This is a genomic window from Nocardia cyriacigeorgica GUH-2 (assembly GCF_000284035.1).
Classification (GTDB): Bacteria; Actinomycetota; Actinomycetes; order Mycobacteriales; family Mycobacteriaceae; genus Nocardia; species Nocardia cyriacigeorgica_B.
Map to the genome: position 1 here is coordinate 569430 of NC_016887.1, position 57671 is coordinate 627100.

Annotated in this window: 53 protein-coding genes, 1 tRNA gene and 1 pseudogene (2 of these 55 cut by a window edge); 35 read left to right on the forward strand and 20 right to left on the reverse strand. The window is 67.8% G+C overall.

All coding sequences use genetic code 11. From position 1 onward, the window contains the following. The 4 genes in view from NOCYR_RS02700 to NOCYR_RS02715 are tightly spaced (at most 12 nt apart) and all read right to left on the reverse strand, a layout consistent with a single transcriptional unit that may run on beyond the window. Positions 1-651, reverse strand: partial view of a TIGR03619 family F420-dependent LLM class oxidoreductase gene (locus NOCYR_RS02700; protein ID WP_014348824.1) — the 5' portion only. It extends 225 nt beyond the left edge of the window; the window shows 651 of its 876 coding nt (coding positions 1-651); it begins with the start codon at positions 649-651; the stop codon falls past the left edge of the window. Further along, positions 648-1817 (reverse strand): thiolase domain-containing protein, encoded by a 1170-nt coding sequence (locus NOCYR_RS02705; RefSeq protein ID WP_014348825.1) that lies wholly within the window; start codon positions 1815-1817, stop codon positions 648-650. The genes NOCYR_RS02700 and NOCYR_RS02705 overlap by 4 nt, the downstream gene beginning before the upstream one ends. Continuing rightward, the gene (locus NOCYR_RS02710; protein ID WP_014348826.1) at positions 1814-2881 is read right to left on the reverse strand and encodes a thiolase domain-containing protein; all 1068 of its coding nucleotides are present in this window, start codon (positions 2879-2881) and stop codon (positions 1814-1816) included. Before NOCYR_RS02710 ends, NOCYR_RS02705 begins: the two co-directional genes overlap by 4 nt. A 12-nt stretch (positions 2882-2893) precedes the next feature. Then, complete coding sequence (locus NOCYR_RS02715) at positions 2894-3910, reverse strand: Zn-ribbon domain-containing OB-fold protein (RefSeq protein ID WP_419538282.1); 1017 nt, start codon at positions 3908-3910, stop codon at positions 2894-2896. 61 nt (positions 3911-3971) lie between these two features. On the opposite strand from NOCYR_RS02715, the gene NOCYR_RS02720 reads away from it, so the two are divergent. Together NOCYR_RS02720 and NOCYR_RS02725 are read left to right on the forward strand one after the other, a co-directional pair. Then, entirely contained in the window at positions 3972-5009 is a 1038-nt protein-coding gene (locus NOCYR_RS02720) for an LLM class F420-dependent oxidoreductase (protein ID WP_014348828.1), read from the forward strand. Between the two features lie 22 nt (positions 5010-5031). Further along, positions 5032-6036, forward strand: coding sequence for an AMP-binding protein (locus NOCYR_RS02725; protein WP_014348829.1), 1005 nt, complete (start codon positions 5032-5034; stop codon positions 6034-6036). 7 nt (positions 6037-6043) lie between these two features. Here NOCYR_RS02725 and NOCYR_RS02730 read toward each other — a convergent pair whose 3' ends face one another. Then, entirely contained in the window at positions 6044-7033 is a 990-nt protein-coding gene (locus NOCYR_RS02730) for a sigma-70 family RNA polymerase sigma factor (protein ID WP_014348830.1), read from the reverse strand. A gap of 215 nt (positions 7034-7248) precedes the next feature. On the opposite strand from NOCYR_RS02730, the gene NOCYR_RS02735 reads away from it, so the two are divergent. Next, positions 7249-7668 (forward strand): VOC family protein, encoded by a 420-nt coding sequence (locus NOCYR_RS02735; RefSeq protein WP_014348831.1) that lies wholly within the window; start codon positions 7249-7251, stop codon positions 7666-7668. Between the two features lie 64 nt (positions 7669-7732). Here the strand turns inward: NOCYR_RS02735 and NOCYR_RS02740 are convergent, their stop codons facing one another. After that, positions 7733-8515, reverse strand: coding sequence for a crotonase/enoyl-CoA hydratase family protein (locus NOCYR_RS02740; RefSeq protein ID WP_014348832.1), 783 nt, complete (start codon positions 8513-8515; stop codon positions 7733-7735). Positions 8516-8594: 79 nt separating this feature from the next. Between NOCYR_RS02740 and NOCYR_RS02745 the strand changes: the two genes are divergently transcribed. Further along, positions 8595-10244, forward strand: a complete 1650-nt coding sequence (locus tag NOCYR_RS02745) for an acyl-CoA synthetase (RefSeq protein ID WP_014348833.1) — start codon at positions 8595-8597, stop codon at positions 10242-10244. A 248-nt stretch (positions 10245-10492) separates the two neighbouring features. Here the strand turns inward: NOCYR_RS02745 and NOCYR_RS02750 are convergent, their stop codons facing one another. Next, complete coding sequence (locus NOCYR_RS02750) at positions 10493-11599, reverse strand: acyl-CoA dehydrogenase family protein (protein ID WP_014348834.1); 1107 nt, start codon at positions 11597-11599, stop codon at positions 10493-10495. Positions 11600-11627: 28 nt separating this feature from the next. Further along, positions 11628-12821 (reverse strand): acyl-CoA dehydrogenase family protein, encoded by a 1194-nt coding sequence (locus tag NOCYR_RS02755; protein ID WP_014348835.1) that lies wholly within the window; start codon positions 12819-12821, stop codon positions 11628-11630. Between the two features lie 179 nt (positions 12822-13000). On the opposite strand from NOCYR_RS02755, the gene NOCYR_RS28100 reads away from it, so the two are divergent. The 12 genes from NOCYR_RS28100 (at position 13001) to NOCYR_RS02815 (ending at position 24837) form a co-directional block, all read left to right on the forward strand. Then, positions 13001-13189, forward strand: a complete 189-nt coding sequence (locus NOCYR_RS28100) for a ferredoxin (protein ID WP_081505543.1) — start codon at positions 13001-13003, stop codon at positions 13187-13189. A gap of 43 nt (positions 13190-13232) precedes the next feature. Continuing rightward, a complete protein-coding gene (locus tag NOCYR_RS02765; protein WP_036532725.1) occupies positions 13233-14138 on the forward strand; it encodes a 3-oxoacyl-ACP reductase in 906 nt (301 codons plus the stop codon). Between the two features lie 300 nt (positions 14139-14438). Continuing rightward, positions 14439-15203 carry an MlaE family ABC transporter permease gene (locus tag NOCYR_RS02770; protein WP_014348837.1) on the forward strand — a complete coding sequence of 255 codons (765 nt, stop codon included), beginning with the start codon at positions 14439-14441 and terminating at the stop codon, positions 15201-15203. 4 nt (positions 15204-15207) lie between these two features. After that, the gene (locus NOCYR_RS02775) at positions 15208-16059 is read left to right on the forward strand and encodes an MlaE family ABC transporter permease (protein ID WP_014348838.1); all 852 of its coding nucleotides are present in this window, start codon (positions 15208-15210) and stop codon (positions 16057-16059) included. A gap of 4 nt (positions 16060-16063) precedes the next feature. Further along, positions 16064-17284 (forward strand): MCE family protein, encoded by a 1221-nt coding sequence (locus tag NOCYR_RS02780; protein WP_014348839.1) that lies wholly within the window; start codon positions 16064-16066, stop codon positions 17282-17284. Continuing rightward, complete coding sequence (locus tag NOCYR_RS02785) at positions 17281-18306, forward strand: MCE family protein (protein WP_014348840.1); 1026 nt, start codon at positions 17281-17283, stop codon at positions 18304-18306. The genes NOCYR_RS02780 and NOCYR_RS02785 overlap by 4 nt, the downstream gene beginning before the upstream one ends. Beyond that, positions 18303-19364, forward strand: a complete 1062-nt coding sequence (locus tag NOCYR_RS02790) for an MCE family protein (protein WP_014348841.1) — start codon at positions 18303-18305, stop codon at positions 19362-19364. The genes NOCYR_RS02785 and NOCYR_RS02790 overlap by 4 nt, the downstream gene beginning before the upstream one ends. Then, positions 19361-20659, forward strand: a complete 1299-nt coding sequence (locus NOCYR_RS02795; RefSeq protein ID WP_048832683.1) for an MCE family protein — start codon at positions 19361-19363, stop codon at positions 20657-20659. The genes NOCYR_RS02790 and NOCYR_RS02795 overlap by 4 nt, the downstream gene beginning before the upstream one ends. 53 nt (positions 20660-20712) lie before the next feature. After that, positions 20713-21960 carry an MCE family protein gene (locus NOCYR_RS02800; RefSeq protein WP_014348843.1) on the forward strand — a complete coding sequence of 416 codons (1248 nt, stop codon included), beginning with the start codon at positions 20713-20715 and terminating at the stop codon, positions 21958-21960. Next, complete coding sequence (locus NOCYR_RS02805) at positions 21957-23396, forward strand: MCE family protein (protein WP_014348844.1); 1440 nt, start codon at positions 21957-21959, stop codon at positions 23394-23396. Before NOCYR_RS02800 ends, NOCYR_RS02805 begins: the two co-directional genes overlap by 4 nt. Next, positions 23393-24346, forward strand: a complete 954-nt coding sequence (locus NOCYR_RS02810) for a hypothetical protein (RefSeq protein WP_014348845.1) — start codon at positions 23393-23395, stop codon at positions 24344-24346. Before NOCYR_RS02805 ends, NOCYR_RS02810 begins: the two co-directional genes overlap by 4 nt. Then, positions 24343-24837, forward strand: coding sequence for a hypothetical protein (locus NOCYR_RS02815; protein WP_014348846.1), 495 nt, complete (start codon positions 24343-24345; stop codon positions 24835-24837). Before NOCYR_RS02810 ends, NOCYR_RS02815 begins: the two co-directional genes overlap by 4 nt. Positions 24838-25228: 391 nt before the next feature. Here the strand turns inward: NOCYR_RS02815 and NOCYR_RS02825 are convergent, their stop codons facing one another. Beyond that, positions 25229-26419 (reverse strand): helix-turn-helix domain-containing protein, encoded by a 1191-nt coding sequence (locus NOCYR_RS02825; RefSeq protein ID WP_048832688.1) that lies wholly within the window; start codon positions 26417-26419, stop codon positions 25229-25231. A 173-nt stretch (positions 26420-26592) separates the two neighbouring features. Between NOCYR_RS02825 and NOCYR_RS02830 the strand changes: the two genes are divergently transcribed. Then, complete coding sequence (locus NOCYR_RS02830; RefSeq protein ID WP_014348848.1) at positions 26593-26871, forward strand: hypothetical protein; 279 nt, start codon at positions 26593-26595, stop codon at positions 26869-26871. Between the two features lie 117 nt (positions 26872-26988). Here NOCYR_RS02830 and NOCYR_RS28110 read toward each other — a convergent pair. Continuing rightward, a pseudogene (locus NOCYR_RS28110) lies at positions 26989-27393 on the reverse strand (RNA-guided endonuclease InsQ/TnpB family protein); the annotation flags it as partial. Between the two features lie 153 nt (positions 27394-27546). Here NOCYR_RS28110 and NOCYR_RS02835 point away from each other — a divergent pair. After that, positions 27547-28749, forward strand: coding sequence for an IS256 family transposase (locus NOCYR_RS02835; RefSeq protein ID WP_197538421.1), 1203 nt, complete (start codon positions 27547-27549; stop codon positions 28747-28749). A gap of 18 nt (positions 28750-28767) precedes the next feature. Here the strand turns inward: NOCYR_RS02835 and NOCYR_RS29005 are convergent, their stop codons facing one another. From NOCYR_RS29005 to NOCYR_RS02850, 4 genes are all read right to left on the reverse strand, one after another. Further along, positions 28768-29538 carry a transposase gene (locus NOCYR_RS29005; RefSeq protein WP_148280512.1) on the reverse strand — a complete coding sequence of 257 codons (771 nt, stop codon included), beginning with the start codon at positions 29536-29538 and terminating at the stop codon, positions 28768-28770. A gap of 262 nt (positions 29539-29800) precedes the next feature. After that, a tRNA-Thr gene (locus tag NOCYR_RS02840) sits at positions 29801-29872 on the reverse strand. Between the two features lie 113 nt (positions 29873-29985). After that, positions 29986-30228, reverse strand: coding sequence for an MbtH family protein (locus NOCYR_RS02845; protein ID WP_011207082.1), 243 nt, complete (start codon positions 30226-30228; stop codon positions 29986-29988). 152 nt (positions 30229-30380) lie between these two features. Then, complete coding sequence (locus NOCYR_RS02850) at positions 30381-31214, reverse strand: alpha/beta fold hydrolase (protein ID WP_014348852.1); 834 nt, start codon at positions 31212-31214, stop codon at positions 30381-30383. A gap of 160 nt (positions 31215-31374) precedes the next feature. Between NOCYR_RS02850 and NOCYR_RS29905 the strand changes: the two genes are divergently transcribed. The 4 genes from NOCYR_RS29905 to NOCYR_RS02865 all read left to right on the forward strand — a co-directional run bounded on the left by NOCYR_RS29905 (position 31375) and on the right by NOCYR_RS02865 (position 35656). After that, positions 31375-31545, forward strand: coding sequence for a hypothetical protein (locus NOCYR_RS29905; protein WP_014348853.1), 171 nt, complete (start codon positions 31375-31377; stop codon positions 31543-31545). A gap of 279 nt (positions 31546-31824) precedes the next feature. Then, positions 31825-33342, forward strand: coding sequence for a trehalose-6-phosphate synthase (locus NOCYR_RS02855; RefSeq protein ID WP_048833875.1), 1518 nt, complete (start codon positions 31825-31827; stop codon positions 33340-33342). Positions 33343-33410: 68 nt separating this feature from the next. After that, a complete protein-coding gene (locus tag NOCYR_RS02860) occupies positions 33411-34136 on the forward strand; it encodes a response regulator transcription factor (protein WP_014348855.1) in 726 nt (241 codons plus the stop codon). Between the two features lie 56 nt (positions 34137-34192). Next, positions 34193-35656 carry a sensor histidine kinase gene (locus tag NOCYR_RS02865; RefSeq protein ID WP_231856082.1) on the forward strand — a complete coding sequence of 488 codons (1464 nt, stop codon included), beginning with the start codon at positions 34193-34195 and terminating at the stop codon, positions 35654-35656. Positions 35657-35718: 62 nt separating this feature from the next. Here the strand turns inward: NOCYR_RS02865 and NOCYR_RS02870 are convergent, their stop codons facing one another. From NOCYR_RS02870 to NOCYR_RS02880, 3 genes are all read right to left on the reverse strand, one after another. Continuing rightward, on the reverse strand, positions 35719-36801 hold the full coding sequence (locus tag NOCYR_RS02870; protein ID WP_014348857.1) for a class I SAM-dependent methyltransferase: 1083 nt from the start codon (positions 36799-36801) through the stop codon (positions 35719-35721). Between the two features lie 192 nt (positions 36802-36993). After that, entirely contained in the window at positions 36994-37419 is a 426-nt protein-coding gene (locus NOCYR_RS02875; protein WP_014348858.1) for an HIT family protein, read from the reverse strand. Between the two features lie 55 nt (positions 37420-37474). Then, entirely contained in the window at positions 37475-37852 is a 378-nt protein-coding gene (locus tag NOCYR_RS02880; protein ID WP_014348859.1) for a PH domain-containing protein, read from the reverse strand. A gap of 213 nt (positions 37853-38065) precedes the next feature. Here NOCYR_RS02880 and purD point away from each other — a divergent pair, with 213 nt between their 5' ends. Next, positions 38066-39337: a phosphoribosylamine--glycine ligase gene (gene purD / locus NOCYR_RS02885; RefSeq protein WP_014348860.1), complete on the forward strand. Its 1272-nt coding sequence runs from the start codon at positions 38066-38068 to the stop codon at positions 39335-39337. A 298-nt stretch (positions 39338-39635) separates the two neighbouring features. On the opposite strand, the gene NOCYR_RS02890 is transcribed toward purD, so the two are convergent. Then, entirely contained in the window at positions 39636-40625 is a 990-nt protein-coding gene (locus tag NOCYR_RS02890) for a M23 family metallopeptidase (protein WP_081505545.1), read from the reverse strand. Positions 40626-41237: 612 nt separating this feature from the next. Between NOCYR_RS02890 and NOCYR_RS02895 the strand changes: the two genes are divergently transcribed. From NOCYR_RS02895 to NOCYR_RS02930, 8 genes are all read left to right on the forward strand, one after another. Then, positions 41238-42395, forward strand: coding sequence for a pyridoxal phosphate-dependent aminotransferase (locus tag NOCYR_RS02895; protein ID WP_086008212.1), 1158 nt, complete (start codon positions 41238-41240; stop codon positions 42393-42395). A 148-nt stretch (positions 42396-42543) separates the two neighbouring features. Next, a complete protein-coding gene (locus NOCYR_RS02900) occupies positions 42544-43182 on the forward strand; it encodes a TetR/AcrR family transcriptional regulator (protein WP_014348863.1) in 639 nt (212 codons plus the stop codon). A gap of 6 nt (positions 43183-43188) precedes the next feature. Beyond that, complete coding sequence (gene purB, locus NOCYR_RS02905; protein ID WP_014348864.1) at positions 43189-44610, forward strand: adenylosuccinate lyase; 1422 nt, start codon at positions 43189-43191, stop codon at positions 44608-44610. A gap of 78 nt (positions 44611-44688) precedes the next feature. After that, on the forward strand, positions 44689-45111 hold the full coding sequence (locus tag NOCYR_RS02910) for an HIT family protein (protein ID WP_014348865.1): 423 nt from the start codon (positions 44689-44691) through the stop codon (positions 45109-45111). 134 nt (positions 45112-45245) lie between these two features. Continuing rightward, on the forward strand, positions 45246-46205 hold the full coding sequence (locus NOCYR_RS02915) for an alpha/beta hydrolase (protein ID WP_048832693.1): 960 nt from the start codon (positions 45246-45248) through the stop codon (positions 46203-46205). 201 nt (positions 46206-46406) lie between these two features. Then, positions 46407-48590, forward strand: a complete 2184-nt coding sequence (locus NOCYR_RS02920) for a S9 family peptidase (RefSeq protein ID WP_014348867.1) — start codon at positions 46407-46409, stop codon at positions 48588-48590. A 72-nt stretch (positions 48591-48662) separates the two neighbouring features. Then, positions 48663-49364 carry a DUF2334 domain-containing protein gene (locus NOCYR_RS02925; protein ID WP_014348868.1) on the forward strand — a complete coding sequence of 234 codons (702 nt, stop codon included), beginning with the start codon at positions 48663-48665 and terminating at the stop codon, positions 49362-49364. Positions 49365-49582: 218 nt separating this feature from the next. Continuing rightward, positions 49583-50941: a dipeptidase gene (locus tag NOCYR_RS02930; protein ID WP_014348869.1), complete on the forward strand. Its 1359-nt coding sequence runs from the start codon at positions 49583-49585 to the stop codon at positions 50939-50941. A 29-nt stretch (positions 50942-50970) separates the two neighbouring features. On the opposite strand, the gene NOCYR_RS02935 is transcribed toward NOCYR_RS02930, so the two are convergent. Beyond that, positions 50971-51615, reverse strand: coding sequence for an MBL fold metallo-hydrolase (locus NOCYR_RS02935; protein ID WP_014348870.1), 645 nt, complete (start codon positions 51613-51615; stop codon positions 50971-50973). A gap of 218 nt (positions 51616-51833) precedes the next feature. On the opposite strand from NOCYR_RS02935, the gene purS reads away from it, so the two are divergent. The 3 genes from purS (at position 51834) to NOCYR_RS02950 (ending at position 54130) form a co-directional block, all read left to right on the forward strand. Then, positions 51834-52070 carry a phosphoribosylformylglycinamidine synthase subunit PurS gene (purS, locus tag NOCYR_RS02940; protein ID WP_014348871.1) on the forward strand — a complete coding sequence of 79 codons (237 nt, stop codon included), beginning with the start codon at positions 51834-51836 and terminating at the stop codon, positions 52068-52070. Next, positions 52067-52744 carry a phosphoribosylformylglycinamidine synthase subunit PurQ gene (purQ, locus tag NOCYR_RS02945; RefSeq protein WP_014348872.1) on the forward strand — a complete coding sequence of 226 codons (678 nt, stop codon included), beginning with the start codon at positions 52067-52069 and terminating at the stop codon, positions 52742-52744. Before purS ends, purQ begins: the two co-directional genes overlap by 4 nt. Positions 52745-52831: 87 nt before the next feature. Continuing rightward, positions 52832-54130: a M18 family aminopeptidase gene (locus tag NOCYR_RS02950; protein ID WP_014348873.1), complete on the forward strand. Its 1299-nt coding sequence runs from the start codon at positions 52832-52834 to the stop codon at positions 54128-54130. Here the strand turns inward: NOCYR_RS02950 and NOCYR_RS02955 are convergent. Further along, positions 54079-55392 (reverse strand): glycosyltransferase 87 family protein, encoded by a 1314-nt coding sequence (locus NOCYR_RS02955; protein WP_231856019.1) that lies wholly within the window; start codon positions 55390-55392, stop codon positions 54079-54081. The two genes, NOCYR_RS02950 and NOCYR_RS02955, sit on opposite strands and share 52 nt — an antisense overlap. A gap of 153 nt (positions 55393-55545) precedes the next feature. Between NOCYR_RS02955 and purL the strand changes: the two genes are divergently transcribed. Next, positions 55546-57671, forward strand: the 5' portion of a protein-coding gene (purL, locus tag NOCYR_RS02960) for a phosphoribosylformylglycinamidine synthase subunit PurL (protein WP_193364730.1). It continues 196 nt past the right edge of the window; the window shows 2126 of its 2322 coding nt (coding positions 1-2126); the start codon lies at positions 55546-55548; its stop codon lies off the right edge, out of view.

Genomic DNA, 57671 nt, shown 5'->3' on the forward strand with positions numbered 1-57671 from the left:
TGTGTCCAGCCTGCCGATGGTCTCGCAGAGCTGGTCGAATTTCATCATGGCCGAGGTCCAGCCGTCACCGACGCGGGCCGCCCGCCGCAGCGCGGCGTCGGTATGCCCGCCGATATAGAACGGCACCGGCTCCGACGGCGCCGGACTCATCTGCAATGGATCGAAATCGTAGAACTCGCCGTGGTACTCGACCATCCCGCCGCCGAGCACCAGCTTGATGACCTCGATCATCTCGTCCACCCTGGCACCGCGCCGCGCGAACGGCACTCCGCACCATTCGAACTCCTCCGGCGCCCAGCCGATTCCGACACCGAAACCGAACCGATTACCGGACATGTTCGCCACCGAACCGACCTGGCGGGCCAGCAGCAGCGGATTGCGCGAACCGAGCTTGAGCACATTGGTGTAGAAGCGGATGCGGCTGGTCACCGCGGCCATGGCGGTGGCGCCGATCAGCGGGTCCACCCACGGGGTCTCCGGACCCCAGAAGCGGCTGCCGTCGGGGGTGTAGGGATATTTCGCCTCGGCTGTCTTCATATAGAACAGCGAATCGGGCAGGGCGATGGAGGAAAACCCGCATTCCTCCGCGGTCTTGGCCAGCTCGGGCAGTTGCTCGAGCGGGCTCAGCGCGATGCCGAGGGTGAATTTCATGCCGGACGCTCCGAGCCGACCACCCACATCGAGAAGTACTGCGAACCGCCGCCGTAGGCGTGGCCGAGAGCCTTGCGCGCGTTCTCCACCTGGTAGGCGCCGGCCCGGCCCATCACCTGCTTGGCGGCCTCGGCGAAGCGGATCATGCCGGAGGCGCCGATCGGGTTGGAGGAGAGCACGCCGCCGGACGGGTTCACCGGCAGGGTGCCGCCGAGGTCGGTTTCGCCCTTGTCGGTGAGCTTCCAGCCGTCACCCGGCGCGGCGAAGCCGAGGTTTTCCAGCCACATCGGCTCGAACCAGGAGAACGGCACATAGATTTCGGCGGCATCGATCTCGCGCAACGGATCGGTGATGCCCGCCTGCTTCCACAGCGCCGCGGCCGCATCGCGTCCGGCCTGCGGATTCACCTGGTCGCGCCCGGCGTAGGTGGTGGGCTCGGTCCGCATGGCGGTCGCATGCACCCACGCCACCTTCTTACCCGCGGCCTCCACCGCGGCGGCCGAACTCTCCCCGCCGATGACCACCGCGCAGGCGCCGTCGGAGGAGGGGCAGGTCTCGTCGAAGCGGATCGGATCCCACAGCATCTGCGAGGCCAGCACCGATTCCATGGTGATATCGGGCTGCTTCAGATGCGCGTACGGGTTCTTGGCGCCATTGCGCCGGTCTTTGGCCGCCACCATCGCGCCGATATGGCCGGGTGCGTTGGAACGGCGGATGTAGGAGCGCACATGCGGCGCGAAGTAGCCGCCCGCGCCCGCGCCGACCGGCATGGTGAACGGCACCGGAATCGACAACGCCCACATGGCATTCGACTCCGACTGCTTCTCCCACGCCACCGCGAGCACCCGCTCGTGCACTCCGGCCTGCACCAGGTTGGCCGCCACGACACCGGTCGAGCCACCCACCGAGCCCGCGGTGTGCACACGCAGCAGCGGTTTGCCGGGCGCGCCGAGTGCGTCGGCCATGTAGAGCTCGGGCATCATGACGCCCTCGAACAGGTCCGGCGCCTTACCGATGACGATGGCATCGATATCGGCCATCGTGACGTCGGCGTCGGCCAGCGCACGGTCGATGGCTTCGCGGACCATGCCGGCCATCGACACATCGCTGCGTTTCGTCACGTGATGTGTTTGTCCGGTGCCGAGCACCGCAGCCGGGAAACTCATCGGCCAGCCTCCGAATCCAGAACGGTCACAAGGTTTTGTTGCAGCGCGGGCCCGCTGGTGGCGTGGGCCAGCGCGCGCTCGGCGGTGCCCGCCATGATTTCGCGCGCCGCGAAGCCGATGCGCTCGAGCCCGGCCGCGAACATCGGGTTGCCGGCCAGTGCGCCACCGGAAGGGTTGATTCGGGTGCGCTTGTCCAGGCCGATCGCCTCGGCCAGGATCAGTTCCTGATGGCTGAACGGAGCGTGCAGCTCGGCGATATCGAAACCGCTGGTGTCCCCGCCGGTCACCGCGTGCGCGGCGGCCTGCGTCGAGGGCGAGACGGTCAGATCGCGGCCGCCGAGCATCGACGAGTCGATCCGATGCGCCATGCCGGTGATCCAGGCCGGACGCTCGCACAATTCGCGGGCGCGATCACCGACCGCCAGCACGATGGCCGCAGCACCGTCGGTGATGGGGGCGCAATCGTGTTCACGCAGTGGGTCGGCCACATACGGAGCCGCCAGCAGCTCATCGATGGAGGTGCCCTCGGCGCGGTGCGCCTGCGAGACCGCCGCCATATCCCCTTCGCTCCAGCGGCCTGCGTCCAGGCCCGCCCTGGCCTGCAAGCCCGCGATGGACAGCGTGTCCGGCCACAGCGGGGTGACCAGATACGGATCCAGCTGCATCGTCAGGATCTGACGCAGGGTGCCTGCCGAGGACTTGCCGAAGCCGTACACCAGCGCGGTGCGGGCCTGCCCGGAACGCAGTTTCACCCACGCCTCGTAGAGGGCCCAGGCCGCGTCCATCTCCACATGCGATTCGTTGATCGGCGGCACCGCGCCGATCGAGTCGACCGCGGAGATGAAGGAGAAGGCGCGTCCGGCAAGGTAATCGGAGGAACCCGAGCACCAGAAGTCGATATCGGACTTGGTGATGCCGAGCTGGTCGTAGAGCTGCTGGAAACACGGTTGCAGCATCTCCACACCATTGGTGGTGCCGAAGGTCTCCCGCACATGGGGCGCGTGCGCGAAGCCGACGACGGCGATGTCGGTGGCGTTATCGGTCGAACGCTCGGTGATGGTCACTCGGGAGCCCTCTCACAGGTGATGCTTGTAGGTTTCGTAATCGGCATCCGGCTCGCCGGAGGGCTCGAAGTGGTCGACGTTCTCCAGTCCGTATCCCCACTCCTCGCGCGGCTTCCACACCGCCCGCACCCGCATGCCCATCCGGACCTCCTCGGCCGCACAGCCCAGCACCAGGTGCAGCACCGGGATATCGGCGCCGTCCAGCAGCACATAGGCGGCCACATACGGCGGCTTGATCCGCTGGCCGAGGAACGGCACGTTGACGATGCAGAAGGTGGTGACGGTGCCGGTGTCGGCCAGCTCCACCATGTCGTCGGTGGGCTTGCCGTCGGTGGGGTTGGCGCCGCGCGGCGGGAAGTAGACCTTGCCGCCGGCGTCGGTGCGACCGCCGATCAGCTTGCCTTCCTTGAGCCCGCGCAGATACACCGTCTCCTGCGGGGAGGCCGTGTGCTTGTAGCTCATGTCCACCGGCGTCACCAGCACGGTGACCGGCTCGGTCTCGGCGTCGCCGGTTCCCGCTGCGGCGGTGGAGGTTTCGCCGGGTTCGAAGCAGGCGATGTCGTGGATGGTGCCGGTGGTCTCGGCGGCCCAGCGCGCACGCACCCGCATGCCGGTGCTGATCTCCTCGGGGCCGGCCACATCCACCGCGTGCAGCAGGGTGGTGTCGGCGCCGTCGAGCTTGATCAGCGCGAAGGCGAACGGCCGGTCGAAGGGCTGACCCGGCAGCGGATCACGCACCCAGCTCCACGAGACGACGGTGCCGACATCGGCGACGTCGACGAACTCGGTGAGCGGATCGGCGGTCACCGGGTCGTATTCGGCCGGTGGTACCAGTACCCGTCCATCCGAACCGCGCACGCCGACGATGCGGCGCTCGCGCAGCCCGGTGAGGAACTTTCCGATGGTCGGTCCCACCGAGCGGGTGTAGTCGAACTTCATTCGCAGCGGCGCGCTGAGTACGTCGCTCGGTTTCAATCCGGGCGGGCGATCCTGCGTGATTGCCGTGGGTGCAGTATTCCCATGAGTCACGATATCGAGTAGAACAGGTTCTTATTCTGCTGGCAAGCAGTGGATTGGAAAGGGGACCGATATGCGGTTCGGATTGCAGCTCGGATATTGGGGTGCGGCGCCGCCGCAGCATGTCGGCGAACTGGTGGTGGCCGCGGAGGCGGCCGGCTTCGACGCGGTCTTCGCCGCCGAGTCGTGGGGCTCGGACGCCTTCGGCCCACTGGCCTGGTGGGGTTCGTCGACCAGCCGGGTGCGGCTGGGCACCTCGGTCGCGCAACTGTCGGCGCGCACTCCCGCCGCCACCGCGATGCACGCGCTGACGCTGGATCACCTCAGCGGCGGCCGCGCCATTCTCGGGCTCGGGGTCTCCGGTCCGCAGGTGGTGGAGGGCTGGTACGGGCAGCCGTTCGCCAAGCCGTTGCAGCGCACCCGGGAGTACGTCGACATCGTCCGCAAGGTGCTCGCGCGCGAGGCGCCCGTCGTCAGCGACGGCCCGCACTACACCCTGCCCTACGCCGGACCGGGCGCCACCGGCCTCGGTAAGCCGCTCAAGCCGATCGTGCACCCGCTACGTGCGGATTTGCCGATCTGGCTGGGCGCCGAAGGGCCGAAGAACGTCGCGCTGACCGCCGAGATCGCCGACGGCTGGCTGGCCATCTACTACGCCCCGCGACTGGCCGGGATGTACAACGAATGGCTCGACGAAGGCTTTGCCCGCGCCGGCGCTCGCCGTACCCGGGAGACCTTCGAGATCGCCGCCAGCGCCCAGGTGATCGTCACCGACGACCCGGCGAGCGAGATCGAACGGCTGCGCTGGGTGATGTCGCTCTACATCGGCGGCATGGGTGCTCCCGAGCTCAACTTCCACGCGCAGGTCTATCGCCGGATGGGCTATGAGAAGGAGGTCGAGGAGATCGGCAAACTCTTCCAGGCCGGCCGCAAGGCCGAAGCCGCCGCGGCGGTGCCCGACGAGATGGTGCTCGACACCACGATCATCGGCGACGAGGACGAGGTGCGTCGCCAGATCGGTGTCTGGGAGGCGGCCGGGGTGACCATGCTGCTGGTGTCGGTGGCCGATACCGAGCAATTACGCAAACTTGCACCCCTTGTCGGCCCGTAGAACGCGTTCTAAATTCGATGGGGTGACGCAGGAGTCGGCCGAAGTTCTCGGGCTGTGGAATATCGCCGCGGCCCAGCCGGGGCGCATGGCGCTGATCGCACCGACCGGGCGGGAGGTGAGCTACCGGGAACTCGCGGCTCTCGCCGACCGCTACGCCGGTGGGCTGCGCGCGCTCGGGCTGCGGCCCGGTGACGCCGTGGTGTGCCTGCTACCCAATGGGGTGGAGGCGGTCGCCGTGGCGTTCGCGGCGCAGCGGAGCGGGCTGTACCTGGTCATGCTGGACTGGCACCGCACTGTGCCGGAGATCGCGCACGTGCTCGTCGACAGCGAGGCCACGGCGTTCATCGCCGGCCGGCGGTTCGCCGAATCGGCTCGCCTGGCCGCCGACGCCGCCGGACTGCCTGTCACGGCGCGCTTTTCGGTGGGCGAGATCGACGGATTCAAATCGGTGTCCTGGCTCGCCGCCGCGGGCATCCGCCGGCCGGGCAACGCGGCACCGCACTACGACGGGCCGGCCGCCGGACGGCCCGTCGGCTCACCGACCGGCGCCTGTCCCGATGCGGTCGCGCCGCACACGACGGGCCTGTTCGGTCTGTTCGGGCTCGCACCGCACAGCGCACATGTGCATCTGGCCGGGTTGCCGCTGTACCGGACCGAAGCGCTCGACTTCCTCATGGTCTCGGTGCAATTGGGGCATCAGGTGGTGCTGACGGACGCCTGGGACTCGGCCGAAACGCTGCGACTGATCGAACGGCATCGCGTCACCCACAGCCGCCTGGACACCACCCACTTCGACCGCCTACTCGCGCTCCCGGACGCGATCCGATTCCGCCACGACCTGTCGTCGCTGCGCCGGATCGTGTACGGACCCGAGCCGTGCCCACCGGAGCTCGAACAGCGCATGATCGCCTGGTGGGGCCCGGTGTTCACCGACTATCGGAGCGCGACCGAGGGCGGCCCGATCGCCGGCGTCGTCCTCGACGACGCGGCAGACCGGGACCGCCACTCGGATCTGATTCCCGGCTGAGCGGTACTCAGACCGCTTCGCGCAGCTCCGGCTCCAGGCCGAACAGCGGGAACAACTTCTCCGTGTCGAGGAAGAAGTTGAGCCCGGAGATCTCGCCGTCGGTGAACTCCAGCACGGTGATCGACCACGGCACCCACACGCCCGGCTCGCCGCTGGGCTTGTAGTGACCGAACGCGGGCAGGCCGTTGGCGCCGTCGAGCCGGACCAGCCGCGAATCGCGGCAGGCCGCGCCGTGGCCGAGCATGAACTCCGCGGCATTGGCCGGACCGGACACCCAGAACTCGAGCGGCGGCATGGACAGCGCCACATCGGTTTTCAGCAGCGAGGTGAGGGTGTCCATATCGTAGGACTCGAACGCCTTGACGAAATCGTCGACGAGTTTGCGCTGATCCTCATCGGCCTCGTCGTAGGTGTCGGTGACGGCGGGCTGGACCTTGGACATGGTGGCCCGGGCGCGTTGCAGGGCGCTGTTCACCGAGGCCGGCGACATGGTGAGGGCCTCGGCGGTCTCACTGGCGGAAAAGCGCAGCACCTCCCGCATGATCAGGATGGCGCGCTGGGTGGCGGGCAGATGCTGACAGGCCGCGACGAACGCCAGCCGCAGCGTGTCCTTGGCGGTGGCGTGCTCGGCCGGATCCGCGCCGAAGGCCAGCGCGTTGGGGATGGGCTCGACCCAGACGTAGTCCGGCTGCGGCGCCAACAGCGGCGACTCCGGGCTGGACGGGCCGGACAGGTCCATCGGGCGGGCCCGGCGCTGCGGACCGTCGAGCATGTCCAGGCAGACGTTGGTGCAGATCCGGTACAGCCACGAACGCAGGCTGGCGCGGCCCTCGAAGTTGTCGTACGACTTCCAGGCCCGGGTGAAGGTTTCTTGGACCGCGTCCTCGGCCTCGAACGAGGAACCGAGCATGCGGTAGGCGTAGGCGCACAACTCGCGGCGGTGTACCTCGAAGGAATCCATGACTTCCGCGGTGGCGGTGCCCGTCATCTCGCTCATGGATGCCACTGTGGCACACGCCACCGACAACAAACAGACGTCGCGGTGATCGTTTGCCGACGGAAATACCACGTCAGCCACAGCAATCGCACCAGTACCGCCAGTAACGGGTATCGGCCGGTCGCGATGTTTCCATCCGCTGCGATGAGTTTCCGGCACCGGGCCCGTCTCTATGGGTGAAGCGAGAAGCACACAACGACCGAGAGGCCGAAACAATGAGCAGCAAGATGATCTTCGTCAACCTCCCCGTGACCGACCTGGATCGGTCCAAGAATTTCTATGAGGCGCTCGGCTGGAAGGTCAACCAGGACTTCACCGATCAGAACGCCGCCTGCATCGTGATCGACGACAACATCTGCCTGATGCTGCTGACCCGGGAGTACTTCGCCACCTTCACCAAGCGCCCGATCGCCGACACCGTGGCCACCGCCGCCGCCGGCTACGCGCTCTCGCTCGGCAGCGCGCAGGAAGTGGATCAGCTCACCGAGGCCGCCGTGGCGGCCGGCGGGCGCGAAGAGGTCAACGAGGACAAGCGGTCCCAGGAGGCCGAGGTGGGCATGCACGGGCGCACCTTCCTCGACCCCGACGGCCACCAGTGGGAGCCGTTCTGGATGGACTACCCCGGCGCCAACTGAGCACAGACGACAAAACGTCCCCGGCGCGTCGAGCCCGCCGGGGACGTTTCTGTTGGCTCGAGAATTACTTGCCGGTGAAAGTGGGCTTACGCTTTTCCGCGAAGGCCTTCGGGCCCTCCTTGGCGTCGGCCGACTTGAAAACCGCCATACCGAGTTCGGCGTCGATCTTGAACGCGTCGTTCTCCGGCATCGCCTCGGTATCGCGGATGGTGCGCAGGATCGCCTGCACCGCCAGCGGGCCGTTGGCCGCGATCAGCCCGGCCAGCTCCAGCGCCTTGTCCAGTGCGGTCCCGTCCGGCACCACATGGCCGATCAGGCCGATTTCCTTGGCCTCGGCCGCGGTGACGTGGCGTCCGGTGAGCAGGATGTCGGCGGCGACGGTGTAGGGAATCTGGCGCACCAGCCGCACGGCCGAGCCGCCCAGCGGGAACAGGCCCCAACGGGCCTCGGACACACCGAATTTCGCGCTCTCGCCGGCCACCCGGATATCGGTGCCCTGCAAGATCTCGGTGCCGCCTGCGATGGCGGGGCCCTCGACCGCGGCGATCAGCGGCTTGGTGAGCCTGCGGCCCTTGAGCAGCGCCTCGATCTTCGACAGATCCCAGCCGCCCCCGGAGAAGGAATCGCCGGGATGCTGGGAGGTCATCGCCTTCAGATCCGCGCCCGCGCAGAAGGCGCCGCCCGCGCCGGTGAGGATCGCGACGCGGATATCGGGATCGTTGTCGACCTGATCCCAGGCGTCGCGCATGATCGCCATCATCTCGCCGGACAGCGCGTTCTTCGCTTCCGGGCGGTTCATGGTGACGATGAGAACGTGGTCGCGCTTCTCGACGAGGCAGTGCGGCATCGCGGAAATCTCCTGGCTCGAGGACGTGGTGTCGAAGGCACCCTTGTCAGGAACAGTAACACGTTCTATTTTTAGGTCTGTGAGCTACAACATAGCGGACCTCATCGAGCACACCATCGACCTCATGCCCGATCGCGTCGCACTGGTCGACGACGTTCGCGAGGTCACCTATGCGCAGTTGGAGGAGCGGACCAACAAGCTAGCCCATTACCTGCAAGAACAGGGTGTCCAGCCGGGTGACAAGGTGGGCATCTACTCGCGCAACACGATCGAGGCCGTCGAGTCGATGGTCGCGGTGTTCAAAGCCCGCGCGGTGATGGTCAACGTGAACTTCCGTTACGTCGAGAACGAGTTGCAATATATCTTCGATGATTCGGACATGGTGGCGTTGATCCACGAGCGTCGCTACACCGACAAGGTGACCGCGGTGCGGCCGAATGTGCCGAAGCTGAAGACCGTGATCGTGGTCGACGACGATACCGCCGCGCAGGTGCCACTCGCAGCGGAATCGGTCGAATACGAAGCCGCGCTGGCCGGCTGCTCGGGCGAGCGGGACTTCGGTGAACGTTCCCCCGACGACATCTTCATGCTCTACACCGGCGGCACCACCGGCATGCCCAAGGGCGTGATGTGGCGCCAGGAAGACTGGTGGCGCGTGCTCGGCGGCGGCACCAACTTCGGTACCGGCGAGAAGATCGAAGACGAATGGACTCAGGCCAAGAACGGTGCCGCCGGCGCTGCGATGGTGCGCTACCCGATCCCGCCGATGATCCACGGCGGCTCGCAGGCCGCCACCTTCCACGGCCTGTTCGACGGCGGTAAGACCGTGATGCTGCCGGAGTTCAGCGGTCACAGTGTGTGGCAGGCGATCGACCGCCACGGCGTGAACATGATCTTTATTACCGGCGACGCCATGGCCCGCCCGATGCTGGACGCACTGCGCGAAGGCAACCCGGAAACCGGTGAGCCGTACCAGCATTCGAACCTCTGGGCGATGGCCAGCAGCGCCGCGCTGTTCTCCCCGACGCTCAAGGACCAGTACCTGGAACTGCTGCCGACCACGGTCATCACCGACTCGATCGGTTCCTCGGAGACCGGGTTCGGTGGCCTGGCCATCGCGGCCAAGGGCGCCACCCACACCGGCGGTCCGCGGGTGAAGATCGACGCCAGCACCGAGGTGCTCGACGAGGACGGCAATCCGGTCGAACCCGGTTCGGGCAAGGTCGGCATGCTCGCCCGCAAGGGTCATATCCCGCTCGGCTACTACAACGACCCGGTCAAGACGGCCGCGACGTTCAAGGAGTTCAACGGCGTCCGCTATTCGATCCCGGGTGATTACGCCCGCGTCGAGGAGGACGGCACCGTCACCATGCTCGGACGTGGTTCGGTGAGCATCAACAGCGGCGGCGAGAAGATCTACCCGGAAGAGGTCGAGGGCGCCCTCAAGACCCATCCGGAGATCTTCGACGCCCTCGTCGTCGGTGTGCCGGACGAGCGCTGGGGCCAGCGGGTCGCCGCGGTGGTCCAGTGTCGCGGCGGCAAGCGCCCCACCCTGGAGGAGCTGCGCCCGATCCTGACCAAGGAGGTCTCCTCCTACAAGATGCCGCGCAGCCTGTGGTTCGTCGACGAGATCAAGCGTTCGCCCGCGGGCAAGCCCGACTACCGCTGGGCCAAGGCGCAGACCGAGGCCCGCCCGGCCGACGAGCACGCCGAGGCGAGCAGCAAGTAAGTCACACAACGAGAGGGCCGTCGCGAACCTCGCGGCGGCCCTCTCGTTTTCGTCCGGACACTGAAGGTCCGGACACTGAAAGGCTCGGACACAAAAATCGGCCCGCCGGATGATTACCGGCGGGCCGATGTCGTCGACCGCGGTCAGGCCGAGTCGACCGCGGTCAGGCCGAGTCGACCACTGCCGAGGCCGAATCGACCACGGCTTGGATCGTGTCGACCACGGCTAGGACCGCGCCGACCGAGGACTCAGGCCGAGTCGGCCAGATGCTCCGCGATCGGCAACAGATGATCGGGAGCCGGGCCGAGAGCGAATTCGTTGTGCTTGGCCGCGGTGAAGTAGTTCTGCACGATGTGGTCGCGGTCGATGCCGATGCCGCCGTGCACGTGGACCACGGTGTGCGCGATCCGGTGCCCCGCTTCGGCGGCCCAGAACTTGGCGGTGTGCACGGCGGGCGCGGCGGGCAGGTCTTCGGAGAGCTGCCAGGCGGCCTGGGTGACGGTCAGGCGCAGGCCGCCGAGGTCGATGTAGGCGTCGGCCAGTCGCTGGGCCACGGCTTGGAAGCTGCCGATGGCCTTGCCGAACTGCTCGCGCTCGCGGGCGTAGTCGGCCACCAGTTCGAGGGCGCGTTCGAGGGTGCCGAGCTGCTGGGCGCTGAGCCCGAGCCAGGCACGCAGCAGCAGCCAGTCCAGGATCTCGGCACCGGTGTCCACGGTGCCGAGCAGCTCGGCCGGTGCCTCGGTGAGCGTGACCGCGAACTCCGCGCTGCGGTCGACCACCTGCTGCGCGTGTACCTGCACCGCGGCCTGCGACGGGTCGACCAGGAATACTGCGGTCCGCTCGGCGACGGTGGCGGGCACCAGGATCCGATGGGCGCGGTCGGCGACCGGGACGGTGATCTTGGCGCCGGTGACGCGCCAGCCGTCGGCGGTCTCGGTGGCGGTGGTGTCGGGTGTGGTGGTGTCCCAGTTGTGTTCCTCGGTCAACGCGGCGGTGAGGATCAGCTTGCCGGAACCCGCCTTGCGCGCCAGTTCCTGCTGCTCGGCATCGCCGAACCGGGCCAGCGCGCCGGCCCCGAGCACGATCGAGGACAGGTACGGGACGGCGGCCACGTACCGGCCGAGTTCGCGCAGGATCGAGGTCTGTTCCAGCACGCCGAAGTCATTGCCGCCCACGGCCTCCGGCAAGGCGGCGGCGAGCACGCCGGTCTCGGCCAGCGACTGCCACAGCGGTTCGTCGAAGCGGACGTCGGCGGTGTCGAGTTCGCGCAGCCGGTCGTCGGTGACCAGCTTGGCGCACACCTCGCCGGTCAGCCGGGCCAGATCGCCCTGGGCCTCGGTGGGAGTGAAATCCATGGTGAGTTCCTGCTTTCCGATTCCGGTCTCAGCGGGCGGCGGCGGGCTGCTTCAGCGCGGTCATGGCGATGATGTCGCGCTGGACCTCGTTGGTGCCGCCGCCGAAGGTCAGGATCAGCGCGGCCCGGTGCATCCGCTCCAGCCGTCCGCGCAGCACCGAGCCGGGGGAGTCCTGGCGCAGGTAGGCCTGCGGTCCCAGCACCTCCATCAGCAGCCGGTAGGCCTCGGTGGCCAATTCGGTGCCGTACACCTTGCAGGCCGAGGCGTCCCACGGGCGCGGCGCGGCGTCACCGCCGGCGTCGGCGCGGCTGGCGATCTCCCAGTTCAGCAGCTTCAGGTATTCGACCTTGGCGTGCACCTTGGCCAGGTTCAGCCGCACCCATTCGCGGTCGATCACCCGCGAGCCGTCCGAGGATTTTGTCTCGCGCGCCCACTCGACGGTCTGTCGCAGCGCCAGCGCCAGCGGCGCCGAGGAGGTGAGCGCGACCCGCTCGTGGTTGAGCTGGTTGGTGACCAGCGGCCAGCCGCCGTTCTCCTTGCCGACCAGCGCCGTCACCGGCACGCGCACGTCCTGGTAGTAGGTGGCGCTGGTGTCGGGCCCGGCCATGGTGTGCACCGGCGTCCAGGAGAAGCCCTCGGCATCGGTGGGCACGATGAGCATGCTGATGCCCTTGTGCTTCTTGGCCGTCGGATCGGTGCGGCAGGCCAGCCAGACGTAATCGGCATAGGCGATGAGGCTGGTCCACATCTTCTGCCCGTTGATGACGTACTCGTCGCCGTCGCGCACCGCGGTGGTGCGCAGCGAGGCCAGGTCGGTGCCGGCGCCGGGCTCGGAATAGCCGATGGAGAAGTGCAGCTCACCTGCGGCGATCTTGGGCAGGAAGAATTTCTTCTGTTCCTCGCTGCCGTAATGCATGATGGTCGGCGCGACGGAGTTGATGGTCAGGAACGGCACCGGCGCGCCCGCGATGGCGGCTTCGTCGGTGAAGATCAGCTGATCCAGCATCGGCCGGTCCTGGCCGCCGAACTCCTTGGGCCAGCCCAGCGCCAGCCAGCCGTCGCGGCCCATCTCCCGCACGACCTCGCGGTAGACGTTGCCCTGCCCGTACTCACCGGTCTGCGCGCTGAGCGCGGCGCGGCGTTCGGGAGTGATCAGCGTGGCGAAGTAGTCGCGCAGCTCCGCTCGTAGCTGTTGCTGCTGCGGCGTATAGGCGATGCGCATGGGCGTTACCTCGGGCCTTCATTCATCGAATAGGGACACCCGGATAGGAAACCGGCGTTCCGATCATTGCATATCGACTGAAACATGTTCCAGTATTGATAATGGATCCACTCGATGTCGGCCCGCGCGGCGGCATCGGCTTGTTACTCTTCGGCGACAGCCGCGGTGAAGGAGTTCTGATGAAGGTCGTTGTTGATCTCGACCAGTGCGAAGCGAACGGAATCTGTGTCGGAATCGCCCCCGACGTGTTCGAACTCGATGATGAAGACGTGCTGCACATTGCCGAGGGTGAAGTTCCTGCCGATCGCCTCGCCGAGGTGGAGGACGCGGTCGCGCAATGCCCGAAAGCGGCGCTGAAATTGTTGTAATCGGCTCTTGCCGTGAACTGGAACACGTTCTAAAGTCGGCCCGGTGAACGATAACGATGTGAGCCTTGCCGGACGTGTTGCGATCGTGACCGGGGCGGGTGCCGGCCTCGGTCGCGCCGAGGCGCTGGCCCTCGCCGGCGCCGGCGCCTCGGTCGTCGTCAACGACCTGGCCGATTCGGAGGCCGTGGCTCAGACCATGGCCGAGATTCGCGCACTCGGTGCGAAAGCGGAGTTCGTCGCGGGCAGTGTCGCCGAGCGGTCCACCGCGGACGAGTTGATCCGCACCGCCACCGAAGCCTTCGGCGGGCTCGACATCGTGGTCAACAATGCGGGCATCACGCGTGACCGGATGCTGTTCAATATGTCCGACGAGGACTGGGACGCGGTGATCGCCGTTCATCTGCGCGGCCATTTCCTGCTCTGCCGCAATGCGGGTGCGTACTGGCGCGGCAAGTCCAAGGAGGCGGGCGCTCCGGTGTACGGCCGCATCGTCAACACCTCCTCCGAGGCCGGCCTGCTCGGTCCGGAGGGGCAGGCGAATTACGGCGCGGCCAAGGCGGGCATCACCGCGCTGACTTTGTCGGCGTCGCGCGCGCTCTCGCGCTTCGGCGTGCGGGCCAACGCGATCTGCCCGCGGGCCAGGACCGCGATGACGGAGGCTGTGTTCAAGGACGCGCCCGAGGGTGCGGTCGATCCGCTCTCGCCCGACCATGTCGCGCGACTGGTGGCTTATCTGTCCTCGCCCGCGGCCGAAGTGGTCAACGGGCAGGTGTTCGTGGTGTACGGGCCGATGGTCGCGCTGATGGCGGCGCCGGAAGTCGAGCAGCGCTTCGATGCGACGGGCGAACAGTGGTCGACCGGTGATCTGGCCGTCACGCTGAGCGGGTACTTCGCCCAGCGGCCCGAAGGTCGTACCTTTTCTGCAACGTCACTACACGAACTGGGCTGACCAGCCCCGTTGCCCGTCCGTCCGCTCGACCGCTTTCTGAACGGCCGTCCAAGAGTTGATCGGTCGTCCAGCAGTTGGTAGACATGGGGATCGTATGTGCCAGGACTCACAACAGTGATGCTCAACACGTATGAACCAGGTTCCAATCTTACTGTCTGAGATTGGATCGAAATAGCAGTTCAAATAGGGCCAAAAGCCCACCAGAAACTTAGTGAACGTGTTCTACTTGTCCGGGGCGCGGGACGGCTACGGCCGTCGCGTCCGTCAGCGGGACCAGTAGTCAGGCAAGGAGGATCGCCGATGAACGAGGTCCTTGCCGTGCCATTGCGGGCGGTCGGCGGGTTCTTCGACCTCACGGCGGAGGTGGCGCGTGCCAGCATGCGCCGGCCCTTCCAGGCGCGGGAGTTCGTCGACCAGTCATGGTTCATCGCGCGAGTCTCGATCGTGCCGACCCTGCTGGTAGCCATTCCTTTCACCGTGCTGGTCAGCTTCACGCTGAACATCCTGTTGCGTGAGATCGGCGCGGCCGACCTCAGCGGCGCGGGCGCGGCCTTCGGCGCGGTGACCCAGGTCGGCCCGATCGTCACGGTGCTCATCGTGGCAGGCGCGGGCGCCACCGCCATCTGCGCCGACCTCGGCGCACGCACCATTCGCGAGGAAATCGACGCGATGAAGGTGCTCGGCATCGACCCGGTCCAGCGACTGGTGGTTCCGCGCGTGCTCGCGTCGATGTTCGTGGCGCTGTTGCTCAACGGCCTGGTGTGCACCATCGGCATCCTCGGCGGGTTCCTGTTCTCGGTGCTGCTTCAGGATGTGAATCCGGGCGCCTTCGTCAACGGGATCACCCTGCTCACCAACCTGCCCGAGCTGATCATCTCCGAGGTCAAGGCGGGCCTGTTCGGCCTGATCGCCGGCCTGGTGGCCTGCTACCTCGGCCTCAACGTCAAAGGCGGACCCAAGAGTGTCGGTGATGCGGTGAACCAGACCGTGGTGTTCGCGTTCATGGCCCTGTTCGTGGTGAACGTCGTCGTCACCGCCGTCGGCATCAAGTTCGCGGTGCGGTGATCCGATGGCCTTCGTAATCCAGTCCAAGTTTCCGCGCACGGTGCGCCGGGTCCGCCGGATGTCGAACTCGATGGATGAGCTCGGCAAACAGGCGGTCTTCTACGGTCGCGCGATCGGTTCTATGCCGAAGGCGCTGGTGCACTACCGTACCGAGACCATCCGGCTCATCGCCGAGATCAGCATGGGCACCGGCGCGCTCGCCGTCATCGGCGGCACCGTGGTGATCGTCGGGTTCCTGACGCTGTTCACCGGCGGCACCATCGCCGTGCAGGGCTACAGCTCGCTCGGCAATATCGGCGTCGAGGCGCTCACCGGCTTCTTCGCCGCCTTCATCAATGTGCGCATCGCGGCGCCGGTGATCTCCGGTATCGGCCTGGCCGCCACCATCGGCGCCGGTTCGACCGCGCAGCTGGGTGCGATGCGGGTGGCCGAGGAGATCGACGCGCTCGAATCGATGGGTATCCGGCCGGTGCCGTATCTGGTGGGCACGCGGGTGCTGGCCGGGATGATCGCGATCATCCCGCTGTACTCACTCGCGGTGATCGCCTCGTTCGTCGCCAGCCGGTTCGCGACGGTGGTGATCTACGGGCAGTCCGCCGGCGTCTACGACCACTACTTCTCCACCTTCTTGATCCCCAGCGACATCCTGTGGTCGTTCGTGCAGGCGATCTTGATGGCGGTCGCGGTGATGATGATCCACACCTACTACGGCTTCCACGCCGCGGGCGGTCCGGTGGGCGTCGGCGTCGCGGTGGGTAATGCGGTGCGCGCCTCCCTGGTCGCGGTGGTCACGGTGACGCTGCTGGTCTCGCTGGCCATCTACGGCACTTCCGGCAACTTCAACCTCTCCGGATAGCGGCATGGTGAACACGAAAACTTCGGGGCGGTCCTCGGGTCTTGCGGCGCGGCTGCGCGGCCCGCTCGGACTGAAACTGGCCGGGCTCGGGCTCGTGCTGTTCATGGTCGCGGTGGTGACCGTGTCGATGATCATGTTCGTCGGCGGGTTCACCCAGACCGTCGCGGTGGCCGTCAAGGCGCCGCGCAGCGGCCTGGTGCTCGACCCGGACGCGAAGGTCAAGGTGCGCGGCGTCGAGATCGGCCGGGTCTCCGATATCGAGCTCGGCGACGACGGCGCGACCATCAATCTGGCGTTGAACCCGGATCAGCTGAAGCTGGTGCCCGCCAATGCGGGCGTCGATATCCGCTCGACCACGGTGTTCGGCGCCAAGTACGTCAACTTCACCGTGCCCGAGGAGCCGTCGTCGGAGTCGTTGAAGCCCGGTGCGACGGTGGCGGCGAGCAAGGTGACCGTCGAGTTCAACACGCTGTTCCAGCATCTGTCCGATGTGCTGGCCCAGGTCGAGCCGGAAAAGCTCAATGCCACCCTGGCCGCGCTCGGCACCGCGTTGCAGGGCCGTGGTGAGAAGCTCGGCGATCTGCTCGTCAACAGCGAGGCCTACCTGCGCGACATCAATCCGAGCCTGCCGACGCTGCAACGGGATCTGGCCACCACCGCGCAGGTCACCAATATCTACGCCGATACCGTCGGCGATCTGCTGCGCACGGTCGACAACGCGATCGTCACCAGCGGCACCATCGTCGACGAGACCGCGGGGGTGGACGCACTGCTGGCGAATCTGACCGGCCTGGCCGATACCGCGGGCTCGGTCCTGCGCGAGAACGAGCAGCCGCTGGTCACCGCGCTGGATCTGCTGCGGCCGACGAGCGAATTGCTCTACGAGTACCGGCCCGCGCTGTCGTGCCTGATCCTCGGCCTCGGCAAGGCGCTGCCGCTGGGTGAGGCGGTCTTCGGTGGACTCCAGCCGGGCGTCGCGCTCAACGCGAGCTTCATGTACGGCCACCCCGCCTACACCTACCCGGAGGATCTGCCGAAGGTGAATGCCACCGGTGGACCGCATTGCGCGGGCACCGTGGACCGGGAGCCGGGCAGCCACGCGGACTATGTCGTCACCGATACCTCCGAGGGCGCGCCGTACGCGCCGTCGACGCAGCTGACGGTCAACGCGCCCAAGGTTTTCCAGATTCTGTTCGCCGGCCTGCCGGGGGTTCGCCAGCCGTGAGGAATACCGCAACGAAAGTCAAGCTGGGCATCTTCACCCTGGTGATGACGCTGATCTTCACCGGCCTGGTGATCGTGTTCAGTGAGGTGCGTTTCGCCAGGGAAAACGGCTACAACGCCGTATTCACCAGTGCCTCGGGCATGCTGCCCGGCGACAAGGTGCGCATCGCGGGCGTCCCGGTGGGTTCGGTGACATCGGTGGAGGTCGGCAAGGACCATCTGGCCCACGTCGAGTTCGACGTCGACCGGAAGTTCAAGCTGTACAGCAGCACTCGCGCCACCATCCGGTACGAGAACCTGGTGGGCGACCGCTACCTGGAACTGCTCGAGGGTCCGGGCTCGATCGATATCCTGCCCGAAGGCAGCACCATCGGCCTGGACCGGACCGCACCGGCGCTCGATCTGGACATGCTGCTCGGCGGGTTCAAACCGCTGCTGCGCGGCCTCGACCCCGCACAGGTCAACGATCTGACCAACGCGTTGCTGCAGGTCTTCCAAGGCCAGGGCGGGACGCTGGTGTCGCTGCTCAACAGCGGCGGCTCCTTTGCCAAAACACTGGCCGACCGCGACGCGCTCATCGGCAGCGTGATCGACAACCTCAATGCCGTGCTGGCCACCATCGACGAGCGCGATGAGCAGTTCACCACCACGATCAACGAATTGCAGCGGCTGGTCAGCGGATTGGCCGCCGACCGCGACCCGATCGGCGCGGCGCTGCCCCGGATCGCGGGCGCCACCGGTGATCTCACCGATCTACTTGCGCAGGCGCGGCCGGACCTGAAGAACACCGTCCAGCAGATCGACCGGGTCGCCACCAATGTCAACAACGGTTCCGACACCGTGCAGTGGGTGCTGGAGCGGCTGCCCGAGACCTATAAGCAGTTGATCCGCATCGGCTCGTACGGGTCGTTCCTCCAGCTGTATGTCTGCGAGACCAACTTCCTCGTCGACGGTCCGGACGGCAAGCCCATGAGCGTGGTCTTCCCCGGTGGGCAAGATACCGGAAGGTGTGCGAGCGAATGAGTGAAAGGAAAACGCCCGCAACGACCGTCGGTGTCGTCGGCCTGGTGCTGGCGGTGACCGTGGCGCTGTCGGCGCTGCAGTTCGACCGGTTGCCGTTCATCCGTTCCGGCGCCACCTTCACCGCGTTCTTCGCCGATGCCGGCGGGCTCGTCCCCGGCGACGACGTCCAGGTGGCGGGTGTGCGATCCGGGCAAGTGGAGGACGTCGAACTCGACGGCGCGAAGGTGCTGGTCACCTTCACCCTGAACGAGTCCATCGTGCTGGGCGACAAGACTTCCGCGGCGATCAAGACCAACACCGTGCTCGGTCGCAAATCGCTCGAGGTCACGCCGGACGGCCCGGGCGCGCTGCGCGTCGACGACACCATCCCGCTGGACCGCACCACCTCGCCGTACTCGCTGAACGAGGCGCTCGGAGATCTCGCCGACACCGTCGGCGGCTTGGACATGGACCGGGTCGACCAGACCCTCGACGCGCTCTCGGCGACCTTCGCCGACACACCCGAGCCGCTGCGTAATGCCCTCGACGGCATCACCGCGCTCTCGCGCACGATCAACACCCGCGATCAGGCGCTGTCGGATCTGCTGACCCGCGCGCAGAACGTCACCAAGATCCTGTCCGACCGCGCGACCCAGCTCAACGCGCTGCTGCTGGACGGCAACGAGCTGCTCGGCGAGCTGGACCGGCGGCGCACCGCGATCAGTCAGCTGATCGTCTACGTCAACGGGCTGGCCCAGCAGCTGTCCGGTCTGGTGGCCGACAACGAGGCCCAGCTGCAACCGGCGCTGGACAAGCTGAACTCGGTACTCGACCTGCTCCAGCGCAACCGGGACAACATCTCCCAGGCGCTCGACGGTCTCGGCCCGTTCGCGGCCGCGCTCGGTGAGCAGGTCGGCAGCGGACCGTACTTCCAGGCCTACGTCGTCAACGCGACCAGCCCCGGCTTGCAGATCCTGGTGGATTCGCTGGTCTGGCCGCAGAACCTGCCCGAATCGCTGCGCGGGTACTTCGACCCGATGCCGTCCATCGGACCCGCTATCCAGGAGCCGCCGCGATGACATCGAGAATTCGCCGTCTGCCCCGATGGGTGTTCATCGCCGCCGCGGTGCTGGTCGCCGCGCTGGCGGTGTTCGCCGGCTACACCGCGCTGAACCGGATCGGCAAGACGAACATCACCGCCTACTTCACCTCCACCAGCGGCCTCTACGCCGGTGACGACGTGCGGGTGCTCGGGGTCAAGGTCGGCAGCATCGACTCGATCGAACCGAGCGCCGATCAGGTGAAGGTCGAGATGACCATCGACCGCGGCATCGACCTGCCCGCCGACTCTCGCGCGGTGATCATCGCGCCGTCGCTGGTCTCGGCCCGCTTCATCCAGATCGCCCCCGCCTACACCGAGGGCCCGAAGCTGGAAGACGGTGCGACGATCGGCATCGAACGCACCGCCGTCCCGGTCGAGTGGGATGACATCAAGGCCGAATTGTCCAAGCTGGCAACGGCTCTGGGCCCGGTCGGCGAGGACCAGCAGGGTTCGTTCGGCCGCTTCGTCGACACCGCCGCCGAGAACCTCGACGGCAACGGCGACCGGTTCCGGGAAACGCTGCGGGAGCTGTCGGCGACGCTGACCACGCTCTCCGATGGCCGCACCGACCTGTTCGGCACCATCCGCAACCTGCAGCATTTCGTCGAGGTGCTCTCGGCGAGCAATGAGCAGATCGTGCAGTTCGGCGGCAGGCTCGCGTCGGTCTCGTCGGTGCTGGCGGGTGTGTCCAATGATCTCGGCGCGGGCCTGGACAACCTGGATATCGCCGTCGCCGACGTCAAACGCTTCCTCGACAGCAGCGGCGCCGAGCTCACCGAGGGCGTGCTGAAGCTCGCCGACGCCACCCAGATCCTGGTCGACAAGCGGCCGGAGCTGGAACAGGTGCTGCACTCCGGCCCGACCGCGCTGGTGAACTTCTATCAGATCTACAAGCCCGCACAGGGCACGCTGACCGGTGCCATCGGGTTGAACAACGCCGCGGACCCGCTCAGCTTCCTGTGTGGATCGGTGCAGGCGCGCGACGGCTACAACTCCGATCAGAGTGCGGCCCTGTGCGCGGAGTTCCTGGCGCCGGTGCTGAAGTCGCTGGCGATGAACTACCCACCGCTGCTGGCCAATCCGGCCACCGGTGTCACCGCGTTCCCGGACCAGTTGGTGTTCAGCCCGGAATCGCTGGCGGGTACCCAGCAGACCCATGCTCCGGCTCCGGCTCCGGCTCGCGGTGCCGCGCCGGTGACGGTGCCGAGCGGGATCGCCGGGCTTGCCATTCCGGGATTGCCCGCGCCGCCGGCGCCGGGAGGAGGGCGATGATGCGCAAACCAACGGTGCTCGGTGGCCGGTCGATGCCATCGCGTAAGCGTGCGATGCGCCGCACCGCGGCCGTCGCGGTCGGACTCACCCTGGCGCTCGGCGTCACCGGGTGTCAGTGGGACGGGCTGAACTCGCTACCGATGCCCGGTAACGAGGGCACCGGCGAGGGCGCGTATCAGGTGCGGATTCAGATGCCGAATGTCACCACGCTGACCCGTAATTCGCCGGTCCGCGTCGATGACGTCGCGGTCGGCACCGTCACCGGGATCGAGGTGGAGGGCTGGCACGCGCTGGTCACCGTCTCGCTCAATCCCGATGTGGTGCTGCCCGCCAACGCGGTCGCCAAGATCGGGCAGACCAGTCTGCTCGGCAGCAATCACGTGGAGCTCGCGCCGCCGCCGGATCAGGAGCCGCAGGGCCGGTTGAGCGACGGCGATGTGATCCCGCTGGACCGGGCCGGGGCCTACCCGACCACCGAGCAGGTGCTGTCGTCGCTGTCGGTGGTACTCAACGGCGGCGGCATCTCGCAGCTGGAGACCATCACCCGGGAACTCAACGCGGCCTTCGTCGGCAACGAAGACGAGATCCGTGACCTGCTGCCGCAACTCAACGACCTGACCACCAACCTGCAAGCGCAGACCAACGACATCATCGCCGCGATGGCCGGGCTGGACCGGCTCGGCGGTCAGCTGAATCAACAGAAGGACCTGGTGGGCGCGGCTATCGAGCAGATCCACCCGGCGCTGACGGTGCTGGCCGATCGGCGGGAGAACATCACCAACACCCTCGTCGCGCTCGGCGACCTCAGCGACGTCACCCAGCGGATCATCGACAACGCCGGCGACAACCTGAAGGCCAATCTCGCCGCGCTCGGCCCGGTACTGCAAACCCTGGCCGATACCGGCAACAACCTCACCGAGGCGTTGAAGATCGCGCTCACCTTCCCGTTCCCGATGAAGAACCTCGGCAACGCGATCAAGGGCGACTACCTCAACCTCTTCATGACCGTCGATATGACCGGGAAGCGGCTGGATTCCAACTTCCTCACCGGCACCCCGCTGGGCGGGCGGTTCGGTGGTGTCGAGGGCGTGCTCGGCACATTCGCGCCGGAAACAGCTGTGCAGCAAGGTAATCCGCTGGCCGTGCCGGGGCAGCCGCCGACCGGGCAGCCCGGCGCGCAGGCGCCCACAATCCCCGGGCTGCCGCCGATTCCGGGCCTGCCCGCCATTCCCGGGCTGACCGTGCCGCTGCCCGGCGCGGCCGCACCGGCACCCGCGCCGGAAGGGGGTCAGGGGCGGTGACGCTCACCAAATTCGTCAAGATCCAGCTCGCGATCTTCTCCGTACTCACCGTGATCGGCCTGGTCGTCATGGGCGGCACCTACATCGGTGTGCCCGCGATGCTCGGGATCGGCCGGTACAAGGTCACCGTGCAGCTCGAGGCGACCGGCGGGCTGTATCAGCAGGCCAACGTCGCCTACCGCGGCACGAACGTGGGCAAGGTGACCGAGGTCCGGCTGACACCCGAAGGGGTGGAGGCGGACCTGTCCATCGACAGCGACTACAAGATCCCCGGCGACTCCGAGGCCTGGGTGCGCAGCGTGTCGGCGATCGGCGAACAGTACGTCGACCTGGTGCCGCCGCAGGATTCCGGCGACGGAAACCTCTACGACGGCAGCGTCATCCCGGTGGAGCGGACCCAGCTGCCGCAGGACGTCGGCGCGCTGCTCGACCAGACCGACCGGCTGCTGTCCAGTGTCGCGGACACCCGGCTGCGTCAGGTGATCGACGAGGCGTTCCGCGCGTTCAACGGCGCCGGCCCCGACCTGCAACGGTTCATCGACTCCGCGGCTCTGCTGGTGCAGGAGGCCAAGGACAGTGCCGAGCCGACGAAGCAGTTGATCGAACAGATCGGCCCGCTGCTCGACACCCAGGTCCGCTCCGAGGACGCCATCCGCTCCTGGACCGCCGACCTGGCGACGGTGACCGATCAACTGCGCGAACACGATCCGGCCCTGCGCAATATCCTGCGCGATGGTCCCGGGGCGCTGGAGACCGTCACCAACCAGTTCGACTCGCTGCGCCCCACCCTGCCGCTCCTGCTGGCCAATCTGGTGAGCCTGGGCCAGGTCGCGGTCACCTACAACGCCGGAGTCGAACAGATCCTGGTGGTGTATCCGCCGCTGGTTGCGGCGCTGCTGACCTCGATCCGCGGGCCGCTGGAATACGGCGCCATGGTCGACTTCATGACTACCCTCAACGACCCGCCGCCGTGCACCACCGGATTCCTGCCGCCGGATCAGCGGCGCTCGCCCGCCGATTTCACCCCGGTGGACACCCCGTCCGGCCTGTACTGCAAGGTCCCGCACGATTCGCCGGTCGCGGTGCGCGGTATCCGCAACACCCCCTGCGCGGAGTTCCCCGGCCGCCGGGCGCCCTCGCCGGAGCTGTGCCGTACCGGCTACGTTCCGGAAGGCAACAACCCGCCCTTCGGCCCGCCGCAGCCCGTCGCCCCGGCCTCCGCGCCGCTGGTGCCGGGCGTGGCACCGGCCAGTGCGCCCGCGTCGGTCGGATCCGGCGCAATGACCACGCCGGCGGCGGCCAGGTCCTACGATCCGGCCACGGGCGTCTATCTCGGCACCGATGGGCGCACCTACCGGCAGGGAAATATCGAACCCGGCGGATCGGGAACGGTTCCGTCGAGTTGGCAAGCGATGTTCGAGGAGCAGCAACGATGAGCGAAACGCACAACAGCCGGACTCGTCGGCGCGCGAGCCGTTCCGCAGGCCCGCCGGTCGACGAGACGCGCACCGAGGCGCTGGCCTCGGATCAAGACCGCAGTGCTGCGGTCGAGCCCGGTACTGCGGTGCCGGGCTCTGCCCGTGTTCGGGGGGAAACGGACAAGACGGACACGGGTGCGTCCGCCGGTGCGGGCGGGGTGGGGCCTGGCGCGGGCGAGGCGGAGGCGGACACCGTCAAGGTGGGCGCGGATGCCGTCAAACCTGATGCGGACACCGTGAAGCTGGGCTCGGGTGCCGCGAAGCCGGATGCGGACACCGTGAAGTTGGGTGCGGGTGCTGTCGCGCAGAAGGCCGAGTCGGCTGCTGCGGACGCGGATACGGCGAAGCCGGATGTTGACACCGTGAAGCTGGACAAGGCGTCAGTGGGCGAGGCCGACGACGCCGACGAAAAGCGTCCCCGCCGTTCCGCCGCGCGCATCCTCGCCGTCGCCACGTCCACCATCGTCGCGCTGGCCCTGGTCGCCGGCGCGGTGATCTCGGTGTTCGCGGTGCGTTCCGCCGAGGAACGCGACGCCCTGCGCGCCGAATACATCCAGGCCGCGCGGCAGACCGTGCTGAATCTGACCACCATCCACGCGGATACGGCCAGGGAGGACATCGACCGCATCCTCACCATGGCGTCGGGTGAGTTCAAGGACGAGTTCAACGGCCGGGTCGACCCCTTCACCGAGGTGGTCAAGCAGGCCAAGGTGGAATCCACCGGTGAGATCGTCGAGGCCGCCCTGGAGAGTTCGGACGACAACTCCGCGCGCGTGCTGGTGGCCGCCAAGCAGACCGTGAAGAACGCGGGCCAGGAGGGCCCGCAACTGCGGTACTACCGATTCCGGATCACCGTCACCAACAGCGATTCCGGGATGACCGCTTCTGATGTGGAGTTCGTGGCATGAGTGCACTGCGATTGCGTACCAAGATCCTGCTCGGCGTGACGGCGGTCGTGGTGGCCGCGTCGGCGATCATCCTCGGCATCAACGGCTACCGCTACTGGGACGACCAGCGCTCCGAGGATTCCCGCGCCGCCGCCGTCGAGGCCGCCAGCCGTTCCGTCGCGGCCATGTTCAGCTACGAACACACCACGGTGGAAACCGAACTCCCCAAGGCCGCCGACAACCTCGCCGACCCCCTCCGCAAGGACTACCTGACCCTCATCGAGAAAGCCATCGTTCCCGGCGCCAAGGAGCAGCAGCTCACCGTAGCCGCCACCACCCAAGCTGCGGGCGTAGTCTCCGCCGACCGCGCCCACGCCGTCGTCATGCTCTACCTGAACCGGGTCACCACCAGCAAAGAAAGCCCCCAGGGCACCACCACGGGCACCCGCGTCCGGGTGGAGATGGACAAGTCCGACGACCGCTGGCTGGTCGCGTCAGTGACGCCGATCTGATCGGGCGGGTGGTCGGCCTGTCACAGTTCGGCCCGAGGTCCACTGGCTCTCGGAGTGTTGTCGGCGTGTTTGCTTTGTGTCGCGCTTCGCCTCGGCGTGTCGAACGCATTTTCGATGAGGTGCGATACCTTTCGCGAATGGCTTCCTCAGAGGAGTTGGGATTCTCGGATGGGTGCAATGGATTGGCCGCGATTGTGCTGCTGCTTCTGCATCGTCGGGGTATCGCCCTCGCCGCGGCACAGCGACAGTCGATCGCCTCATGCCACGACATCGCCCAGATCAGTGTGTGGCTCGAGCGCGCATTACGCGTTGACTCCGCTGAGGAGCTATTCCGCATTTGATAATTTGAGCACTCGCTCCTATGGTCGGCGTCTCCGTGCCTGAGACTGCATCAGATCTTGACGTCGGCCCACTTGGCGAACTTCGCCAGGGCATCGGTGCTGCGGCGGGAGTGGGCCAGGACTCGGATGGTTTCGTGGACCTGCGGGTGATTGCGGGTCAGTTCGGGAGCGATTCGGCGGGCCTGGTCGAGGCTGGTCAGGGCGCGTTGTTTGTCGCCGTGGAGTAGCCAGGCTCGGGATACGTCGATCCAGTGGTGGCCGGCTCGGGAGGGCGGGACTGATTTCGGCAGGTGGATTTGTTCCGCGCGGGCTACAGCTGTTGTGCCGTCGGATAATTCGACGGGGACGGCCACGGAGTGGATCGCGACATTCGGCAGTTCGAACTGGGTTCCGTAATCCTCGAACCGATCGGCGGTGATCGCCTGGCCGATTCGATGCGCTTCTCGGAGATGAGCGTTTGCGGTCTCACCGTCGAGTGCACGCGCCGACAGGATCGAGCCGCGAAGGTGCAGCGCTCCACGCATCGCGAGCAGGCTGGGGGTGGTCGGAAGTTGTTCGGATGCCCGGTAGGCCCGGTCGACGATCTTCGACCCACCGGCATATGCGCCGGAGTAGAGCAGAATCAGTGCGCGATGATATTCCGCCGCAATCGGCCATATCGGGTCACCACTGCGTTCGGCGGACCATACGCAGCGTTCTGCGGCCAGTCCGGCGAGGTCGAGGTAGCCATACCGATAAGACAGCGACGAAGCCCTGTTGTAGGCATAGGCGAGGGTCGCGTGGATCTTTTCGAGGCGATGCCCGGGGCGTTCATCGGCGGCGAGGGCGTGCAGACCGTGAATAACATCCGGTAGCTCACTGGTGAGATCGCTGTACTTCGCCCGGCGCATGCCTTCACTTACCCGGTCGAGAGCCGCGATGAGTTCGTCCAAAGTGGTTGGCTCGCCGAGCGGTTCATCCGTGAAGGCGAGAATCCTACGGCGAAGCTCTCGAATGGTGGCATGCGCGGCGCTGTCGTCACGCGCCGACGGTGTGTAGGGCTGGCCGGTCAAATCCTCGATATTCACGCCGATCGTGCGAGCGACAGCGGCGATGAATGCGGGCGAGGCCGGTCGCGAACCCTGTTCGACCTTGCGTAGCAACGACAAAGACACGTGCGCCTTATGCGCGAGCTGAGGTTGCGTGAGCCGCGCCAGTTTACGAGCCCTGGCGGTGCGTGCCCCGATCCCGGCGTCGTCCATACACCCACGGTGACACACGTTGTGCCACTTCGCACCAGGTCACGCGGACACAGTGGACCCGAGCCCCGCCGCCGGGTCGACTCGAGTTCTCGGCGGCGGGTGCGAACCACTCGGCAACAAGACAGGGGCGGTCTATGGGGTGTGCAGAGAACAGGCGACACAGGGCCATCGGATTGGTCCGGCGCGGCGTGCACGGCGGTGACGTCGCCGACCTGCACGCTGTTGCGGGCCGGCACGGCTACGAGCTGGTCTTCACGATCACCCTAGATGTGCGGCCCTTGGTGGCGGCGATGGTGATCGCGCAGCACCTCGGCGACCATGCGGCTTCGGCCGTGGTCGTACCGACCTACGAGCATGCGGAGCCGTATCGGGTGCTGATCACCGAATTCGCCGATCTGGTGACCCCGGTGCGGCACTACCCGCGCGGGCACCGGTGGCCGGACGCCCGATGACGCGAGTACAGCCCGCTTGGTGAACCCCTGTCAGGAGTCAGCTACCAAGCCCGAGGGGGCCAGGTTTGTAACTGCGCCCTCCCGACTGGATGCCGGGCAGCGCGTCACGTCCAGTACCTAACCAGGTACCGGGGCCGCTGACTCGGCCCCGCATTCCCACATCCTCGCGGCTCTGGCTGCGATGTTGTAAGAAGCATTGACGTCTGCGTGTTCAACGAAACCGCATGAACGGCAATCAAATTTAGATTGACTCGCCCGGCTCTTCCGGTCCACCCGACCACATCGGCAGCAGGTCTGGGAGGTGTAGCACGCGTCCACGAACACCACCGGCACTCCGGCACGGCGGGCCTTGTACGCGATGAACGAACTTAGCTGGGCGAATGCCCAGCCATGTAGTGTGGCCCGTTGGGGCTTGCGTAGCCGTACCCGCTCGCGGATGCCGGTCAGAGTTTCCAGACCGATCCCGCGCCCGGTGCGTTCAGCCTCGACCACGATGCGTTTGGAGATTCGATGGTTGATATCCGTCGCTTGGCGAGGGAGTGTCTAATTAACGGCGGATCTCAATGATCAAGGGAGAGAAGCCAAGTGAGTGACACCGCAGCCGAGGAAGAGGCCGTGACCGGGCAGGTCGGCGCGTCTGGTGCGGCGGGGGTTTCGGATGAGCAGTTGATCGCGATGCTGGTCGATCGGGCTCGCACCGACGGCCTGCAATTGACCGGTGAGGGCGGGCTGCTGCAGCAGCTGACCAAGCGGGTGCTCGAGTCCGCGCTCGAGGGCGAGGTCACCGACCATCTCGGCTACGACAAGCACGATCCCGCCGGCCGTAGCAGCGGTAACAGCCGTAACGGGACGAGGTCGAAGACGGTGACCACCGACATCGGGCCTGTGCGGGTGAAGGTGCCGCGTGATACTGCCGGCACGTTCGAGCCGCAGATCGTGCGCAAACGGCAGCGCCGGTTGTCGGGGGTGGACGAGATGGTGTTGTCGTTGTCGGCCAAGGGCCTGACCCACGGTGAGATCAGCGCGCACCTGGCCGAGGTCTACGGTGCCGAGGTGTCGCGGCAGACGATCTCGGTCATCACCGACAAGGTGATCGAGGGGATGGCCGAATGGCAGAACCGGCCGCTGGACCCGGTGTATCCCGTCGTGTTCGTGGACGCTATCAATGTGAAGATCCGCGACGGCCAGGTCGCGAACCGGCCCATCTATGTGGCGATGGCGGTCACCGTCGAGGGACATCGCGACATCCTCGGAATCTGGGCCGGCGACGGCGGTGAAGGCGCCAAGTACTGGCTGCACGTGTTCACCGAGCTGAAGAACCGCGGCGTGGCCGACGTGCTGATGCTCGTCTGTGACGGCCTCAAAGGGCTACCAGAGGCAGTGGAGGCGGTCTGGCCGAAGACCGTCGTGCAAACCTGCATCATTCACCTGCTGCGCAATAGTTTCCGCTACGCCAGCCGTCAGGACTGGGACAAGATCGCCAAAGCGTTGAAACCGGTCTACACCGCAGCGACCGAGGACGCGGCCAGCGAGCGGTTCCTCGAGTTCTCCGAGGCTTGGGGCGGCAAGTATCCCGCGATCGTGAAGCTCTGGTCCGATGCGTGGGCCGAATTCGTGCCGTTCCTGGCCTTCGACGTCGAGATCCGCAAGGTCATCTGCTCGACGAACGCGATCGAGTCGGTCAACGCCCGCATCCGCAAAGCCGTCCGCGCCCGAGGACATTTCCCGAACGAGACCGCCGCGCTGAAGTGCGTCTACATGGCATTGATGAGTCTCGATCCGACCGGCAAGGGCCGAAAACGATGGACCATGCGCTGGAAGGCCCCGCTGAACGCCTTCCAGATCGCCTTCGAAGGCCGCATGACCCCCACCAGCTGAAGTCATCGACAACCAAGATCAGCCGTTAACTGGACACACCCCTTGGCGAGTCTCTTTGCGGCGTCGCCGCTTTAGTACTCGCTTTGCAGCTTTCGTACCTTTCGCCTGCAACTTCCGGCGGAGCTCCCGCTGTTGTTCACGGTGTCGACGGAGCCCACGTCCAGCGGCCCGGTACCCCGTGTTCGTGACCGCAATATTTGCGAGCCCGAGATCAACCCCAATCCACCTGGTCGGGCTGATCAATGGCGGTTCCGGGACTTCGCACGTCGAGTACAGGAACCACATTCCATCCCGGCGCACGAGATCGGTTTCGCCTTGCCGATATCGCTGAAGGGTTTCCAACTGATCAGCGGATCCTGTGTATCGGATGCCCTTCAGGCGACCGGAGGTCGTCCAGATGGAGACCGTCCGGGTGTCGTACTGCCAGGATAGGCAGCGGTCATCGTAGGGCTGCGCCGCATCGGGCCGGAATCGAATCGGTGTGTTCGCGGCGCGCTGGTATCGAGTGCTGTCTTTCGGGCCGTAAGTGCCGGCTTCGAGGTTCGCCGCCCTTGTCTTCCAGGCGTCGGCAACCTTCCGGATCACATGCAAGGCGGGCTGGGCCGACAAACCCGCAGCCTTCACGCTGCGGTAGTGAGCGCGCTGGAGATCGGTCCGACTCCGTTGTCCGTCTCGTTTCGCCTTCGCCGAGAGCCATGTCGCAGCGGTGTTAGCCGTAAGAAGCGTAGCGGCGAGTGCGTCGGCCTGCTTCGCCGTCGGCAGCAACTTGACCGCAACGACCTGCTTCACGCCGGAAGATTAGCACTCGGCAATGACACCGCGCCGGACTCTAGTCCTGGATACGTGCAGGTGATGGATGGTGATCAGAATCGAACCCGAGGACCAAGTTTCGCGCACTTGGAACGCACGGCCCGTCATACCGATTCGCGGCGGCTTCGCGACAAACCGAAACGAAGGCCATCTTGCTAGGGGAGGTGACGATGCGGTCCGATGTGAGTCACTACTGGCCTGCAACCCGGCGAAATGCCAGATTGCAGACCAGGTGAAGCGGAGCCCCCTGTCGGGTTTGAACCGACGACCTTTCGCTTACAAGGCGAGTGCTCTACCACTGAGCTAAGGAGGCGGAAAAGCGGTGCAATCATAACCGGGCGTGCGCACCGCGTGACACCGGGTTTTACGGTGCCATGCGGTACGCAGGCCGGTCGAGGGTGTCCCGAGGCGCAGTATCGGCCGCGGTCAGGACTGGGCGCCCTGGCGGGCCGCGTCGTCGGCGGCCATGGCGTCGCGCAGGCTCTTGGGACGCATGTCGGTCCAGTTCTTCTCGACGTACTCGACGCAGGCGGCGCGGCTGTCTTCGCCGAACACCACTCGCCATCCGGCCGGGACCTCCGCGAAGGCCGGCCACAGGGAGTGCTGTTCCTCGTCGTTGACCAGAACGAAGAAGCGGCCGTCTTCGTCGTCGAAGGGGTTGGTGCTCATTTCACCTCACTGGATACTGGCGCTGTGTACGGGATCGCTGCTGGGAAGACCGGCGCCGGGTTACGCGAACCGCGGGCGTCGGAAACCCCGAGCGTTGTGTCGACCCTAGCAAGGGATACGTTACGGCTGGGCGGTTACCTCGGCCCCCGTCATCAGGCGGCAAAGAAATCCAGCAGGATCTTGTTCACCGCTTCCGGCCGCTCCAGGTAACCGTAGTGCCCGGCGTCGGGAATCTCCTGGTAGCGGGCACCGGGGATGGCGTCGGCGACCTCGCGCGACAGGTACGGCGGAATCATCCGGTCATCGGCGAAGCCGACCGCCAGGCACGGCACCGTGATGGCCCGGTAGGCCTGCACCCGGTCGAAATCGTGATCCATCCGCCGCTGGGCACGGATGCCCGGCGTGACCGGTCCGCCGGTGAACTCGAACAGATCCAGCCAGTCGCGGGCGGCGTTGGGATCGGCCATGGTGGCCGGGGACAGGTTCATCACCGCGGTGACCGCGGCCTCGTACTTCGGCGGCAGCGCGATGGCGCTGGCGTCCAGCTCGTGTTCGCCGAGCGAGAGCGTTTTCTGGAACTGGTCGAGGCGTCCGTGACCGGCGAGGAACACCGCCTTGCGCACCAGATCGGGGCGGGCCAGTGCCAGCTCCTGGGCCACTCGCGCGCCCATCGAGGTGCCGACGACCAGCGCCGGGCCCTCGTCGAGCAGCTCGATCAGACCGGCGGTGTCGGCGACCAGCTGGTCGATCGTCATTCCGTCGGCGGCCTCGTAGGACGGCGCGATGCCGCGGTTGTCGAAGGTGCACACCCGATAGCCGGCCGCCACCAGGGCGGGCACCTGATGCAGCTCCCATACCCGGCCGGGGCTACCGGTGCCCATGATCATCACGACCAGCGGGCCGCCGCCCTTGGTGTCGGTGCCCTTGGCTCGGTCGCCCTTGACCTGGTAGTTGAGTGAAATTCCGTTCACCGTGGCCAGTGGCATCCGCATACCCTTTCGTAAGGTTGGTACTGCGCTGCCCACGGTATCGGTACCGCGAGCGCCGGTACACCGGGTGGGCTCCGGCACCGGGTATGTCCGGGCCGCGCGCCAGATACCATTGACTACTCGCACGTACGAGCGCAATTTGCCGGGAGGACTGAAGATGGCCGCGAAGAGCAGCGCGAACGGAATCGCCGACGAGGATCTGGAGCCGCTGGCCGACGAAACCGCTCGTCAGGCCCAGCGCGTCGTGGCCGCCTACGCGGCCGACGCGGACGAATGCCGGATGCTGCTGTCGATGCTCGGCATCGGCCCCGGCGCGCGCGGCGAATAGTCGCCGCACCCTTCGGATCGGCGGCGAGCCCGGCGATCCTTCGACAACTGAAACCGGGAACAGCGAAGCGCAGCGCGGCGTGAGCGACGGCCCGAAGGCGACAGCCGACGAGTGATGGGCAGTCGCACGCCGCCCTCAGACAAGGATGCGTGAGTGGACCAGATGACCGACCAGCCGTCCAACGACAACGACTCCTCCGACTACGCCCTATCGGATCCGTCCGGCGCCGCCGCGGTGCCCAATGGATCGGTATCCAACGGCTCCGGGCCGATCGACACCGTGGTCGCCGAACCCGAACCGATCCAGGCGCAGCCCATCGGCGCAGGCGGCGGCAACTCCGGGTTCGTCGTGGTCGCCAACCGCCTCCCGGTCGATCTCGAGAAACTCCCCGACGGCGGCACGCGCTGGAAGCGCAGCCCGGGTGGGCTGGTCACCGCGTTGGAGCCGGTGCTGCGCAGCAACAAGGGCGCCTGGGTGGGCTGGGCCGGTGTCCCGGACGTCGACGTCGATCCGATCATCGAGGACGGTCTCGAGCTGCATCCGGTGCCGTTGTCGGCGCAGGAGGTCGAGGACTACTACGAGGGCTTCTCCAACGGCACGCTGTGGCCGCTCTACCACGACGTCATCGTGCGCCCGGTCTACGACCGCAAGTGGTGGGCGGCCTATGTGCAGGTGAACCGGCGTTTCGCCGAGGCCACCGCGAAGGTCGCCGCCGAGGGCGCGACGGTGTGGGTGCAGGACTATCAGCTCCAGCTGGTGCCGAAGATGCTGCGGATGCTGCGCCCGGATCTGACCATCGGCTTCTTCCTGCACATCCCGTTTCCGCCGGTCGAGCTGTTCATGCAGATGCCGTGGCGCACCGAGATCATCGAGGGCCTGCTCGGCGCCGATCTGATCGGTTTCCACCTGCCCGGCGGCGCGCAGAACTTCCTCTACCTGGCCCGCAGGCTGGCCGGTCAGCCCACCTCGCGCGGCACCGTCGGGGTGCGGTCGAAGCTGGGTGTGGTGCAGGTCGGATTCCGCAATGTGCGGGTGGGCGCCTTCCCGATCTCGATCGCCTCGGCCGAACTCGACGAGCATTCGCGCCGCCGTTCGGTGCGCGAGCGGGCCGCCAAGATCCGCGCCGAGCTGGGCAATCCGAAGAACATCCTGCTGGGCGTCGACCGGCTCGACTACACCAAGGGCATCGATATCCGGCTCAACGCGCTGGAAGAGCTGCTGATGGAGGGCCGGGTCGACCCGTCGGACACGGTGATGGTGCAGCTGGCCACGCCGAGCCGCGAGCGGGTGCAGAGCTACATCAAGATGCGTGGCGACATCGAACGCCAGGTCGGCCGGATCAACGGCGAGTTCGCCCGGGTCGGCTACCCGGTCGTGCACTATCTGCACCGGCCCATCCCCCGCGAGGAGCTGATCGCGTTCTTCGTCGCCGCCGACGCCATGCTGGTGACGCCGCTGCGCGACGGTATGAACCTGGTGGCCAAGGAGTACGTGGCCTGCCACAGCGGCCTCAACGGCGCGTTGGTGCTGAGCGAATTCACCGGTGCGGCAGCGGAATTGCGGCAGTCGTATCTGTGTAATCCGCACGATCTGGATTCGGTGAAGGACGCGATCGCCTCGGCGCTGACCGACGATCGCGACACCAAGCGGCGCCGGATGCGGTCGCTGCGCAGGCAGGTACTCACCCACGACGTCGACCGCTGGGCACGCGCGTTCCTGGACGCGCTGGCCCACGATCAGGTCGCGGGCAGTGCCCTGCTCTCCGAGGAGGACATGTACTCCGAACCGCAGCGCTGACCCACGTTCACAGCAACCACACAGCGAGTCCGCAGCACGATCCCAGCGGCACGGGTCAGCATGGATCCATGACCGCAACGCCGCAACAGGCACCCGAGGCGCGGGTGCTGGTGGTCGACGACGAGCCGATGATCGTCGAGCTGCTCGATGTCAGCCTGCGCTTTCAGGGCTTCGAGGTGGCCACCGCGGCCGACGGCGCCCAGGCGCTGGATCTGGCGCGGAGCTTCCGGCCGCAGGCGCTCATCGTCGACGTGATGATGCCGGGCATGGACGGTTTCGGCCTGCTGCGACGGCTGCGGGCCGACGGGATCGACGCACCGGTACTGTTCCTCACCGCCCGCGACGATGTACACGACAAGGTGACCGGCCTGACCCTCGGCGCCGACGATTACGTCACCAAACCGTTCAGCCTCGAAGAGGTGGTGGCGCGGCTGCGGGTGATCCTGCGCCGCGCCGGACAGGTGAATCCGCCGCCGGAGCACGCCCGGCTGCGGTTCGCCGATATCGAACTCGACGACGACACCCACGAGGTGTGGAAAGCCGGTGAGCCGGTGGCATTGTCGCCCACCGAGTTCACACTGTTGCGGTATTTCATCGTCAATGCGGGCACCGTGCTGAGTAAGCCGCGGATCCTGGATCATGTGTGGCGCTACGACTTCGGCGGTGAGGTCGGAGTGGTGGAGACGTATGTGTCGTATCTGCGCAAGAAGGTCGACACCGGTGAGCAGCGGCTGATCCATACGTTGCGCGGGGTGGGTTATGTGCTGCGTGAACCCGATAGCGGGCGGCGGTGAAAGCTTCCGCGGACGTCGAGATGCGCGCGGAGGGAGCGTCCGATGACGGGCGCGCGATGGTCTGGCTGCGCTCAGTCCGGCGCGTGATCTCGAACCGGCTCGCCGCTATTCCACTTCGGATCACGTTGGTGCTGGCGCTGGTCATGCTGGCGGCGGCCGGACTGCTGGCCTCCGGCCTCGCGGTCACCTCCGCGCTGCGCACAGCACTGGTCGACCGGCTCGACCAGCAGTTGGTCGAAGCCGCGCACACCTGGGCGAGCCCGGGCGGGCCCGCCTTGCACCGGCTGCCCGGACGGCCGGGGTTCGAGCGCCCGCCGGTGCTGTTCTACGCGCGGGTGCAGGATTCGTCGGGGCGGGTGCTGCAACTCGACGACCAGGCCGCCGGCGCACCGGACGTGCCCGCCGACGCCGGAACCGGCCCGTTCACCACCGGCTCCACCGACGGCGATTCGTCCAACTGGCGAGTCCTCAATCTCGAGACTCCGCAAGGCTCGAGCCTGGTCGCGCTGCGAATGGACGAAACCGAGGCCATCATCGACCGGCTCATCATGCTGGAACTGGTGATCGGGGCGTTGGTGCTGGCGGCGCTGGCGGTGGCCGCGTACTTCGTCATCCGGCGCAGTCTGCGGCGACTGGTCGAGGTCGAGGAGATCGCCGCCGAGATCGCCGCCGGTGATCTGCATCGGCGAGTTCCGGTGCGCGGCACCGACACCGAGGTCGACAGCCTCGCCACCTCACTCAATGCCATGCTCAGCCAGATCCAGACCGGTTTCGCCGCGACCGAGGCCTCCGAAGAGGCGGCCCGGCGCTCCGAGGCCAAGATGCGCCGCTTCGTCGCCGACGCCAGCCACGAACTGCGCACCCCGCTCACCACGATCCGCGGATTCGCCGAGCTCTACCGTCAGGGCGCGGCTACCGACGCCGGCCTGTTCATGGAACGCATCGAGAGCGAAGCCAATCGGATGAGCGTGCTGGTCGGCGATCTGCTGATGCTGGCCCGCCTCGACGCCCAGCGCCCCCTCGAACGCGAACCGGTCGACCTGCTCGCCCTGGCCAGCGACGCCGTGCACAGCGCCCGCGCCGCAGCCGCCGCCCGCCACCCCGAGCTCCCGCCACGCCCCATCGATCTCGACGCGCGGCCGGGAACAGGCACCTACGAAATCACCGGTGACGCCGCCCGCCTACGCCAGGTCCTGGCCAACCTCCTGAACAACGCCCTCGTCCACACCCCACCCGACGCCGCCATCACCGTCGCACTGACCCCACACGACGACGAAGTCCTACTCGAGGTGAGCGACACCGGCCCCGGCCTACCCCCCGAAGAAGCCGCCCGAATCTTCGAACGCTTCTACCGCACCGACACCTCACGCAGCCGCGACAGCGGCGGAACCGGACTGGGCCTGTCCATCGTCCAGGCACTGGTCGCCGCACACGGCGGGACCGTGCACGTACACAGCACCGTCGGCGAAGGAACGACCTTCACAGTCCGATTGCCGCGCGAGAAGACGACACCGAGCTGAGGCCGTTCCGCCGTCTCACCTGTTTCGGTCCGTCGACGGTTCACCGGGCCTGGACGGGATTCTCACCCCTTCCTGGCCACGTAGTAACTGTTCAGCGGATCCGCTTCCTCATGGTGGATCCGGACGTCGGTGAAACCGGCGTCGGCGAGCATGGACAGGGCTTTTTGTTCGCCCCAGACCGTGCCGAGGCCGTCGCCGTCGAGGCCGAGGGAGACGGTCATGCAGTGCATGGTGGAGACGGTGTAGAGGAAGGGGCCGAAGGGGAGGGCGGCGTTGTCTTCTAGGTGGCTGGAGGCCTGGATGTCGACCATCAGGAAGACGCCGTTATCGCGAAGGGCGCGTGCGATATTCGCGAGGACGGTGGCGGGGTGGGCCTGGTCGTGGATGGCGTCGAAGACGGTGATCGCGTCGTAGGCGTCGGTCAGGTCGAGGTCGGTGACGTCGAGTACTTCGAAGGTGACGTTGGTCAGGCCGAGCTGGGTGGCTTCGGCGCGGGCGGCTTCGATCGCTTCGACGGAGAAGTCGTAGCCGATGAAGCGGCTGGCCGGGAAGGCCTGTGCCATCAGGTTGATCGCGTGGCCGCGGCCGCAACCGATGTCGGCCAGGTCGATGCCCTCGCGCAGGCGTTCGGTCAGGCCGGGGACCATCGGCAAGATGCTGTCGAGCAACGCGGCATCGAGTGTGCCGGCACTGAATTCGGCCATGAACTGATGGAAGCGCGGGTAGTTGTCGTAGGAGAGTCCGCCGCCGGCCCGGAAACATTCGGCGATGGCGGGTTCCACCTCGCCCAGCATCGACACCACCTGCATGAAGCGGGCGAGATTGTGCGGGCCGGCCGCCCGGGTCAGAGCCGCGGCGTGGGCGGCGGGCAGCTGGTAAGTCTGTGTGGCCGGGTCGAATTCGACGATCTCGGAGACCGTCATCGCGCCGAGCCATTCCCGGACGTACCGCTCGTTCAGGCCCGCGGCGGCGGCGAGTTCGGGACAGGTCACCGGGCCCGGAAGGGTGGACATGGTGTCGAACAGGCCGGTCTGATGGCCGATGCTGGTCATCATCGCGGTACAACCGTCGTTGAGGACGCCGACCATGCGGGCGGCGAACTCTTCGGTGGCGGTTTCGGTGGGTGCCGGATGGACAGTGGTCATGATGGGCTCCTCGTCGACTCGCCGCGGGATCCGCGGCCGGAATAGCCGTCGCTGTGGGACAGCGTGAGGAACTACGGGACGGGGCGCCGGATCGGTTCATCGAGCAAGCCGCGGCCATGCGGGCGAACACCGCCGACCAGCGCCCGGAAGCGATGGTGGTGAGGCGGCGGCAACCACCTCACCACCACGAACTCAGTCCGGGACGTTGGCGCCGTAACCGAGCTCGCGCAGGGCCTGCTTGATCTTGGCCTGCGCCTCGTCGAGAGATTCGGGGGAGGGGTTGGGGTCGGCGCCGGAGATGTCGAAGTTGCCCATGGTGAAGGCGGGGAAGACGTGCACATGCAGGTGCGGCACTTCCAGCCCGGCGATCAGCAGGCCGGCGCGGGGCGCGTCGAAGGCGGTGCGCACGGCCCGGCCGAGCTTCTGGGCGACGCCGGTGAGGCGGGCGAAGAGCTCGGGGTCGACGTCTTGCCACTGGTCGATCTCCGCGCGCGGAACCACCAGGGTGTGGCCCTGGGTGACCGGCGCGATGGTGAGGAAACCGACGAATTCGTCGTCCTCCCATACGAATCGACCGGGGAGCTGACCAGCGATGATCGCACTGAAAACAGAAGCCATGCTCGCAGGTTACGCGCACGGCGCCGGACCGCGACGGCACCGGGCGCGGCGCGGACTAGACGGCCACGAAATGCGAGAGCAGTCCCTGCACCTCGTAGATGTCGACCTGCCGGTTGAACTTCTTCTGCAACGGGGTGGAGCTACCGGAGATCCAGATGGCGAGTTCGGCGTCGAGGTCGAAGGTGCCTGCGGTTTCCACCGAGAAATGCGTGATCGAGCGGTAGGGGATGCTGTGGTAGCTCACCTTGCGCCCGGACATGCCCTGCTTGTCGACCAGGATCAGGCGCCGGTTGGTGAACAGGATGGCGTCGCGGATGAGGAGAAAGGCGGCATAGATCTGCTCGCCGTTGCCGAGGAGTTTGGCGTATTCCTGCTGGGCCTGGCCGGGATCGATCCGCCCGGCGTTGCCCATGATTCCGTCCATCAGACCCATGGCCCGCACATCCTCCGCGTGCTCGGGTGAGGGAGCGCCCCCCACTTCGGTTGTCTGCAACCATCATCCACGGCTTCGCCGGGTGCGGTGGCCTCGATGGGGCGGACCTGCGGTGTTCGAGGTGAACCGGGGTTCGCGGGCGACGCTGCCGGGCTCCGCGAGCCGCGAACCTGACACGCGGAGCGGGACCGATACCCCTATAAGCTGTCTGCCGTGCGCGTACTCGTCATCGGTTCCGGAGCCCGTGAACATGCCCTAATCCTCGCCCTGCGTCGCGACCCCGCGGTGCAGGCCGTGGTGGCCGCACCGGGTAATGCCGGCATCGCCCAGCACGCGCAGATCCGTCCGGTCGATCCCACCTCCGCCGAAGCCGTGGTCGCGCTGGCCACCGAGCTGGCCGCCGACCTGGTCGTGATCGGCCCCGAGGTGCCGCTGGTGCTCGGCGTGGCCGACGCGGTGCGCGCCGCGGGCATCGCCTGCTTCGGCCCGTCCGCCGCCGCGGCGCGGATCGAGGGGTCGAAGGCCTTCGCCAAGGACGTAATGGCCGCCGCCGGTGTGCGCACGGCGCACAGCGAGGTCGTCGACACTCCGGCCGAACTCGATGCCGCGCTCGACCGCTTCGGCCCCACCTGGGTGGTGAAGGACGACGGCCTGGCCGCGGGTAAGGGCGTGGTGGTGACCACCGACCGGTCCGCCGCCCGCGATCACGGCGCCGAACTGCTCGAGCAGGGGCATCCGGTGCTGTTCGAATCGTTCCTCGACGGCCCGGAAGTGTCGCTGTTCTGCCTGGTCGACGGCGAAACCGTGGTGCCGCTGCTGCCCGCGCAGGACCACAAGCGCGTCGGCGACGGCGACACCGGCCCGAATACCGGCGGCATGGGCGCCTACACCCCGCTGCCCTGGCTGCCGGAGGAGACCGCGCGCGCCATCGTCACCGATGTGGTGGAGCCGGTGGCGGCCGAGATGGTGCGTCGCGGCTGCGGATTCTCCGGCCTGCTCTACGCCGGCCTGGCCATCGGCGCCGAGGGCCCGGCCGTGGTCGAGTTCAACTGCCGCTTCGGCGACCCGGAAACCCAGGCGGTGCTCGCACTGCTCGACAGCCCGCTGGGCGAACTGCTCTACGCCACCGCTACCGGCACCCTCGCCCAGGTGCAGCCGCCGCGCTGGCGTGACGGTTCGGCGATCACCGTGGTGCTCGCGGCCGAGAACTACCCCGGCCGTCCCCGGCTCGGTGACGTGATCACCGGTGCGGGCGAAGGGTCTTCCGACGACGCCGCCACCGTGCTGCACGCCGGTACCGCGCAGCGCGAAGACGGTGCGCTGGTTTCCGCCGGTGGGCGAGTGCTGAACGTCGTGGGCACCGGCCCCGACCTGGCCGCCGCCCGCACCGCCGCCTACGAGCGGATCGCGAACATCAAGCTTCCGGGCAGCCACTACCGCACCGATATCGGTCTGGCGGCCGTCGAGGACCGCATCAGCGTGTAGGTGTGTGCGGCCCTGACCGGGCCGCTCGCTGAGCCGATGCATGCCCGATATTCGGGCGCAGCTGTTGGTGAGCCCCGGCAGGCCGACCAGGACCGCGGGCCCGATTTGCCGGCCGCCGACCGCCGGCCCGCTGACGGACTACTCACCGCGGCCGATCCTGACGCAGTTATGAGGCCGCAGTCAGCACCGGACGCGGGGGCGGCCCGGCGGCCGATGAGCCTGTGTGCCGCGGCCGTGCACTACCCGTCGGGTGTGCACGGTTGTGGGGCTGTCGCGAGGCGCCGGACTCCCCGGCGGCTCAGCGGTAGGTGAGGCCGTGCAGTGCCAGCCAGCGCTGGGGGTCGACGTGCTGGCCGCCGACGATGACCTCGAAGTGCAGGTGGGGGCCGGTGGAATCGCCGCGGTTGCCCATGCGGGCGATCTGCATGCCGGCGGGGACGCGTTCGCCGACGGAGACGAAGAAGTCGTACATGTGGCCGTAGACGGAGATGCTGCCGTCGTCGTGGCGGATCCTGACCCACAGGCCGAACCCTTGCGCCGGGCCCGCGTCGATGACGGTGCCGTTGGCTACGGCGTAGATCGGGGTGCCGATCGGTCCGGCCACGTCGATGCCGTTGTGGAAGGTGCCCCAGCGCTGGCCGAAACCGGAGGTGAACACACCGATCGCCGGGAGCACGAAACCGCCCGCGCCGGGTGTGATGCCACCGGGTAGCACCTCGCCGGGCGTCATGGTGATGGCCGGTGGTGGCGGGGTGCCCATCCACGGCTGACGTTCGCCAGCCGCCGCGGCTGCCGCCTCGTTGCGGGCGCGTTCGAGGGTGGCTCGGGCCGCTGCGGCCACCACGGCCGCTTCGCGGAGGCGTTCGCCGTGGTCGATGGCGTCGAGGTAGCGCCGCACCGATGGTGTGGTGGTCTGCATCTGCCACGGATAGGCCACCGCGATCCGCTGCACCTGCCCCGGCGCGGGCCCGCGGTCGGTGACCAGATCGGTGAAGCTGGAATCGGCCGCGGCGAACAGCGCGACGACGGTGACCCCGCCGATCAGCACCCGATGCTTGCGCAGAGTCGCGCGCACCTCGTCGCCGGTCGGCCGCTTCGCCAGCATGGCCCGGACATCGTCGCGCGTGGGTCGCTTGGCGAGCAGCGCGTTGACGTCGGCGCGGGTCGGCCGCCTGCCTGCCAGTTGCCGAACCCGGGCGACCCGTGAGTTGAACAGTCCCCGCAGGTCGCGGCGGTCCTTCTGCTCACGCGTGCGCCAATCAGCGCCCAGCACGACCCCGCCGACCATGCTCACGTCTTTCAGCCGGTCGGAGGTATCGGGCCGCTCCTCGTCGTCGGCCAGATCCGCTTGGTCGGCTACGGAGTCGGCGCGGAGCTGGTCGTCGGCAGAGTCATCGTGGTCGGTGGCCGACGTCCGGTCGGCGGTAGCGTGAGCCCGAACTTCGTCGGCGCCAGTTGTGTCGGCCTGTGCCTCTCGGACGTCGGCTGAGTCGGCCTCCGACTCGCGGCCGCTCGGGGAGTCGGCCCGTACTTCGTCCTTGGCCGCGGTGCCGGCATCCGTCTTGCGATCGGCAGGCTCGTCGCCGCGAGCAACGTGATCGCCGGGGTCATCCCGCTCCTCACTGGACTCGTCCGAACCCTCGCTCCCCTCGATGACGGTCGAAACCGCGCCCCTCCTGCGCAGTCGCGGAAACCGGAATCCACGGCCGCGGGCATCGGGCTCGACCTGCGTACTCTCCGGGTGGCGCTGCTCGGCGAGCCCGGCGCCGTCGGCTTTGTTGCCGTCGGTGGCGGGCTCTGCGGCGGAGTCCTGGTCGAGGGTCGACCGGGGGGCCTTCTCGAGCATCAGGTGCGACCATATCGCCCGACGGCGGTGAGCGTGTGCTCTACCGTCTGTCGGGTGTTCACAGAATCTCGGCGGTCGACCATTCCACCTTTTTACGTGATGGATGTCTGGAAGGCCGCAGCGGAACGAGCCAGGACGCACGGCGATGTGCTCGTGCTCGCGGCGGGGCAGCCGTCGACGCCCGCGCCGGCGCCGGTGCTGCGCGCCACGAAGATCGCCATCGACGCCGAATTACTCGGCTACACAGAGACTTTCGGCATTCTGCCGTTGCGTGCGGCGATCGCCGAACACCACCACGCCACCTACGGCTATCCGGTCGACCCCGACGACGTGGTGGTGACGACCGGTTCCTCCGGCGCGTTCACCCTCGTCTTCCTGGCCGCCTTCGACCCTGGCGACACCGTCGTGGTGGCCCGCCCCGGCTATCCGGCCTACCGCAACACCCTGACCGCGCTCGGCTGCCGGGTGGTGGAGCTCGACTGCGGTGCCGAGACCCGCTTCCAGCCCACGGTCGCCATGCTCGAGGCGCTTACCGAGCCGCCGAAGGGGCTGGTCGTGGCCAGTCCGGCGAACCCGACCGGCACCATGATCGATCCCGATGAACTGGCCGCGCTCGCCCGCTGGTGCGAGGCCAACGGCACCGTGCTGATCTCCGACGAGATCTATCACGGCATCACCTACGGCGGCGAGCGCACGGCCTCGGCCTGGGAGACCTCGCGCGAGGCGGTGGTGATCGGCTCGGTCTCGAAGTACTTCTCCATGACCGGCTGGCGGCTGGGCTGGATGCTCGCGCCAACGGACATGCGGCCCGCGTTGCAGCGACTGGCCTCGAATATGACCGTCTGCCCGCCCGCCATCTCGCAGTACGCGGCCCTGCATGCGTTCGGTGCCGAGGCCAAGGCCGAACTCGACGGCCACGTCCGCCGCTACGCCACCAACCGGAAACTGCTGCTGGACGGCCTCGCCGAGCTCGGCATCACCGATCTGGCCCCCGCCGACGGCGCCTTCTACGCCTACGCCGACATCGCCCACCTCACCGGCGATTCCCGCGCCTGGTGCGCCGAGGTGCTCGAGCACACCGGAGTGGCGCTGGCACCCGGACTGGATTTCGACACCGTCGCCGGTAACCACACGGTGCGCTTCTCCTTCGCCGGGGCGACCGCCGACATCGAAGCCGCGCTGGAACGACTGGGCCGTTTCCTGCGACGCTGAGCACTAACCAGGCGGTCGAACATAGTGTCCGGCAACAACTTTGCACAGTACGACACCATCGCCGCGCGGATGCGGTAAAAACATCGGTGGCTGCTAATTCCTTCCGATTCCGCACGGATGAACTGATGATGACTGGCACGATGGCACGGTGATAACCGCGACGACCCCGAAAGGCGAACGGCGTCGCCAAGCTCTGGTAGCGGCCGCTGCCGAGCTCCTACTCGAAGGCGGGTTCGATGCGGTACGGCATCGCTCCGTCGCGACCCGGGCAGAGCTTCCGCTGGCGTCCACCACCTACTACTTCGAATCGCTGGAAGATCTGATCGCGCGCGCGGTCGAGTTCAGCGGTAATGCGGAGCTGGAGGCGATGCGACGACGGATCGGCGAGGTGAGCCACCGCAGGCGCGGCGCCGAGGCGACCGTCGAACTGGTGCTCGACCTGTTGATCGGCGCCGACGGGCAGGACGAGGTCGCGCGCGGGCATCTGATCGCCCGCTACGAGCGCACCGTCGCCTCCGCGCGGCACCCGGAACTGCGGGAAGTGCAACTGCGACTACGCGCCCAGCTCGACGAACTACTCGCCGACGTGCTGCGCCGCTCCGATCGCGTGGTGCGGTCCGAGCAGCTGCGCAGGCTGGTCGCGGTGGTCGACGGCGCGGTGGTCGCGGCGCTCACCGAACGCGACCCGCAACCGCGGCGGATGGCGCGCGGGGCGCTGCTGGAAGTGATCGACATCGTCGCTCCGCCCACGCCGCAGCAGGTCGACAGGTTCCGAGCACTAGACTGACCGGACGTGAGCCTCGTCCCGAACGTCCTAGCCACCCGCTACGCCAGCCCCGAGTTGGTGCATCTGTGGTCTCCCGAGAACAAGATCGTGCTCGAGCGGCGGCTGTGGCTGGAGGTGCTGCGGGCGCAGTCCGAGCTCGGCATCGACGTGCCCGACGGCGTGCTCGCCGACTACGAGCGCGTCATCGACCAGGTGAACCTGGCCTCGATCGCCGAACGCGAGCGCGTCACCCGCCATGACGTGAAGGCGCGGATCGAGGAGTTCAACGCGCTGGCCGGGCACGAACACGTGCACAAGGGCATGACCAGCCGCGACCTCACCGAGAACGTCGAGCAGTTGCAGATCCGGCTCTCGCTCGAGCATGTGCACGCCCACGGTGTGGCCATCGCGGCCCGGCTGGCCGAGCGCGCCGCCGAATACCAGGTGCTGGTGATGGCGGGCCGCTCGCACAATGTCGCCGCGCAGGCCACCACGCTCGGCAAGCGGTTCGCCTCCGCCGCCGACGAACTGCTGATCGCGCTGACCCGGCTGCGCGAACTCATCGACCGCTACCCGCTGCGCGGGATCAAGGGCCCGATGGGCACCGCCCAGGACATGCTCGACCTGCTGGGCGGCGATCCGGCCAAGCTGGCCACCCTGGAGCAGCAGGTGGCGCGGCATCTGGGCTTCGCGAACGTGCTGACCAGCGTCGGCCAGGTGTATCCGCGCTCGCTGGACCACGATGTGCTGTCGGCGCTGGTGCAGGTGGGCGCCGGACCGTCGTCGTTCGCGCACACCATCCGGCTGATGGCCGGCCACGAGCTGGTCACCGAGGGCTTCCAGCCCGGTCAGGTGGGCTCTTCGGCGATGCCGCACAAGATGAACACCCGCTCCTGCGAGCGAGTCAACGGGTTGCAGGTGGTGCTGCGCGGTTACGCGTCGATGGCCGCCGAACTCGCCGGCGCGCAATGGAACGAGGGCGATGTGTTCTGCTCGGTGGTGCGCCGGGTCGCGCTGCCGGACGCCTTCTTCGCCATCGACGGCATGATGGAGACCTTCTTGACGGTGCTCGCCGAATTCGGCGCCTACCCGGCCGTCATCTCCCGCGAACTGGACCGCTACCTGCCATTCCTGGCCACCACCCGCATCCTGATGGCGGCCGTGCGCGCGGGCGTCGGCCGGGAGAGCGCGCACGAGGTCATCAAGGAGCACGCGGTGGCCGTCGCGCTGGCGATGCGTGAGCAGGGCCGCGAGCCGGATCTGCTGGACCGGCTGGCCGCCGATTCGCGGCTGCCACTGGACCGTGCCGCGCTCGAGGCCGCGCTGGCGGACAAGTCGGCGTTCATCGGCGCCGCCGGTGCGCAGGTCGGTGACGTGGTCGCGCAGGTCGACAAGCTGGTCGCCGCCTACCCCGAGGCCGCGCGCTACACGCCGTCGCCGATTCTCTGAGGCCGCTGACCGTCCCCGGGTGGCCCGGTGCGGGCCTCCCGGTGGATTTCGGTGCCGGGCGGCAGCGATAGTGGGCGGGTGAATCCCTACACGATCTTCGCCGACATCATCGCGGGCAAGGCGCCGGCCAGCCGCGTCTACGAGGACGACGACGTCATCGCCTTCATGGATATCCGCCCGCTGACGCCGGGGCATCTGCTGGTGGTGCCCAAGGTCGTCGCGCGCAGCCTGGAGGAACTGGATCCGGCCATCGGCGGCAAGCTGTTCCAGGTGGGGCAGAAACTGGCAGCGGCATTGCGTGCCAGTGAGGTGGCGTGCGAAGGGGTGAACTTCTTCCTCGCCGACGGTGTCGCCGCTGGTCAAGAGGTGTTTCATGTGCATCTGCACGTCATCCCGCGCACGATCGGCGACGGCTTCGGCTTGAAGGCCAGGCCCACCAGCCCGCACCGGGAGGATCTGGACTATCTCGCGGCGTCGATCCGGGGTGTGCTCCACCGCTGACACGCCGACGTGTGTGAAAGCAGTTACGTACTGGGCAGTTTGCTGTCGAAACGCCGAATCTTCAAATGGTCACTCGCAACTCGACGCTGGGTTAGTTTAGAAGCCCATTGTCATGCGCTGATGCAGGAGGGGAAGTGCGTAGAGCAAGAATTGCTGCCGTTGTGCTGGCATTCGCGGCAGCACTGATCGGCCCGGCGGTGGTGCAACCCGCGCCGGCGTCGGCGGCCCGGCTGGTCCGCGTCGACGAGCTGAGTCCCACCCGATCGGCGATCTTCATCGACTCCGCCGCGATGGGCCGAACCATCCAGGTACAGGTTCTGCACCCGGCCGGCGGCGGTTCACGCGGCTCGTACTACCTGCTCGACGGGCTCGACCCGGGCGTCGGCCAGAGCACCTGGACCAACGCCACCGACGCCGAACGCTTCTTCGCCGGTCGCAATGTCAATGTGGTGCTGCCGGTCGGCGGGCAGGCCAGCTACTACACCGACTGGATCCACGATGACCCGCGATTCGGCCGGTACAAGTGGGAGACCTTCCTGACCCAGGAGCTGCCGCCGATCATCGACGCCCAGTTCAACGGCAACGGCGTCAACGGCATTGGTGGCCTGTCCATGGGCGGTAACGCGGCCTACATCATCGCCGCGCGGCATCCGCAGCTCTACCGCGCCGTCGCCGGTTACAGCGCCTGCCCCGATACCGCCATGGCGCAGGGTGCGGTGATGTTCTCCATCGCCAACCGCGGCGGCAACCCGCTGAACATGTGGGGTCCGCCCGGCAGCCCGGCCTGGGCCGAACACGATCCCGCGCTGATGCTGGATCGGCTGCGCGGCAAGACGCTCTACCTGTCCACCGGCACCGGCATCCCGGGCCCGCACGAGGCCGAAATCAAGCCGCAACTGGCCGAGAACATCTTCCTGGGCGGCCCGGTCGAGCTGGGTGTGAACCTGTGCACGGTCGCCTTCGAACAGAAGTTGCGGGCCGCGCGTATTCCGGCACGCATCGACTACAGCCCGGTCGGCACGCATTCCTGGTCGTACTGGCAGGACACGCTGCACGCGTCGTGGTCGACGATCGGGCCCGCCCTGGGCGCCTGATCCCTACCGCGTTCGACCGGCCCGCCGCTCCTGAGTGGCGGGCCGGTCTTTTCTGCTGTAGACCCGGATGGACCCCGGCTACTGGATGCGCCGCTGCTCCGGAACGAGGGCCGTGCCCCACGACGCGCTCGGCACCGCGATCCCGGCCCGCGCCGAATCCGGGCGGGCGCCGCACCGGCGGTCCCGGCTACGGTGGTGCCCATGGCTCTCGACAGTGGTAGCGGATCGACAACCGACCAGGCGGCGGCGCCGATCGCCAAGACGGTACCCACCGAGCGGGTGCATCACGGCGACGTCTTCGTCGACGACTACGAGTGGCTGCGGGACAAGGACAACCCCGAGGTCATCGCCTACCTGGAGGCGGAGAACGCCTACACCGAGGCGCAGACAGCGCATCTGCGGCCGCTGCGGGAGAAGATCTTCGACGAGATCAAGGCCAGGACGCTGGAGACCGACCTGTCGGTGCCCACCCGGGTCGGCGACTACTGGTACTACTCGCGCAGCTTCGAGGGCAAGCAGTACGGCGTGCACTGCCGGTGCCCGATCGACGCGTCCGCGACCGGGATCGACGCCTGGACTCCGCCGCAGCTCGAGGCCGGCACCGAGATCGAGGGCGAACAGGTGCTGCTGGACAGCAACGCACTGGCCGAAGGCCACGACTTCTTCGCCCTCGGCGCCTTCTCGCTCAGCTACGACGGCAACCTGCTGGCCTTCTCGGTCGACACCCAGGGCGACGAGCGCTACACCCTGCGAATCAAGGATCTGCGCACCGGCGAGCTGCTCGGCGACGAGATCCCGCGCACCGCGCCCGGCGCCACCTGGTCGCTGGACGGCACCCACGTCTTCTATCAAACCGTCGACGAATCCTGGCGCCCCGACACCGTCTGGCGTCACCGCCTCGGCACCGCCACCGACGCCGACGTCAAGGTCTTCCACGAGCCCGACGAGCGCTACTGGGTCAGCGTGGGCGCCACCCGCTCGGAGAAGTACCTGATGATCTGGGTCGGCTCCAAGATCACCACCGAGGGCTGGGTGCTGGAATCGGACAACCCGGAGGGCGAATTCCGGGTGCTGCTGCCGCGCCGCGAGGGTGTGGAGTACTCCGCCGAACATGCGGTGGTGGCCGGTCGCGACCGGTTCCTGATCCTGCACAACGACGTGATCCCCGAGGGCAAGCCGGGTGCGGGCAGCAAGGCGGAGAACTTCGTGCTCGCCGAGGCTCCGGTCGACGATCCGGCGGATATGACGGTGCTCATCGACCACCGCGACGATGTGCGCCTGGAAGATGTCGACGCCTTCGCCGGCCATCTCGTGCTCAGCTACCGGCGCGAAGCACTGACCCGCGTCGCGGTCTGGCCACTGGGCCCCGACGGCTACGGCGAGCTGCGCGAACTCGACTTCGGGCTGGAGTTGTTCGCCGCCGGTGTCGGTGCCAGCCCGGAATGGACCCAGCCGACCCTGCGCCTTGGCGTCACCTCGTTCATCACGCCGATGCAGGTGTTCGACTACGTGCCCGCCACCGGTGAGCTGCTGCTGCGCAAGGAGCAGCCGGTGCTCGGCGGGTACGACCCGGAAGACTATGAGCAGCACCGGGATTGGGCCGTGGCCGCGGACGGCACCCGCATCCCGATCTCGGTGATCAAGCGTAAGGATCTCGATACCGCGACGCCGAAGCCGCTGCTGCTCTACGGTTACGGCTCCTACGAGGCCAGCATGGACCCGTCGTTCTCGGTCTCGCGGCTGTCGCTACTGGACCGGGGCATGGTGTTCGCGGTCGCGCACGTTCGCGGTGGCGGTGAGATGGGGCGGCTCTGGTACGAGAACGGCAAGACGCTCACCAAGAAGAACACCTTCACCGACTTCGTGGCCTGCGCGCGTCATCTGATCGACAACGGCACCACCGCCGCCGACCGGATGATCGCCGACGGCGGTAGCGCGGGCGGTCTGCTGGTGGGCGCGGTGGCGAACCTGGCTCCGGAGCTGTTCGCCGGCATCCTGGCCAATGTGCCGTTCGTCGACCCGCTGACCTCGATCCTGGACCCGTCGCTGCCGCTGACGGTGATCGAATGGGACGAATGGGGCAACCCGCTGGCCGACAAGGACGTCTACGACTACATGAAGTCCTATTCGCCGTATGAGAACGTCGAGGCCAAGGACTACCCGGCCATTCTGGCGATCACCAGCATCAACGACACCCGCGTGCTCTACGTGGAACCGGCCAAGTGGGTCGCCAAGCTGCGCGCCACCAAGACCGGCGATGCGCCGCTGCTGCTGAAGACGGAGATGAGCGCGGGCCACGGCGGCGTCAGCGGCCGGTACGAGAAGTGGAAGGAAGTGGCGTTCGAGTACGCGTGGGTGCTCGACACTGTCGGCCTCGCTGAATGACCAGGTAGACAGTTCGTCGGGCGGTCATCCGCACAGCACGCCGAATACATCTGCGGCTGCCACCGTGGGTTCATGAACGCTGAGCTGATCGTGTCGGTTTCCGGTATCCGGGACACCACCCGGGACGCGGCGATCGAGTTCGCCGCGGAGATGGATCGGCGTGACGTGCGGCTATCGCTGCTGGTGGCGCCCCGCCTGAAGGGCAAATATCGCCTGGTGAACGACCCGGCCACGCAGGCCTGGCTGCGTGGCCGCCGCGCCGCGGGCGACGCCATCGTCCTGCACGGCTACGACCAAGCCGCCACCAAACGCCGGCGCGCGGAATTCGCGACCCTGCCCAAACACGAGGCGCTGCTGCGGTTGACCGCCGCCGACCGGGTGCTCGAACAGGTCGGGCTGCGCACCCGGCTGTTCGCGGCGCCGCGCTGGGACGCCTCGGCGGGTGCGATCGCGGCCCTGCCGCAGGTGGGTTTCCGGCTCGCGCTCGGGCTGACCAGCATGCTCGACCTGGAACGCGATGTGGCTCAGAAGGCCAGGGTGTACGGGATCGGTGAGGGATTCCGGGCCGAGCCCTGGTGGTGTCGCGCGCTGGTGATGGGCGCGGCCCGCACCGCCCGGCGCGGTGGTGTGCTGCGGCTGGCCATCTCGGGTGCTCAGCTGAGCCGGCCCGGTCCGCGTCAGGCCATGCTCGACGCCGTCGACCTCGCCCTCTACCACGGTGCGGTCAGCGAGGTGTATCGCTGGGAACCGTTCACCGCGGCGCGGGCGGCATGAGACGTCGCCGCCCCGAACCGGCGAACCAGGGGCGGCGACGTCTACGCTCGTGGTCACGATTTGGGTGATGGTTGCGCCCCGATAGCCCGAATCCGCCGGTTGGCCGCCCGGTCATGCCACAGTGGTCACGGCGGCGCGCTGTCGGCCGCTTCTTGATTGCTGGGTCGGATCGCGTCGAGTGGGCAGGAAGTGCGAGGACACGACGAGGTGAGACTGCCATGACCTCCGATGACGCCCGCGTCACCGACCTGCGCAAACGGGTCGCCGAACAGATGCCGCAGGCGCGAGCCGATCTCGCCCAGCTGGTGGCCTTCAAATCGGTGGCCGACCCGCGGCAGTTCCCGGCCGAGGAATGCGAACGCGCCGCGCACTGGGTGGCCGATGCCTTCGCCGCGGTCGGGCTCACCAGGGTCGGGCTGCACGAAACTCCCGACGGCAGTAAGGCGGTGATCGCCTCGCGTCCGGCGCCGCCGGGTGCGCCGACGGTGTTGCTGTACTGCCACTACGACGTGCAACCGCCGCTCGACGAAGCCGCCTGGCGCACGCCGGTGTGGGAACTCACCGAGAAGGACGGGCGCTGGTACGGGCGCGGTGCCGCCGACTGCAAGGGCAATATCGTCATGCACCTGACGGCGCTGCGGGCGCTGGGCACCGAGCTGCCGGTGGGGGTCACGCTGGTGGCCGAGGGGTCGGAGGAGCAGGGGACCGGCGGGCTGGAACGATTCGTGGAAGCGAATCCGCACCTGTTGCGGGCCGACGCGATCCTGGTGTGCGACAGCGGGAATTTCGCGGTCGGTGTGCCGACGTTCACCGAAACGCTGCGCGGCAACGTCAATGTGGTGGTGACCGTGGAAACCCTTGCCGGGCCGGTGCATTCGGGCATGTTCGGCGGGGCCGCGCCGGACGCGCTGGCGGCGTTGATCCGCTTGCTGGACTCGTTGCGCGACGAACACGGCAACACCACCGTCGACGGGCTGCGCGCCGACGAAACCTGGTCCGGCGTGCAGTATCCCGAGGATCAGTTCCGTACCGATGCCGGCGTGCTGTCCGGGGTCGGCCTGCTCGGTGACGGCACCGTGGCCGACATGCTGTGGGCGCGTCCGGCGCTCACCGTGCTCGGTGTCGACGCTCCGAAGGTGGTCGGCTCCGCGGCGGCCGTGCAGCCCATCGCCCGTGCTCGCCTCAACCTGCGCATACCGCCCGGCACCGACCCGGCGAAGGCCCACGAGGCGCTGGTCGCGCACCTGAAAGCGCACACCCCGTGGCAGGCCAAACTCACCGTCGACCTCGAAGCCACCGGCGCCCCTTTCCGCTCCGGCAGCGGCGGCCCGGCCCGCACCGCCATGGAGTCGGCCCTCGCCGCCGCCTACGGCCGCCCCGCCACCACCCAGGGTCAAGGCGGCTCGATCCCGCTGTGCAACGTCTTCGCCGACACCTACCCCGACGCCGAGATCATGCTCCTCGGCGTCGAAGAACCCCAGTGCCTGATCCACGCACCCAACGAGAGCGTCGACCCCACCGAAATCGAACACCTGGCGCTGGCCGAGGCGCTGTTTCTGGCCACCTACACCCGCTAGCGGAGCATTGCCGCTGGGTGGATCTGCTGTCAGAGCTCGGCGGAATCTTCCGGTTCGATGACGCGGAATTCGGTTCCCGCCGGGCCCATTTCGGCGAGCCGGCCGAAGTAGATGCCCTGGGCTTCGGCGGCGATGATGCCGTAATGGATGGGGACGGCGGTGCGGGGAGCTACCGCGCGCAGGTAGTCGACGGCTTCGCTGATCTTCATCCACGGGGCGACGGCGGGCAGGGCGAGCACGCCGACGGGAGTGGGCGGCACCCACAGCGAATCGCCGGGATGCACCAGCTGGGCCGGGTCGTCGGGCGTGCCGAGCTGGAAGACGGTGTTGTCGATGACGGGGATCTCCGGATGGATGACGGCGTGACGTCCGCCGCCGCCGGTGATCCGCAACCCGTCCAGGTCGATGACATTGCCCGCGTGCACCGCCTCCCAGCGGCCGCCGCGCTGCTGCGCGGTCTGCGGGTCGCTGAACAGCCGGGCGTCCGGGTTGGCGTCGATGAGCGCTTCGATCCGGTTCGGGTCGATGTGGTCGGGATGCTGATGGGTGACCGCGATCGCGTCCAGGCCGGTGAGGCCCTCGAAACCGTGAGCGAAGGTGCCCGGATCGAACAGGATCCTTCTGCCGTGCAGTTCCACGAGGATGCAGGAATGACCGAAGTGGGCAATGCGCATACGGCTACGTTAGGCGCCCGCGCGCATCCACTCCAGCGTCGCGGCGGACCGCCCCGGGCTTCGGCGAAGCGTGCCGGTCGCCACGGATGCGTATCCGGCGAAGCGACCGCTATGGGCCCCGCCACAGTGCGCCGCGCACACCCAACCCGGCACCGCGCCGGTCGCGCCCGCCAACTACGCTGTTCAGGTAACCCCCACCACCACTCGAGGAGCAACGCGTGGCACGAGTCGTCGTCGAGGTGATGCCGAAGGCCGAGATCCTGGATCCGCAGGGTCAGGCCATTGCCGGCGCACTTCCGCGCCTGGGATTCCAGGGAGTCTCGGACGTCCGGCAGGGCAAGCGATTCGAACTCGAGGTCGGCGATGACGTCAGCGACGACGAACTCGCGCAGATCGCGGAATCGCTGCTGGCCAACACCGTCATCGAGGAGTGGAAGGTGGTTCGGGTCTCATGACTGCCCGGATCGGGGTCATCACCTTTCCCGGCACGCTCGATGACGTCGACGCCGCCCGCGCGGTCCGGCTGGCCGGCGCCGAGGCCGTCAGCCTCTGGCATGCCGACGCCGATCTGAAGCAGGTCGACGCCGTCATCGTGCCCGGGGGGTTCTCCTACGGCGACTACCTGCGCGCCGGTGCCATCGCCCGGTTCGCGCCGGTCATGGGCGAGGTCGTGCGCGCCGCCGAGAACGGCATGCCGGTGCTCGGCATCTGCAACGGCTTCCAGGTGCTGTGCGAGGCGGGGCTGCTGCCCGGCGCGCTCACCCGCAACGAGGGCCTGCACTTCATCTGCCGCGACGAATGGTTGCGCGTGGACGCCGTGGACACCGCCTGGACCTCCCGCTACGAGCCGGGCGCCCAGATCCTGGTGCCGTTGAAGTCCGGCGAGGGCCGGTTCCAGGCCTCCGAAGCCGTGCTCGACGAGCTCGAGGGCGAGGGCCGCGTGGTGTTCCGCTACGCCGGCGACAACCCGAACGGTTCGCAGCGCGCGATCGCGGGTATCACCTCGGCCAACCGCCGCGTCGTCGGCCTGATGCCGCATCCGGAGCACGCCACCGAGCCGCTCACCGGCCCGAGCGATGACGGCCTGGGCTTGTTCCTCTCGGTACTGGACACGCTCGTCTCCGCCTGATTCGGCGTACGGCGGGCCGGCCCGCACACCCCTTCGCCCACCGGCGGATTCGTCGCGACCGGCACCGCCACGCCTAGGATCGGCGGTATGCCGGTTTCCTCCACCGCGGCCTCGGCCGCCGGGCTGTGTGCCTTCATCGACGAGTCGCCGTCACCGTTCCACGTGTGCCACACCGTGGCGCAGGATCTCGACGAGCACGGGTTCACCCGGCTCGACGAGGCGTCGGCCTGGCCGAGCGGCGGGCGCGGCAGGCACTACGTGGTGCGTGGCGGTTCGCTGGTGGCGTGGGCCGATCACGATCCCGAAGCGGCGGCGCCGTTCCGCGTGGTCGGTGCGCATACCGACAGCCCCAATCTGCGGGTCAAGCAGCATCCGGATCTCAGTGTCGCGGGCTGGCAGATGGTGGGCCTGGAACCCTACGGCGGCGCCTGGCTGAATTCCTGGCTGGATCGGGAGCTCGGCCTGTCCGGCCGGTTGAGCGTGCGCGAGGGCAATGGCGTCGGGCAGCGGCTGGTCCGCATCAACGAGCCGATCCTGCGGGTGCCGCAGCTGGCGATCCACCTGTCCGAGGACCGGCGCGGGGTGACGCTGGATCCGCAGCGGCATGTGAACGCCATCTGGGGCGTCGGGTCCGAACCGCGCTCGTTCATCGCCTATGTCGCCGAGCATGCGGGTGTGGATCCCGATGCGGTACTGGGCTGGGAACTGATGACCCACGATCTGGACCCGAGCCGGCTGGTCGGCCGTGACCGTGATCTGGTGAGCGCGCCCCGCCTGGACAACCAGGGCACCTGCTACGCGGGCCTGCGCGCCTTCCTCGCCGCCATCGACACGCCCGGTGCGGCGGTGCCGGTGCTGGCCATGTTCGATCACGAGGAAGTGGGCAGCCAATCCGATCGTGGCGCGCAGTCCGATCTGCTCACCACCGTGCTCGAGCGCATCGTGCTCAGCCGGGGCGGCGGACGCGCCGAATACCTGGCGGCGCTGGCGGGTTCGATCTGCGCCTCCGGCGATATGGCACACGCGACCCATCCGAACTACCCGGACCGACATGAACCCGCGCACCGCATCGAGATCAACGGCGGCCCGGTGCTCAAGGTGAACCAGAACCTGCGCTACGCCACCGACGCCACCGGTGCGGGCGCGTTCGCGCTGGCCTGCGATCAGGCCGGGGTGCCGCTGCAACGCTATGTGCACCGCGCCGACCTGCCGTGCGGATCGACCATCGGACCGATGACGGCCGCACGCACCGGGATGCCCACCGTCGACGTCGGCGCACCCCAACTGGCCATGCATTCGGCGCGCGAACTGATGGGCGCCGCCGATGTGGCCGCCTACGCCGCGGCGCTCGCGGCCTTCTTGACCCCGGACTCCGCGGGCCGGTAGGTCAGCACCGCGACCACGAACACCGCGAACGTGGCAATCACGTAGCCGCTGCCGATGATCTGCTCCCACCAGGCCCAATCGAGTTCCCGATCGGCCTCGTGCGGCAGCAGCCAGTGCGGGCCGATCAGGAACATCACCGTCATGGCGGCGACCGCGCCGAGCAGTAGCGGGTTGCGGCGGCCGCGGGCGATGGCGTCGGCGGTCACCAGCAGTGCGGGCGCCACCCACACCCAGTGGTGCGACCAGGACACCGGCGAGACCAGCAGGATGGCGGCCGCGTTCACCATGAGCGCGGCCACCGAGGCGCCGGCCTCGATGAGCCTGCGCATCCACAGCGCGGCCAGGCCGATGGCCACCACCGACAACGAGATCCAGATCAGCGTCGCCACCGAATCGGACACCCCGAGCCGGAACGCGAGACCCTTCAGCGACTGGTTGCCCGCGTAATACGGCGGGCCGATGCGACCGGTGTCGGCGAGGGTGTGGAACCAGTACTGCACCGAATCGCTGGGGAAGATCAGGAAGCCGAGCCCGATCGCGCCGATGGCGGAAGCCACCAGGGTGCCTGCGGCCTTCCAGTCCTTGCGCAGCAGGAAATACAGCAGGTAGCCCGCGGGGATCAGCTTCACCGAGACCGCGATGCCGATGAGCATGCCGCGCGGCCAGAACGGCTTGCGCACCAGGCAGTCCAGCGCGACCGCGGCCATCAGCACCAGGTTGACCTGGCCGAACGAATAGGTCTGGCGCACCGGTTCCAGATAACCGGCCACCGCGACCGCGGCGATGACGGCGGCCAGCACCGTCATCCGGTCCAGTTCCGGCCGGATCCGCGCCAGCACCAGCCACAGCGTGATGCCCAGGCTGAGCACGGATGTGGCCAACACCACGATCTCGGCCAGGCCCAGCGGCATGAGTGCCAGGGGCGCGAACAACAGGGCCGCCAGCGGGGGATAGGTGAACGGGAGGCCGATGCCGAATACCTTGGGCATCGGGCCGTAGAGGTCGCCGCCGTCGAGCCAGACCCGGGCGCCGTTGCGGTAGACCTGCAGGTCGATGTAGCCGTCCCACCAGTGCACGATGGGAGCGATGATCGCGTAGATCACGAACAGCACGATCGCGCCGGTCAGCCAGCGCATCTGGCGCGGTGAGAGGCCGCGGGCCGCGGGTTTCGCCGCAGCGACGTCCCCGTTCGAACCGAGGGGCGGGTCAGCTCTGGTGACGGGCTGCTCGGCCGGTTCCGCAACCCCCGATCGATCGTTCACCGGGACAGATTAGCCGGTACCCCGATGCCGCCGGGTCGGCCGGGTTTGCCCCGGCAGTAGTCGCGTTTGCCCCGGCAGTAGACTCGCAGGAGTATCTCGCGGCAATTCAGCAACCCGGCGCGTCGCAGCGGCGGTCGTCTGGATTGTCTCCGCATGCCTGGCCGAAAGGACCCTGGTAATCCCGTGACTCCGCAGGTCGACACGGTCGCAACCGCCGCAGCCACTCCGGACACTCCGCAGCCGTATCTCGAGCTCGGGCTCAAGGATGACGAATACGCCCGGATCAAGGAGATTCTCGGTCGCCGCCCCACCGACGCCGAGCTGGCGATGTACTCGGTGATGTGGAGCGAGCACTGCTCCTACAAGTCGTCGAAGGTGCATCTGCGCTACTTCGGCCAGACCACCACCGAGGAGATGCGCGCCTCCATGCTGGCCGGCATCGGTGAGAACGCCGGTGTGGTCGACGTGGGCGACGGCTGGGCGGTCACCTTCAAGGTGGAAAGCCACAATCATCCCTCCTACGTCGAGCCGTACCAGGGCGCCGCGACCGGCGTCGGCGGCATCGTGCGCGACATCATGGCGATGGGCGCGCGCCCGATCGCGGTGATGGATCAGCTGCGGTTCGGTGCTGCGGATGCCGCCGACACCCGTCGGGTGGTCGACGGCGTGGTGCGCGGCATCGGTGGCTACGGAAACTCACTCGGCCTGCCGAACATCGGCGGCGAGACCGTCTTCGACGCCTCCTACCAGGGCAACCCGCTGGTGAACGCGCTGTGCGCGGGCGCGATGCGGGTGGAGGACCTGCATCTGGCCTTCGCCTCCGGCACCGGCAACAAGATCATCCTGTTCGGCGCGCGCACCGGCCTCGACGGCATCGGCGGCGTGTCGGTGCTGGCCTCGGACACCTTCTCCGGCGACGAATCCGGCGCAGGCCGCAAGAAGCTGCCGAGTGTGCAGGTGGGCGACCCGTTCACCGAGAAGGTGCTCATCGAGTGCTGTCTGGAGCTGTACGCGGCCAAGCTGGTCGTCGGCATCCAGGACCTCGGTGGCGCCGGGCTGTCGTGTGCCACCTCCGAACTGGCGGCCGCGGGTGACGGCGGCATGCACATCGAGCTGGACAAGGTGCCGCTGCGCGCGGCCGATATGACCCCGGCCGAGGTGCTGTCCAGCGAATCCCAGGAGCGCATGTGCGCGGTGGTGACGCCGGAGAACGTGGACGCGTTCATGGCGGTGTGCCGTAAGTGGGATGTGCTGGCCACGGTGATCGGCGAGGTCACCGACGGTGAGCGGCTGGTCGTCACCTGGCACGGCGAGACCGTGGTGGATGTGCCGCCGCGCACCGTCGCGCACGAGGGCCCGGTCTACGAGCGTCCGGTGCGGCGTCCCGATTACCAGGACGCTCTGATCGCCGACACCCCCGACACCCTGACCCGGCCCAAGACCGCCGACGAACTGCGCGCGACACTGCTCCAGATGGTGTCCAGCCCGCAGCTGTGCAGCCGCAAGTGGATCACCGAGCAGTACGACCGCTACGTGCGCGGCAACACCGTGCTGGCCGAACACGCCGACGCGGGCGTCATCCGGATCGACGAGGAGACCGGCCGCGGTATCGCGCTGGCCACCGACGCCTCCGGCCGCTACACCAAGCTGGACCCCTACACCGGCGCGCAGCTCGCGCTGGCCGAGGCCTACCGCAATGTCGCCACCACCGGCGCCACGCCGAAGGCCGTCACCAACTGCCTCAACTTCGGCTCGCCGGAGGATCCGGGCGTGATGTGGCAGTTCCAGCAGGCGGTGCGCGGACTCGCCGACGGCTGTGTGGAACTGGGCATCCCGGTCACCGGCGGCAATGTCAGCTTCTACAACCAGACCGGCCAGGACGCGATCCTGCCGACCCCGGTGGTCGGCGTGCTCGGCGTCATCGACGATGTGCACCGCCGCATTCCGACCGGACTCGGCCTCGAGCCCGGCGAGACGCTGATCCTGCTCGGCGACACCCGCGACGAGTTCGGTGGTTCCATCTGGTCGCAGGTCGCCCACGATCACCTCGGTGGCGTCCCGCCGAAGGTCGACTTCGCCCGCGAACGGCTGCTCTCGGAGGTGCTCACCGCCGGTTCCCGCGACGGCATGATCAGTGCCGCGCACGACCTTTCCGAGGGCGGTCTCGCCCAAGCGGTGGTCGAGGCGGCGCTGGCCGGCGAGACCGGTTGCCGCATCCTGCTTCCCGAGGACGCCGACCCGTTCGTCACCCTGTTCTCCGAATCCGCCGGCCGCGTGCT

What these genes read in the sequence shown, in the direction of transcription:
- purQ (WP_014348872.1), top strand. Translation starts at nt 52,067, where the DNA reads ATGACTGCCCGGATCGGGGTCATCACCTTTCCCGGCACGCTCGATGAC.
- NOCYR_RS02850 (WP_014348852.1), bottom strand. Translation starts at nt 31,214, where the DNA reads ATGCCACTGGCCACGGTGAACGGAATTTCACTCAACTACCAGGTCAAG.
- NOCYR_RS02790 (WP_014348841.1), top strand. Translation starts at nt 18,303, where the DNA reads ATGAGTGAAAGGAAAACGCCCGCAACGACCGTCGGTGTCGTCGGCCTG.
- NOCYR_RS02810 (WP_014348845.1), top strand. Translation starts at nt 23,393, where the DNA reads ATGAGCGAAACGCACAACAGCCGGACTCGTCGGCGCGCGAGCCGTTCC.
- NOCYR_RS02705 (WP_014348825.1), bottom strand. Translation starts at nt 1,817, where the DNA reads ATGAGTTTCCCGGCTGCGGTGCTCGGCACCGGACAAACACATCACGTG.
- NOCYR_RS02770 (WP_014348837.1), top strand. Translation starts at nt 14,439, where the DNA reads ATGAACGAGGTCCTTGCCGTGCCATTGCGGGCGGTCGGCGGGTTCTTC.
- NOCYR_RS02735 (WP_014348831.1), top strand. Translation starts at nt 7,249, where the DNA reads ATGAGCAGCAAGATGATCTTCGTCAACCTCCCCGTGACCGACCTGGAT.
- NOCYR_RS02860 (WP_014348855.1), top strand. Translation starts at nt 33,411, where the DNA reads ATGACCGCAACGCCGCAACAGGCACCCGAGGCGCGGGTGCTGGTGGTC.
- NOCYR_RS02740 (WP_014348832.1), bottom strand. Translation starts at nt 8,515, where the DNA reads ATGCCGCACTGCCTCGTCGAGAAGCGCGACCACGTTCTCATCGTCACC.
- NOCYR_RS02925 (WP_014348868.1), top strand. Translation starts at nt 48,663, where the DNA reads ATGAACGCTGAGCTGATCGTGTCGGTTTCCGGTATCCGGGACACCACC.
- NOCYR_RS02920 (WP_014348867.1), top strand. Translation starts at nt 46,407, where the DNA reads ATGGCTCTCGACAGTGGTAGCGGATCGACAACCGACCAGGCGGCGGCG.
- NOCYR_RS02815 (WP_014348846.1), top strand. Translation starts at nt 24,343, where the DNA reads ATGAGTGCACTGCGATTGCGTACCAAGATCCTGCTCGGCGTGACGGCG.
- NOCYR_RS02720 (WP_014348828.1), top strand. Translation starts at nt 3,972, where the DNA reads ATGCGGTTCGGATTGCAGCTCGGATATTGGGGTGCGGCGCCGCCGCAG.
- NOCYR_RS02875 (WP_014348858.1), bottom strand. Translation starts at nt 37,419, where the DNA reads ATGGCTTCTGTTTTCAGTGCGATCATCGCTGGTCAGCTCCCCGGTCGA.
- NOCYR_RS02795 (WP_048832683.1), top strand. Translation starts at nt 19,361, where the DNA reads ATGACATCGAGAATTCGCCGTCTGCCCCGATGGGTGTTCATCGCCGCC.
- NOCYR_RS02845 (WP_011207082.1), bottom strand. Translation starts at nt 30,228, where the DNA reads ATGAGCACCAACCCCTTCGACGACGAAGACGGCCGCTTCTTCGTTCTG.
- NOCYR_RS02730 (WP_014348830.1), bottom strand. Translation starts at nt 7,033, where the DNA reads ATGAGCGAGATGACGGGCACCGCCACCGCGGAAGTCATGGATTCCTTC.
- NOCYR_RS02800 (WP_014348843.1), top strand. Translation starts at nt 20,713, where the DNA reads ATGCGCCGCACCGCGGCCGTCGCGGTCGGACTCACCCTGGCGCTCGGC.
- NOCYR_RS02890 (WP_081505545.1), bottom strand. Translation starts at nt 40,625, where the DNA reads ATGGTCGGCGGGGTCGTGCTGGGCGCTGATTGGCGCACGCGTGAGCAG.
- NOCYR_RS02865 (WP_231856082.1), top strand. Translation starts at nt 34,193, where the DNA reads ATGGTCTGGCTGCGCTCAGTCCGGCGCGTGATCTCGAACCGGCTCGCC.
- NOCYR_RS29905 (WP_014348853.1), top strand. Translation starts at nt 31,375, where the DNA reads ATGGCCGCGAAGAGCAGCGCGAACGGAATCGCCGACGAGGATCTGGAG.
- NOCYR_RS02835 (WP_197538421.1), top strand. Translation starts at nt 27,547, where the DNA reads ATGCTGGTCGATCGGGCTCGCACCGACGGCCTGCAATTGACCGGTGAG.
- NOCYR_RS02880 (WP_014348859.1), bottom strand. Translation starts at nt 37,852, where the DNA reads ATGGGTCTGATGGACGGAATCATGGGCAACGCCGGGCGGATCGATCCC.
- NOCYR_RS02870 (WP_014348857.1), bottom strand. Translation starts at nt 36,801, where the DNA reads ATGACCACTGTCCATCCGGCACCCACCGAAACCGCCACCGAAGAGTTC.
- NOCYR_RS02950 (WP_014348873.1), top strand. Translation starts at nt 52,832, where the DNA reads ATGCCGGTTTCCTCCACCGCGGCCTCGGCCGCCGGGCTGTGTGCCTTC.
- NOCYR_RS02780 (WP_014348839.1), top strand. Translation starts at nt 16,064, where the DNA reads ATGGTGAACACGAAAACTTCGGGGCGGTCCTCGGGTCTTGCGGCGCGG.
- NOCYR_RS02825 (WP_048832688.1), bottom strand. Translation starts at nt 26,419, where the DNA reads ATGGACGACGCCGGGATCGGGGCACGCACCGCCAGGGCTCGTAAACTG.
- NOCYR_RS02930 (WP_014348869.1), top strand. Translation starts at nt 49,583, where the DNA reads ATGACCTCCGATGACGCCCGCGTCACCGACCTGCGCAAACGGGTCGCC.
- NOCYR_RS02750 (WP_014348834.1), bottom strand. Translation starts at nt 11,599, where the DNA reads ATGGATTTCACTCCCACCGAGGCCCAGGGCGATCTGGCCCGGCTGACC.
- NOCYR_RS02755 (WP_014348835.1), bottom strand. Translation starts at nt 12,821, where the DNA reads ATGCGCATCGCCTATACGCCGCAGCAGCAACAGCTACGAGCGGAGCTG.
- NOCYR_RS28100 (WP_081505543.1), top strand. Translation starts at nt 13,001, where the DNA reads ATGAAGGTCGTTGTTGATCTCGACCAGTGCGAAGCGAACGGAATCTGT.
- NOCYR_RS02935 (WP_014348870.1), bottom strand. Translation starts at nt 51,615, where the DNA reads ATGCGCATTGCCCACTTCGGTCATTCCTGCATCCTCGTGGAACTGCAC.
- NOCYR_RS02775 (WP_014348838.1), top strand. Translation starts at nt 15,208, where the DNA reads ATGGCCTTCGTAATCCAGTCCAAGTTTCCGCGCACGGTGCGCCGGGTC.